Raw genomic sequence first — 54,947 nt, forward strand, 5'->3', positions numbered from 1 at the left:
ATCCGGATGCCAGAAAAACAAAACCCGCCGAAAGGCGGGGTTTTGTCGCAAGGAAAAAGCTGATTACTTCAGCTTCACTTCCTTGTAGGCCACATGCTTGCGGGCCTTCGGGTCGTACTTCATGAATTCCAGCTTCTCAGGCGTCGTGCGCTTGTTCTTGGAAGTGGTATAGAAGTGACCGGTACCCGCAGTGGATTCCAGCTTGATCTTTTCGCGACCGCCTTTGCTAGCCATTTTTCAGTTCCTCTTGATTAGATTTCGCCGCGGGCACGCAGATCGGTCAGAATGGCATCGATGCCCTTCTTGTCGATCAGGCGCAGGCCGGCGTTGGAAACGCGCAGACGGACGAAGCGGTTTTCGCTTTCAACCCAGAAGCGGCGATACTGCAGATTCGGCAGGAAGCGGCGCTTCGTTTTGTTATTGGCGTGGGAAACGTTGTTCCCAACCATCGGGCCTTTACCCGTTACTTGGCAGACTCGCGCCATGATGGTGCTCCAGAATTGGCTAGAAGAAAGCCCGCGATTTTATCCGGAAGGCCTTCATTGATCAAGTGTTTTTTATCGCTAGAGCAGACCGCGCTCGGCAAAAGAGAGCGGCAGGGCGTTTCCGGCGACGATGAAGTGATCCAGCAATTTTACATCAATCATGGCCAATGCCTGCTTCAAATTTGTCGTTAACAGTTCATCGGCGCGTGAAGGTTCGGCGATTCCGGAAGGGTGGTTGTGGGCGAGAATGACGCCGGCCGCATTCCGGATCAGGGCCATCTTGACCACCTCGCGCGGGTAGACGGCTGTCTGGGTCAGCGTTCCGGTGAACAGTATGTCGGCTTGCAGGAGGCGGTTCTGGGCATCCAGCCACAACGCCATGAATTCTTCGTGCGGGCTGTGGGCAAGTTTGAGGCGTAGCCAGTCGCGTACCTTGCCCGGGGAGGCGAAATTGTCACGTTCCGCCATCTCTTCGCTCAGGGCGCGCCGCGCCAGTTCGAAACTGGCCTTCAGTTGGGCTGCCTTGGCCTTGCCGATACCGGGCACGGTGGCCAGATGCTCGACGGAGGCGCTGACCAGGCTGCCGAGCTTGCCATCGTTGTGGTGCAGCAGGTCGCGAGCCAGATCGACCGCGCTTTTGCCGCGAATGCCGACACGCAAATAGATGGCCAGCAACTCGGCATCGGAAAGCGCCTGGGGGCCGAGGGCGAGCAGGCGCTCGCGGGGGCGTTCCTGAGTTGGCCAGTCGGTGATCGCCATGCGCCTGACTCCAGTAGAATGTATCAGCAATCATTTTAGCGAATATGACTATGGAATTAAATGGCAAGCGCATCGTTGTTGGTGTCACCGGAGGCATAGCCGCATACAAGGCAGCAGAGCTCGTCAGATTGCTGGGAAAGCAGGGAGCTGATGTCCAGGTGGCGATGACCGAGGGCGCTACGCATTTCGTAACCCCGACAACCTTCCAGGCACTGTCCGGCAAGCCTGTATACGTTGACCAGTGGGATGCCCGGATGCCGAACGCCATGGCGCATATCGACCTGTCGCGCCGCGCCGACCTGATTCTGGTCGCGCCGGCATCGGCCGATTTTCTGGCCCGAGTGGCGAATGGCATGGCTGATGATTTGCTGGCAACGATGGTGCTGGCGCGTGACTGTCCGCTGCTGGTGGCGCCGGCGATGAACCGGCAGATGTGGGAAAACCCTGCGACGCAACGTAATGTCGGCCAACTCGTCGCTGACGGGGTCGGTATCCTCGGGCCGGCGAGCGGTGATCAGGCCTGCGGCGAGACCGGGCCTGGGCGCATGCTCGAAGCTGACGAAATTCTCGAGCAGGTGCTTTCCTTCTTTGTCCCCAAATCGTTGGCTGGTCGCCGGGTATTGATTACTGCGGGGCCGACTTTCGAGGCGATTGATCCGGTCCGCGGCATCACCAACTTGTCGTCCGGGCGGATGGGCTATGCCGTGGCGCGGGCCGCCCGGCAGGCGGGGGCGGCGGTGACGCTGGTGTCGGGACCGGTTGGTTTTCCGGTGCCGCAGGGTGTTGACCGCATCAATGTCCGCAGTGCGCTCGACATGCATGCGGCGGTGATGGCCCGGGCCGCTCAATCAGATATCTTCATCGCGGTTGCTGCCGTTGCTGATTACCGCGTGGCCAACGCAGCCGAGCACAAGCTGAAGAAGGATCACGGCGGTGTGCCAGCCATTGAGTTGATTGAAAACCCGGATATCCTGGCGGAGGTTGCTGCCCTGCCGGACGGTCCTTTCTGCGTCGGATTCGCCGCTGAAAGCCGTAACCTGGAAGATTATGCACAAGCCAAACGGCGCAAGAAGAATATTCCGTTGATCGCCGGCAACCTCATCCAGGATGGTTTCGGCGGTGACGATAACCGGCTGGTGCTGTTCGACGACAACGGCAGCCATCCGCTGACACCAGCCAGCAAGGAAGTGCTGGCCAGGCAACTCATCGAACATGTCGTCAAACTCACAGGAAAACAGTAATGCATCATATCGACGTCAAGATCCTCGACCCGCGCCTGAAGGAAACCCCGCCGCACTATGCAACACCGGGCTCGGCGGGCCTGGACCTGCGCGCCTGCCTGGATGCGCCGCTTGAGCTTTCCCCTGGCCAGACCGTGCTGGTGCCGACCGGCATGGCCATTCATCTGGCGGACCCGGGCCTGGCCGCGATGATCCTGCCGCGGTCAGGGCTTGGTCACAAGCACGGCATTGTCCTCGGCAACCTGGTTGGTCTGATTGACAGCGACTACCAGGGGCAATTGATGGTATCGGTCTGGAATCGGGGGCAGCAGGCGTTCACCATTTCGCCACTGGAGCGTATTGCCCAGTTGGTGGTCGTTCCTGTGTTGCAGGTCGGGTTCAACGTGGTCGATGAGTTTTCTTCCAGTGACCGCGGTGAGGGCGGCTTCGGCAGCACCGGACATGCCTGAGGGGCTTGAAAGCGCGATGTAAGCAAATTACGATTTAATGATCTTCTTTTGAATCGGAATGCGGGGGAGTCATGAAAAAAATGTTTTCAGGTGTGGCCGGGTTGCTGCTCTCGGTTTCTTGTGTGCTGCCGGTTCTGGCCGCTGACAAGGTCGATCTGGCGCGTGCCGAGGAAATTGTGTCCGGTCGCTGCTTTCTTTGCCACGGCATGGAAGGCGAGGCTGCCAGTGCCGTTTTTCCGCGTCTCGCCGGGCAGCACTGGGAATATACGGCCAAGCAGTTGTCCGAGTTCAAGTCGGGCAAACGCAAGAGCGACACCATGAAGCCTCAGGCCGAGGAGCTGACGCCGGCGGAAATGAAGGCCCTGGGTGTCTTCTTCGAGGCCAAGCAGGTCGCCGGTCGTGAGGTCCGCGATGCGGAACTGGTGGCTGTCGGCAAATTTGTCTTTCACCGCGGCAATCAATTCACCGGCTTGCCCAGTTGCGCCAGTTGCCATGGCGCCAAAGGCCATGGGACGCCGCAGTTGCCACGCCTGGCGGGGCAGCATCCGCGGTATACCGAGGACCAGATCAAGATGTTCAATACGCGCGAGCGGACCAATGACAACGCGGTCATGCACACCGTTGCTTCCAAACTTTCCGAACTGGAAAGACACGCGGTTGCCGCTTATATCGCGACGCTGGACTGAGCGTTTTCGTGATGAAAAAAGGCCGCCCTTGGGCGGCCTTTTTGTTTTGCCGGTGAAGATCAGGCCAGCATGTCGGCCCAGATATTCTTTGCCCAGCCCATCGCGGCTTTGCCTTCCAGTTCGTTACGGGCAGCAGATATACCGCCCGCGCCCTTGACCGGCTGAACCAGTTTGGTGGCGGCGTCGTACTGGTGGACGGAGGCGACGTGGATGACGTTTTTGGCATCGACGAAGCTGTAGCAGGTATTCATCACCACCGGCGCCGGGTTCGGTTCCTGTCCGGCCAGCAGGTTGAGGATGGCTGCTGCAGCCAGCTTGCCGTGCTGGTTGGCCATGTGCCCTGATTTCGGCATGGTTGGCGCCGGGAAGACAGCATCGCCGAGAACATGTACGCCCGGCGTGCTCGTCGATTCCATCGACAGCCAGTTGATGTCCACCCAGCGGTTGTTGATCAGCTTGATGCCGGACTGGCTGGCGATGCTGCCGGCACGGTGGGGCGGGATCACGTTCAGTACGTCGGCCTTGAACTTGTCGAATTCGAGGATGGCCGTGTTGGTGGCAACGTCGACATCCTTGACTTCGCTGTTCGGACGATATTCCAGGGTGCCCTTGTAAAGGTCGGCCCAGGCTTTCATGAACAGGCCCTTCTTGGACTGGACATCTTCGTTGGCATCGAGAATGACCACCTTGGATTTGGGCTTGCTCTTCTTGAAATAATCGGCCACCAGGCAGGCACGCTCGTACGGTCCGGGCGGGCAGCGATATGGGGCCTTCGGAATGGCCACGGCAAAGGTGCCGCCATCCGGCATGGCTTCCAGTTGCTTGCGCAAGGCGACGGTCTGGGCGCCGGCCTTCCAGGCGTGCAGGATTTTTTCCTGAGCCGCTGCATTGTTCAGTCCGGGAATCTGGTCGAACATGAAATCAATGCCGGGCGACAACACGATGCGGTCGTAACTCAGGTCACCGCCCTTGGCGAGCCTGACCGAGCGCTTGGCAGCATCGACGGCGACGACATCGTCCTGAATAACCCGGACGCCCCACTTGCTCTTCAGGTTGTCGTAGCTGACCGTGATGTCTTCCATGGTCTTGGTGCCACCGATGACCAGGTTGGAAATCGGGCAGGAAATGAAGGTTGGGTTGCGTTCCACCAGCGTGACCTGAACGCTGCCCTGGCTCCACATGCGCAGGTATTTTGCCACCGTTGCACCGCCATAGCCGCCGCCGACAACGACCACATGGCCACCGGCCTTGCTGCCGGCCGCACAGCCGTAGAGGGAGGCCATGGCACCGGCTGCGGCGCCTGCCTTGAGGAATTCACGTCTTTTCATCAGCATCATGTTCGTCTCCCCTTATTTTTGTGCTGCAAAGTATTCGGCGATCAGTGCCAGCTGCTCGTCCGAGTAGCCCTTGGAGATCTGATGCATGATCGAGGCGGGTTTGTCGCCGCTCTTGAAGTCGGCAAGTTTCTGCAACAGTTTGGCCTTGCTTTCCCCGGCCAGCGAGTCCATGCCGGCGCCCGGTACGGCCTTGCCGTTGGTGCCGTGACAGTTGGCGCAGGTTGCCGCCAGATTGCGGCCAAGATTCGGGTCCGCGGCGTGGGCGGTGCTGGCCGCTGCCAACAGGCAGGCTGCAGCAACTTGGGTGAGTTTTTTCATCGAAACTTCTCCTTCCTCTAGGTGTTGTCGATATGCACAGTGCCCGGATTTTATGGGAATGTCGGCATCGGTACAGCACGAAGGGTATAGCAGTTTTTAAATAATTACATGTTGCGTCGCAACAATATTAGTTGTTGACTATATAAATACTCAGTTATACATTGCTGTTGACATAGATCAAAAAACGACATGGACGAGACATCCCAAGTATTCGAACAGGTAGCGCATTATTTCAGCCTGCTGGCTGATCCGACGCGCTTGCGCATTCTCTCCTGCCTGTGCGGCGAGGAGCGTCCGGTTCATGAAGTCGTCGATCAGGTCGGTCTGACGCAAGCCAATATTTCACGGCATCTGAACATCCTTTATCGCGCTGGCGTTGTTGGCCGGCGGCGGGAAGGCAGTTCCGTCTTTTATCGCGTCGTCGATCCGAATTTTGTCGATATCTGCAGGACCGTCAGCATCACGGTAGCCAGCCGTGACATTGGCGAGCACCTGGGGGTGAGGACCGAGCGTTGCAGTACTTGAAATCAATGAAGCGGAGGGGAAATATCTCTATGGGTGATCTATCAAAACAGCCGGGGCGTTTGCGGCCCGCTCCGGAGAACTTCCTGACGGAAGAGCAGGTCAAGGCCGTTGCTGCAGGGCGTCGTGATTTCCTGCGCAAGAGTTTCATGGCCGCCGGTGCTGCGATGGCTGCGCCTTTGGCGGCACGCGCTGCAGAGGGAGATCCGGCGATCCTCAATCTGCCGGAATGGAGCAAGACCCTGGGTATGCCGGTGGCGCTCAACCCCTACGGTCAGCCGTCGAAGTTCGAGAGCCAGTTGTTGCGTCGCGAGTCTCCGGGTCTGGCCCGTGTCGGCCAGGCGTCGGTTTCTTTTGCGCCGTTGCAGGGGCTGTTCGGCATCATCACGCCGTCCGGCCTGCATTTTGAACGTCACCATCAGGGGTGGCATGATATTGACCCGGCGGTGCACCGGCTGATGGTCAATGCTTCCGATCCGGCTTTCCTGAAAAAGCCCAAGGTGTACACGATGGATGACCTGATGCGCCTGCCGTCGGTGTCGCGCATCCATTTCATTGAATGCGGTGCCAACACCGGCCTCGAGTGGGGCAACGTCGCCGTGCCGACCGTGCAGTACACGCATGGCATGCTCTCCTGTTCGGAGTTTACCGGCGTCCCGCTCAAGCTGCTGCTGGAAGATTGCGGTGTCGATTACAAGAAAGCCCGCTATGTGCTGGCCGAGGGTGCCGACGGTTCGTCGATGACCCGTACCATCCCGATGGAAATGGTCGAGAACGGTGAAGTCTTTGTCGCCTACGGCATGAACGGCGAAATGCTGCGGCCGGAAAATGGCTACCCGCTGCGTCTGGTGGTGCCGGGTGTCCAGGGCGTCTCCTGGGTCAAATGGCTGCGCCGCATCGAAGTCGGTGACAAGCCGTACGCGACCAAGGATGAGGCGGTGCACTACATCGACCTGATGCCGGACGGCATGCATCGTCAATACACCTCGATCCAGGAATGCAAGTCGGTGATCACTACGCCATCCGGCGGTCAACGTCTCCTGGAGAAGGGTTTCTACAACGTTTCCGGGATTGCCTGGTCGGGGCGCGGCAAGATTACGCGTGTCGATGTCTCGTTCGACGGCGGCATCAACTGGCAGCAGGCACGCATCGAAGGTCCGGTGCAGAACAAGGCGCTGACGCGCTTCAACATCAACTGGGTATGGGACGGCAAGCCGGCCATGCTGCAGTCGCGGGCGGTAGACGAAACAGGCTATGTCCAGCCGGCTTACGGCCAACTGCGTGAAGTGCGCGGTACCAAGTCGATCTATCACAACAATGCCATCCAGACATGGAAAGTGGTCGAAAGCGGGGAGATCAGCAATGTCCAGGTTCTCTAAATCCATCCTTGCCTTGGCAACGGCGGCACTGGCCTCCGGTGCCTTTGCCTTCGACAACTACGGTGGCGTTGGTCGTCAGGCCACGCCCGCTGAGGTGAAGGCCTGGGATATTGACGTTCGTCCCGATTTCAAGGGTTTGCCTGCCGGTTCTGGCAAGGTCAGTCACGGTAACGACCTGTTCGAGGAGAAATGTGCCTCTTGTCACGGCTCCTTCGGCGAGTCGAATGAAGTGTTCACTCCATTGATCGGCGGTACGACCAAGGACGACATCAAGACTGGCAGGGTCGCCGGTTTTGTCAGTGGTGACATTCCCCAGCGCACGACCTTCACCAAGGTTGCAACGATTTCGACGCTGTGGGATTACATCTATCGTGCCATGCCGTGGACGGAACCCAAGTCGCTGAAGCCGGACGAGGTTTATGCCATCCTCGCTTATTTTCTCAACCTGGCCGACATCGTTCCCGCCGATTTCGTGCTGTCGGACAAGAACATTGCCGAAGTGCAGAAGCTTATGCCCAATCGCAACGGCATGATTACGGATCACGGCATGTGGCCTGGTCCGGCGGCGGCCAAGGGCGGGATTGGCAACGGCGGCAAGCCGGATGTCAGGAACACCGCCTGCATGAAGGATTGCAAGAAGGAAGTTCGAGTAGGTTCGGTGTTGCCTGATTATGCCCGTACGGCACATGGCAACCTGGAAGAGCAGAACCGTACGTTTGGTCCCGTACGCGGTGTACGCACCGTCGAAGGCGCAGCGGACAAGGCAGCGAAGTAATTCCCTATTTTTTGAGAGGAGAAGTCATGAACAACCAACGTCGTAACGTTCTTAAAACCGGTACCGGTGCCGCCGTGCTCGGTGCGCTGGCCGCCGCCGGCATGATTGCCCCGGGCATCGCCCTGGCTGACTGGAACAAGGCAGCTTTTGAAGCCAAGAGCATGGCCGATACCCTGAAGGCCCTGGGTGCTACCCAGCCAGCCGACAGCAAGGATGTCCAGGTGACTGGTCCGGATATTGCCGAGAACGGTGCTGTGGTGCCGGTTGGCGTCACTTCCGCGATCGCTGGTACGACCATGGTCGCGATCCTGATCGACAAGAACCCGAATGCCCTGGCTGCCAGTTTCAAGCTGCCGGAAGGTACCGAAGCTAATGTGCAGACCCGGGTCAAGATGGGACAGACCTCGAATGTCTACGCACTGGTCAAGGCTGGTGACAAGTTCTACATGGCGACCAAGGAAATCAAGGTCACGCTCGGCGGCTGCGGCGGCTGATCGATCAACACATTCAGGAATTCAAGGAGATAACTATGGCTACCAAGCCCATGCGGATCCGCGCCTCTACCAAGGATGGCGTTACCGAAGTCAAGGCACTGATTGCTCACGAAATGGAAACCGGCCAGCGCAAGGATGCCAACGGCGCCGTCATTCCGGCGTGGTTCATTACCGAACTGACGGCCAGCCATAACGGCAAGGTCGTCCTGGCCTCCGAGTTCGGCACTGCCATCTCGAAGAACCCCTACCTGGCATTCAAGTTCAAGGGTGGTGCTGCCGGCGACAAGGTCGCCATCACCTGGAAGGACAACAAGGGCGAGACCCGTACCGACGAAGCCGCCATCGGCTGAGTCGTTGTCGACGATGGGCAGGCACTGCGCACGCGCAGGCCTGCCCGAGCGAACCCCGGCCAATCGGCGACAGACCGTGCGCTGGGTGCAAAAACCGAAAATGAACGGAGGAGTTCATGGTGAACCCACAGAAATACATTGTGCTGGCCCTTGCCGCGACTTTGGGCAGTCTGCCGCTTGGCGCATCTGCCAGTGACAAGTTGCTTGACGGCATCAACGAATACCGCGAGGCGCTGGCTGACGGCAATCCGTCGGAACTGGTTGCCGCCGAGGGCGAAGAGCTCTGGAAAACCCCACGCGGACCGAAGAATGCATCGCTGGAAAAGTGTGATCTCGGTCTGGGTGCTGGTGTCGTCAAAGGCGCTTCTGCCCAATTGCCGCGTTTCTTCAAGGACACCGGCAAGGTTCAGGATCTGGAAACACGCCTGATGACCTGCATGGAGACCTTGCAGGGGCTGGATCCCAAAGCCGTGGTCGAGGCGAAATGGCTGAAGGGTGAAAAAGAAAAAATGGCTGCCCTGGTTGCCTACGTCGTCACCGAATCGAACGGCCAGAAGATCAAGGTGGATACGCGCCACCCGGAAATGAAGAAGATGTACGAGCTGGGCAAGCTGGCCTTCTACTATCGTACTGGTCCGATGGACTTCTCCTGTGCCACTTGTCACGGCGACCAGGGCAAGCGTATCCGCATGCAGGAACTGCCTGACCTGCGCACTCAGGAAGGTGCTGCAGCCGGTTGGGGCAGTTGGCCGGCCTATCGCGTTTCCAATGGCCAGTTCTGGACCATGCAGCATCGCCTGAACGATTGTTACCGGCAGCAGCGGACGGCCGAGCCGATCTATGGCTCTGATGTGACCATCGCCCTGTCTGTCTATCTGGCGGCAACCGCCAATGGCGGCAAGGTTGTCACCCCCGGTATCAAGCGCTAAGGAGGCGAACATGAAGAAGATCAGTACACTGGCTGTATTGCTGCTCGCCTTGCCGGCTGCCTGGGCCGGTAGCGAGGATACCTATGCGGAATTCAAGGCAATGATGGACCGCTCGTTCAAGACGAACGGGATTGCCGCCAAGCACCGCATGTACCAGCTTGATTTCCAGAAATCCTGTTCCCAGGAAAAGCAACCGCCGAAGGCCGAAATGGCCCGTATCGAGGCGGAGCAGCTGAAGACCATCCGCTATCCTGCCGACGGCAAGTATTTTGGCGACTGGAAGCAGGGCGAGAAGATCGCCACCAGCGGACGTGGCCTGACCTGGACCGACAAGACGCCGCATGACAACGGCGGTGGTTGCTACAACTGCCACCAGATGAGCCACCACGAGGTGTCCTACGGCACGATCGGGCCGAGCCTGCTGGAATACGGCAAGGTCCGTGGCAGTACCGACGAAATTATCAAGTACACCTGGGGCAAGATCTACAACGCCAAGGCCTTCAATGCCTGCAGCAACATGCCGCGTAACGGCGATGCGGAGATCCTCACGGAACAGCAGATGAAGCATCTGATGGCCTTCCTGTTCGATCCGGCATCCCCGGTCAACAAAAAATGAACCTTGCGTGACTTTTCCCGGCCGGGTTAGCCGGCCGGGGCTTTTTTGAAGGATGAGAAATGAGCATGAATCGTCGGGAATTTCTGCAGGTCATGGCGGTTGCCGCGGCCGGTGGCATGTCGCTGCACAGCGAGTTCGCGATGGCCGAGAAAGGTGCGGCCAAACTGTACGACCTGCCGAAGTTCGGCAATGTCAGTCTGCTGCACATCACCGATTGCCATGCCCAGCTGCAACCCATCTATTTCCGCGAACCGAGCGTGAATCTCGGTTTTGGCGACCAGTTCGGCAAGGTGCCACATCTGGTTGGCGATCGTTTGCTCAAGCATTTCGGTTTCAAGCCGAACAGCATCGAGGCGCACGCCTACACCTATCTGAATTTTGAAAAAGCCGCCGAGACCTACGGCAAGGTCGGCGGCTTTGCGCATCTGGCAACGCTGGTCAAGCGCATGAAGGCAACCAGGCCGGGAGCGCTGCTGCTTGACGGCGGCGATACCTGGCAAGGCTCCGGTACCGCCCTGTGGTCCAACGCGCAGGACATGGTCGATGCCTGCAAGGCACTCGGCGTCAATGTCATGACCCTGCACTGGGAATCGACCTATGGCGAGGAACGGGTCAAGGAAATCGAGGAAAAGGATTTCGCCGGCGTCGTCGATATCGTCGCCCAGAACGTCAAGACCACCGACTTCGGTGATCCGGTCTTCAAGCCGTTTGTCATGAAGAGCATGAACGGCGTGCCGGTGGCCATCATCGGCCAGGCCTTCCCCTACACGCCGATCGCCAACCCGCGCTGGCAGACCCCGAACTGGAGCTTCGGCATCCAGGAAGAGAACATGCAGAAGACCGTCGACGAAGCCCGCGCCAAGGGTGCGCAGGTCGTCGTCGTGCTGTCGCACAACGGCATGGACGTCGATCTGAAGATGGCGTCGCGGGTCAAGGGCATCGATGCCATCCTCGGCGGCCACACCCACGACGGCATGCCGGCGCCGGTGATTGTCAAGAATGCCGGCGGTCAGACGCTAGTGACCAATGCCGGCTCCAATGGCAAGTATCTCGGTGTGCTCGACTTCGACGTGAAGAACGGCAAGATTGCCGGCTACCGCTACAAGCTGCTGCCCGTCTTCGCCAACCTGCTGCCGGCTGACCAGGACATGCAGGCGCTGATCGACAAGGCGCGGGCGCCCTATCTGTCGAAACTCAACGAGCAGCTGGCCGTCACCGAGGGCACGCTGTATCGCCGCGGCAACTTCAACGGCACCTTCGATCAGGTCATCGTCGATGCGCTGATGAAGGAAAAAGATGCTGAAATCGCTTTCTCGCCGGGCTTCCGCTGGGGTACCTCGCTGTTGCCGGGACAGCCGATCCTGATGGAGCACGTGCTCGACCAGACGGCGATCACCTACCCATGGACGACGGTGACCAGCATGAGCGGCGAGATGATCAAGACCATTCTCGAGGATGTCTGCGACAACCTGTTCAATCCCGATCCTTACTACCAGCAGGGTGGCGACATGGTGCGCGTCGGCGGTCTGCAATACACCTGCGATCCGACGGCGAAGAATGGTCAGCGTATCCAGAACATGATGTTGCGCGGTCAACTGATCGATCCGGCCAAAAACTACAAGGTGGCTGGCTGGGCGCCGGTGTCGGAGGAAGCGAAGAATTCCGGCGAACCGATCTGGGAAGTCGTGGCCCGCTACCTGCGTGACGTCAAGACCTTGAAGCCGGTGACGCTGAACATGCCGAAGCTCAAGGGCGCAGACAAGAATCCGGGGATCGCCCTATGAAATCGCTGAAACTCGCCGTTGCCGGTATTGCGCTGGCTTTTTCCGCCGGTGTCTTCGCCGCCGACTGGGCGCCGGGGAGCATGGACTGGTCCAGGCTGCCCGAAATCAAGGTCACCAGGCTGGCGCTTTACCTGACGCCAAAGCAGGCTTACGACATGAAGATGGCAGACCCCAAGGGGGTTGCGTTGTTTGATGTTCGTACCCGTGCCGAGGCAATGTATGTCGGCATGGCGACGACGGTCGATGCCCTGGTGCCGTTTGTCGAGCACCAGGAGATCATGAGCGACTGGGACGAGAAGCGGACGATGTACAAGCTCGATCCCAACCAGGATTTTGTGCCGGAAATCGCCCGTCGCCTGCAGGAGCTCGGCCTGGACAAGAACGCGCCGGTGATCCTGCTGTGCCGTTCCGGCGACCGCAGTTCAAAAGCCGCGGATCGTCTGCAGGCCGCAGGCTACACGAAGGTGTACAGCGTCCCCGAGGGCTTCGAGGGTGATCGTGCTTCGGCCGGGGCAAAGCAGGGGCAGCGTGTGGTCAACGGCTGGCGTAATGCCGACCTGCCATGGAGCTACAAGCTGGAGAAGGGCAAGATGTATTTTCCGCGCTGATTGGCGGCATCAGGACAGCGGCCAGCAGTTTCCACGCAAGGGAATTCTGGTCGTTTTTTTGGGAATATAAAGTTAGTATTTTCTAATTTTATTATTTTGCAACGGGCGTTTCGGCGCTCACCCAGGGAAGGAGAGAGTATGTACAAGAACGCACTCGACAAGATTCTGGACGACACCGGGAAGAAAACCCTGGATCGCCGTTCGTTCCTGATGCTCGGTGCCGCTGGCGCCGGTTCGCTGCTGCTCGCTCCCGGGGGGGCGCAGGCGGCGAGCCGGATCAAGTCATCGGCACGTATCGTCATCGCCGGTGCCGGCGCGGCCGGCCTGGCAGCGGCATCGCATCTGGCAAACAAGCTCGACGGCGCCAAGATCACGCTGATCGATGCGCGCAAGGAGCATTTCTACCAGCCGGGTTTCACGCTGGTGGCGTCCGGCATCAAACAATCGCCCTACGTCGTTTCGACGACGCGCGAGTATGTGCCCGGCGGTGTCGAACTGGTCGAAGAGCGGGTCGTCGAGTTCGATCCGGAAGGCAACAAGGTGGTCACCGAGAGCGGCAAGCCGTATCCCTACGATTTCCTGATCGTGGCGACCGGGCTCAAGCTTGATTACGAGGCGATTCCGGGGATGGATGTCGAGCAGATCGGCAACAACGGCCTGGGCAGCATCTATCACAGCCCGGCCAAGGCGGAAGCCACCTGGCGCGCCATGTCGAATTTTGCCGATACCGGCGGCGTCGGTGTCTTCCAGCGCCCGGGGACCGAGATGAAGTGTGCCGGTGCACCGCTGAAATACACCTTCGTCACCGACGATTACCTGCGTCGCCGTGGCAATCGCGGCAAAGCCGAGATCATCTACAACGCCAACAACAAGGCCTTGTTCAGCGTACCCATCGTGCATGAAAAAGTGCGCATGCTGTTCGAGGAGCGCGGCGTCAAGGTCAATTACGAGCGGATGCTGGAGTCGATCGACCTTGGCAAGAAGCTGGTTGTGTTCAAGACACCGATCGGGCCGGTCGAACTGCAGTACGACTTCATCAATGTCATCCCGCCGATGCGTGCGCCGGACTCGGTGCGCAACAGTCCGCTGCCCTGGCAGGAAGGCGGTTGGGCGAAGGATGGCTGGATCGAGGTGGACAAGCACAACCTGCGCCACAAGCGCTACGACAACGTGTTTGCTGTTGGCGATGTGGCCGGCGTGCCCAAGGGCAAGACGGCGGCCAGCGTCAAATGGCAGGTGCCGGTGGCCGTCGATCACCTGGTGGCGAGCATCGCCGGCAAGGAGTCGGAGGCGGTCTACAACGGTTATACGTCATGCCCGCTGATTACCCGTCTGGGCCAGGCGATGCTCATCGAGTTCGATTACAAGGACAACCTGACACCGTCCTTCCCCGGCGTGATCGCGCCGCTGGAGGAACTGTGGATCAGCTGGGTGATGAAGACGATGGCCCTGAAGCCCACCTATATCAGCATGTTGCGCGGTCGCGCCTGATTTCTGGAGGAATGCAAAGATGAAAGAACTCGATCCGCTGGTTTTCCTGGCCGTTTTCCAGGAAATGCTCGGCCCCTTGCTGTGGGTGCTGATCCTCTTGATCGTCCTCGGTACGCTGGCCTTTGTTGGCCTGTTGCTGAAGGAAAAGACGATCAACTCGAGGCGTCTGGTCCGTGCCGAACTGGCCGGGCTGGTTGGCGGTGCGCTGGCACTGGTGCTGATGGCCAAGGTCTCGTCGTCGGGCTTCACCGACGCCGGTGGCCCGGCCGACTGGTTCCTGATCGCACTGGTCTTCGGACTCGGTCTGGCTGGTACGGCAATCCTGGTTTACACCTTCATGGGCTGGCGCAAGCCGGTCGGGCAGTAAGCCCTCAGGGCTGGAGCGCCAGTCGGCGTTCCGGCCTGTCGATCAGGGCGTCGGCCAGGCCGGCGCCCGCCCACATCCCGATCAGCGAGATCCACGCCGTCAGCGCAAAGACCGCGGCGCCGGAGACGCCGGCGCCGACGGCGCAGCCACCGGCCAGCATGCCGCCGAAGCCCATGCACAGCGCGCCGGCCATGTAGCGGCGCATGCTCGATCCATCCTTGAAGCCTTCGAGCTTCAGTTCACGTCCCCACAAGGCGGCGAGAAATGACCCGAGAACGACACCGGGGACCAGTCCGATATCGAAATCCCAAGGCTGCCCGGGCGGCGACAGGACCAGCATCAGCACGTCGGCCGACGGGCCGGTGAAGCTCAGGCTCTGCACCGGCAATACCTCGTCGAAGGCATTGCTGCCGACCGCGAAGGTCGTCAGCCAGGCGATGGCGACCATCAGGCCGACGCCGATGCCACCGCTCCATTCGCGTGCGGTCAACTGCGTCCGGCGGGCAAAATGTATTGCGGCCGCCAGCCACAGCAGACCGAACAGGATGCCGCCGATGTGTCCGACATGTACTGCGGCGAGCAGGTCACGGGTGCCGCCGTCGATGGTCCATAAACTGGATAGCCAGATGCGCAGCGGCGACAGCACGCCGTTCAGCGAGGCCTGGGCGGTGACTGCGAAAATCAGCCCGGTGAGCAGCGCGCGCAGGTTGCCGTTGGCGGCCAGCACCAGCATCCGCGACGAGCAGCCGCGGGCGAGGATCATGCCGATACCGAACAGCAGGCCGCCGACCAGGGCGCCGGAGATGCTGCCGCGCGCCGACAGCTGGCGCGCCTGGGAAACGTCGAGCCAGCCGCCGACGATGAAGGCCTGGGTGGCGATGACGGCGGTGGAAAACGCCAGCAGCCAGATGGTCAGCTTGGTGCCGCTCTGGCGACTCCAGAACTCGACGACGGCCGAGCGCAGGCAGAAACGCGAGCGCTGGGCGAAGATGCCGAACAGGGTGCCGATCAGCAGACCGGCGACGGTGATCACCGTTTTCTCGCCAAAGGATTCCAGGAGTTCGGCCAGGCCCATGATTTATCCGGAAATGTTGCGGTCGACCGCGATATTTTGCGATTTTCCAGCGGTTTCAGAAGAGTTCGATATCTCCGTCGCTCTGTCCCTGGCTGCTGGATGAAGCGCTCTTGCTGCGCAGTGCGTCGGACTTGACGTGCGAATCCACCAGCAGTTCGACCAGGCGCTGGCTGCGCTTGCGGAAGCGCTGAATGCCGTCGCTCTCGCTCTGGTCGTTGTGCAGGCTGAGGAAGGCGTGCATGTAGGTGCCGACGTGATCGGTACGCTGGCCGATGCGGGTGATCATCTGGGTCACGATGTCCTCGAACTGCATGGCCATTACCCCTTCCTGGGTCAGGTCGCGCATTCTTTCGGTAATCGTCGTGATGCTGCTGGAGTGCTGGCGTGCCTTGTCGGTCAGTTCAAGCAGTTCGCCGCCAAGGTCCTTGAGCGTGGCGCGTGAGCGTTCTGCGACACTGAGGTCGATATGGCTGGCGGCTTCAACGCGCTGACCAACGTCGCGCAGCGATTCGAGAATGTCGTTCAGCGCCTTGCGGATGTCGACGTTGAATTCGCCGGTGCGTGCAGCCAGCGTCCGCACCTCGTCGGCAACCACGGCAAAGCCGCGGCCGGCTTCGCCGGCGCGGGCCGCTTCGATGGCGGCATTCAGGGCGAGCAGGTCGGTCTGCTTGGTGATGCCGGAAATATCATTGAGGGTACTGGTGATCCGCGTCACCTTGTCCTGCATCTGGCTGAAACTTTCGGCAACGCCCTGGCTGGTATTGCGCAACTGGTCCATCTTGCCGACGAATTCGGCGATCAGCGCGTTGGTTTCGTCGAAGAAACGCTGCAGGCCCGCGTGTTCCGCTGCGTGGCTGTCGTCGGAGCCGGTCATGCTGAGCATTTCGCTGATCAGCGAGCGCAGGATTTCCTGCTGACTGTTCGAATGCGACTCCAGGCCGGTCAGGCTGCCGGACAGGCGGCTGACCGAATTGCGCAGCAGCGTCTGGGCATCGTGCATTTCCGTTTCCAGCGACGAGAACTGCATCTCGGCATGGGCCATCGCCTCGTTGGAAAGCACGTGGTATTCGGACATCACCGTCGTCAGTTCGTGGACGTAGCCTTGTTGTTTCGACTTCCAGCGTTCGCGCTCGCGGATCGAGAGCAGGCTGCCAACGCACAGCAATACGGCGAGTGCGGCAAACCAGTGAGTAGACAGCGGCGAACCGGCCAGCGACCAGGTCCAGAGGATCAGCGCCAGCAGCGCAGTTCCCCGGATCAGGAGGTCATCTATTCTTTTCATGCGAAATCCCAAACGAAGCGGCAATCCCCCATTGTAAGGGGATCGCCGCCGGGTCGGTTGTGCGCTGGATCAACTCAACCCATGCTTTTCAGGTGCTGGATGATCTCGCCGGCCATCGGTTGCGCGTCACCGTACAACATGCGGCAGTTGTCGGTGTAGAACAGCGCATTTTCCACGCCGGAGTAGCCGGTGCCCTTGCCGCGCTTGATCACGATGACGTTCTGCGCCTTGTCGGCATCGAGGATGGGCATGCCGTAGATCGGGCTGGCCTTGTCGGTGCGCGCCGAGGGGTTGACCACATCGTTGGCGCCGATGACCAGCGCGACGTCGGTCTGGCCGAACTCGCCGTTGATTTCTTCCAGATCGAAGATCTTGTCGTAAGGCACGCCGGCCTCGGCCAGCAGCACGTTCATGTGCCCCGGCATGCGCCCGGCGACCGGGTGGATGGCGAACTTCACCTCGACGCCGGCTTCTTCCAGGATCGACGTCATTTCCCAGACCTTGTGCTGGGCGTGGGCGACCGCCATGCCGTAACCCGGCACGATGACCACCTTGCCGGCGTAGCGCATCATCGCCGCCGCATCGAGCGCGGACAGTTCCTTCATCGTCCCTTCGATGGCCTCACCGGGGCCGCTGGCGACCAGCGGGGTGAACAGGATGTTGGAGATCGGCCGGTTCATCGCCTTGGCCATCAACTGCGTCAGTAGCGTACCGGCGGCGCCGACGACGATGCCGGCGATGATCAGTGCCGGGTTGCCGAGGACGTAGCCCTCGAAGCCCACGGCCAGCCCGGTGAAGGCATTGAACAGCGAGATCACCACCGGCATGTCGGCGCCGCCGATCGGCAGGGTGACGATCAGGCCGAGGACCAGTGCGACGATGAAGAAGGCGATCACCAGTTCCGGCTGTTGCGGCGCCAGCGCGATGACGGCCAGGCCGAGGCCGACGGAAATCAGTGCCAGCAGCACGTTGACCGCATTCTGCGCCGGTAGCCGGTAAGCTTTTTTCAGCACCCCCTGCAGTTTCGCCCAGGCGACGCAGGAACCGGTGAAGGAAACGGCGCCGATCAGCGCACCGAGCGTCGCCAGCGTCGTCGCAACGAGGCCGTGCATGTCGCCCTTGGCGAACTCGACGGCAGCAATCGCCGCTGCCGCGCCGCCGCCCATGCCGTTGTAGATGGCAACCATCTGCGGCATGTCGGTCATCTTGACCTTCTGCGCCGAGATCCAGGCACCACCGCCACCGATGACCAGCGCCAGGGCGATCAGGCCGATGTTCTGCAAGCCGGGAATGAGGAAGGTCGCGGCGATCGCCAGCAGCATGCCGTAACCGGCGATGACGATGCCACGGCGGGCAGAAGCCGGCGAACTCATGCCCTTGAGACCGAAGATGAACAACGCAGCGCCGACGAACCAGGCGCCCTGGACGTAGAAGGGGGCGGTCATTGCGCGTCCTCCTTCTTCTTGAACATGCCGAGCATGCGTTCGGTGACAACGTAGCCACCAGCCGCGTTGGCCGCGCCGAGCGCCACGGCGAAGAAGCCGATGGCCTGTTGCAGCACCGTCTCGGCCATGCCGAGAACGATCATTGCGCCGACGACGACGACGCCGTGAATGAAGTTTGAACCGGACATCAGCGGCGTGTGCAGGATCACCGGTACCTTGGCGATGATCTCGTAGCCGGTGAAGGCGGCGAGCATGAAGATGTAGAGTGCGAGCATGCCGTCCATCAGGCGTCTCCCATGACTTGTTTGACTGTTGCGTGAACTGTGGCGCCATCCTTGCACAGCAGGGTGCCGGCAACGATCTCGTCGCTCCAGTCGATGGCGAGTTCGCCGTCCTTGATCCACGGCGACAGGAAGTTGTAGAGGTTCTTGGCGTACAGCTCGGAGGCGTGGGTTGGCATCCGCGACGGCAGGTTCAGCGGGCCGTGGATGTTCACGTCGTTGGCGATGACGTGCTCGCCGGGCTGGGTTAGCACGCAGTTGCCGCCGGATTCGGCAGCCATGTCGACGATGATTGCGCCGTATTTCATGCGTCCGACCATCTCGTTGGTGATGATCACCGGTGCCCGCTTGCCGGGAATCGCCGCGGTGGTGATCACGACGTCGGCCATGGCCACCGCCTTGGCCAGCTTTTCGGCCTGGGCGGCTTTTTCCTCGGCCGAGAGTTCGCGGGCGTAGCCGCCGGCGCCGTCGGCCGAGACACCGGTATCGACGAACTTGGCGCCGAGCGATTCGATCTGCTCACGCGCTGCGGCGCGCACGTCGTAGGCTTCGACCATGGCGCCGAGGCGCTTGCAGGTGGCGATCGCCTGCAGGCCGGCGACGCCGGCGCCGATGACGAGCACGCGCGCCGGGCGGATGGTGCCGGCGGCGGTGGTCAGCATCGGGAAGAACTTGGTGCAGCGGGCGGCGGCGATCAGGCCGCACTGGTAGCCGGCGCAGGAACCCTGCGACGACAGCGCGTCCATGCTCTGGGCGCGCGAGACGCGCGGCAGCAGTTCGAGCGCGAAGGCGGTGATCTTGCGCGCGTTCAGCGCCGCCAGTCTTTCCTTGGCCTCGTACGGCTTGAGCAGGCCGATCAGCACGGCACCTTCCGGCATCGCCGCGATTTCTGCGGTCGACGGCGGGGTAACGCGCAAAATCACCTGGGCGCCGGCGTAGGCTTCGCTCGGGCCGTTGACGAAATCGACGCCGACATAGTCAGGGTCGAGAAAGTGGCTCTGCACACCGGCGCTCTGCTCCATCCGGAGCTTGGCGCCCAGCGCGGCAAATTTCTTGGCTGTCTCGGGAACGAGCGCGGTCCGGTATTCACCGTCGGCAGTTTCCCGGGCAACCGCCAGGGTCAGCGGCATTATCCCTCTCCTTGAATATGGGTCATTGTTGAGTTAATTTTTCCAGGCAAAGATAAGGGGTTTGTTAATGATTCAATAGTCAGGATTTCTGACTGCAAGCATCAGGGATTGCTTATTAATCCTGTCTGGCGCATTTCAGGCGGGGTTGTCGATCGCCGGCCGGTTGTTCACGAAGCGCAATTCCTCCGGGTAGGGGAAGAAATCCTCGACATGGCCGGCCCGTATCTGGGCCTGGGCCGCCTGCCAGAATGCCGGCGACAACAGGTCCTTGTGATGTTTCAGGAACAGCTTGCGTACTTGCGGCGAGCCGAGCAGGAAGGTGGCGAACTCTTCCGGAAAAACATCGTTGCGCGCCACCGGGTACCAGACCTCGCCCGACATTTCCGTCTCGAAATCCGGCGCTGGCGGGATCTTGCGGAAGTTGATGTCGGTCATGTACTCGATTTCGTCGTAGTCGTAGAAAACGACACGGCCATAGCGGGTGACGCCGAAGTTCTTCCACAGCATGTCGCCGGGGAAGATGTTGGCCTGCGCCAGTTCGCGGATGGCGCTGCCGTATTCGCGGATGGCGTGTTCCAGTCCTTCGAGGTTGTTCGACTTGTCCATCCGTTCGAGGTGGATGTTCAGCGGCTCCATCCGGCGCTCGATGTACAGGTGCTTGATGATCAACTGGTCGCCGTCGATCTCGTAGCAGGAGGGCGCGAGGCGTTCGAGTTCATCGAGGACTTCGTCGTTGAAGCGTTCCAGCGGGAACATCACGTTGGAGAATTCCAGTGTATCGGCCATGCGCCCGACGCGGTCGACCTGCTTGACCATCAGGAACTTCTTCTTGACCGTCGCCCGGTCCATTTCCTTGGAGCTGCCGAAGACGTCCTTGATCAGCTTGAATACGTAGGGGAACGACGGCAGCGTGAACACCAGCATGACCAGGCCGCGGATGCCCGGGGCCATGATGAACTTGTCCTGCGAGTGGTGCAGGTGATAGATGAAGTCGCGGAAGAACATCGTCTTCCCCTGCTTGCCCAGGCCGAGCATGATGTAAATCTCGGAGCGCGGCTTGTTCGGCATGATGGCGCGCAGGAACTGCACGTAGCTGGACGGCACTTCCATATCCACCATGAAATAGGCGCGCGACAGCGAGAACAGCAGGCCGATGCGCCAGGCATCGAGGAGCACGGTGTCGAGAAAGAGCTGGCCGGCGCCGTCGTGCAGCACGGGGATGGCAAAGGGGTATTCGTGGGCGCCGTTGATTGCCTTGCCGATGATGTAGGCGGCCTTGTTGCGGTAGAAGGCCGAGCCCAGCACCTGGATCTGGAAATTGACTTCGCGGCTGGGCATTTCCTTCAGGCTGCGGCGAATCGCGTGATAGACATCGTTGACGTCGCGTTCGAGATTGGCGAACGGGCGCTGCCAGCGGAAGTCGCGGACGATCTCGCGAATCGCCCCGCGCAGGCCGTCGGCATCGGCGTAGTAACTGCGGTAGGTGGCAGTCTCGTCGCCTTCCAGGTTCTCGGTGGAAATGGTCGGCCGGACGAAGATGAAATCGTTGTGGAAATAGGTCCGGTGCAGGATCTTGGTGGTCACCGAGTTGAAGAAGGTCTCGGCCAGTTCCGGCTGCTTGTGGTTGAGCAAGAGGCCGATGTAGAGCAGCTTGACCTGCTGCCAGGTTGCATCGTCCAGGTTTTGCGCATCGAATTCCGTGCGCAGGCGGTCGACACATTCATCGACCCGGTCGTCGTAGAAGCGGATGCGCTCGCGGACCGCGCGGTGCACCGCCGGCCAGTCGCCTTTTTCGAAACGTACCCTGGCCTCCTGGCAGGTCTGGCGAAACAGCAGATAGTGCTTGTTGAAGCCCTGGATCAGCGCGAGTGCGATCTGGTGGGCGTTCGTGCCATAGAGTCCGACCGAAATCTTCATTGTCATGTCTCCCGGAGGAGCGGGGATTCTAGCACCCGGATTGGCGTAAAACGGGGCGCTCCGCCATGTGAAACCGCATTTCACCGTTGACCGATGGCGCGTCGTTGCGGATACTCCCGAGGCTTTGTAAGCACCGCGCAAGGGTGTCGGCGTATTGTCGACTCGCATATCAAAACCATCACCAAGGGGTTAGCATGTCCGCAGGCAAGTCCAAGATCATCTACACGCTCACCGACGAGGCGCCGCTGCTGGCGACTTGTGCCTTTTTGCCGATCATCCGCACCTTCACCGGGCCGGCCGGCATCGAGATCGAAAAAGCCGACATTTCGGTGTCCGCCCGCGTGCTCGCCGAATTCCCGGAGTTTCTGACCGAAGAACAGCGCGTGCCGAACACGCTCGGCGAACTGGGCAAGAAGTGCCTGCAACCCGACACTAACATCATCAAGCTGCCGAACATCAGTGCTTCCGTCGCGCAGTTGAAGGCCTGCATCAAGGAACTGCAGGAAAAGGGCTATGCCATCCCCGACTATCCGGAAATGGCCAACAGCGACGAAGAAAAGGCGCTCAAGGCCCGCTTCGGCAAGTGCCTCGGCTCCGCCGTCAATCCGGTGCTGCGCGAAGGCAACTCCGACCGCCGCGCGCCGATGGCCGTCAAGAATTACGCCAAGAAGCGCCCGCATTCGATGGGCGAATGGAAACAGTGGTCGCAAACCCACGTTTCCCACATGGAACATGGTGACTTCTACCACGGCGAAAAGTCGCTGACCCTGGACAAGCCGCGCGAAGTGCGCATGGAGCTGATCGCCAAGGGTGGCAAGACCACCGTGCTGAAACCGAAGCTCTCCCTGCTCGCCGGTGAGATCATCGACTCGATGTTCATGAGCAAGAAGGCGCTGTGCGACTTCTACGAAGCCCAACTGGAGGACTGCCGCCAGTCCGGCATCCTGTTCTCGCTGCACGTCAAGGCGACGATGATGAAGGTCTCGCACCCGATCGTTTTCGGCCACTGCGTCAAGATCTACTACAAGGAAGCCTTCGAGAAGCACGGCAAGACCTTTGACGAACTGGGCATCAACGTCAATAACGGCATGGTCGATCTGTACGAGAAGATCAAGACCCTGCCGGAATCCAAGCGCGACGAGATCATCCGCGACCTGCACGCTTGCCAGGAACACCGTCCGCGTCTGGCCATGGTCGACTCGGCCAAGGGCATCACCAATTTCCATTCGCCGAACGACATCATCGTCGACGCCTCCATGCCGGCGATGATCCGTCAGGGCGGCAAGATGTGGGGCGCCGACGGCAAGCAGTACGACAGCAAGTGCGTCATGCCGGAATCGACCTTTGCCCGCATTTACCAGGAGATGATCAATTTCGTCAAATGGCATGGCAACTTCGATCCGAAGACCATGGGCACTGTCCCGAACGTCGGCCTGATGGCCCAGCAGGCCGAAGAATACGGCTCGCACGACAAGACTTTCGAAATCGCCGAAGACGGCATCGCCAACATCGTCGATAACAACAGCGGTGAAGTGCTGCTGACGCAGAACGTCGAAGCCGGCGACATCTGGCGCATGTGCCAGGTCAAGGACGCGCCGATCCGCGACTGGGTCAAGCTGGCCGTCACCCGCGCCCGCAACTCCGGCATGCCGGCCGTGTTCTGGCTCGATCCGTACCGTCCGCACGAAGCCGAACTGATCAAGAAGGTCGAGACCTACCTCAAGGATCACGACACCAGCGGTCTGGAAATCCACATTATGAGCCAGGTCCGTGCCATGCGCTTCACGCTGGAACGCGTGGCGCGCGGCCTCGACACCATCTCGGTGACCGGCAACATCCTGCGCGACTACCTGACCGACCTGTTCCCGATCATGGAGCTGGGCACCTCGGCCAAGATGCTGTCGATCGTTCCGCTGATGAACGGCGGCGGCATGTACGAGACCGGTGCCGGTGGTTCGGCGCCGAAGCACGTGCAGCAGCTGACGCAGGAAAACCACCTGCGCTGGGATTCGCTCGGCGAGTTCCTGGCCCTGGCGGTGTCGCTGGAAGAACTGGGCATCAAGGAAAACAACGCCCGCGCCAAGCTGCTGGCCAAGACGCTGGATGCCGCAACCGGCAAGCTGCTCGACAACAACAAGTCGCCGTCGCCGAAGACCGGTGAGCTCGACAACCGTGGTTCGCAGTTCTACCTGGCCATGTACTGGGCACAGGAACTGGCAGTGCAGAAAGAAGATGCCGAACTGGCCGCCCACTTCAGCAAGCTGGCCAAGGTTCTGGCCGACAACGAAGGTCAGATCGTTGCTGAAATGAAGACGGTACAGGGCAAGCCGGTCGATATCGGCGGTTACTACAAGGCCGATCCGGAGAAGACCAAGGCGGTGATGCGTCCGAGCCCGACGTTGAACGCCGCACTGAAGGCTGCTCGCGCCTAAGGCAGACAGCCTTTCCTGGCTTCAGGGCCCGGTCGACCGCAAGGTCGCCGGGCCTTTTTCTTGCCGGCTGACAGCGCCCGTTCTTTTGCCGCATAATCGGCCTCGCTGCTGCTGCTCGCCAGCGATGTCAGCCGCGGGGGAGACTGGACGTCAAGACGTCAGACATAACAAGCAAGGAGTGTGGATATGGCTTCTCACATCAAGGTTCCGCAAGGTGGTGCGAAAATTGTCCCGGGGCAGCCGACCCCGGACAATCCGATCATCCCGTTCATCGAAGGCGACGGTATCGGCATCGACATCACGCCGGTCATGATCAAGGTCATCGATGCTGCGGTCGACAAGGCTTACGGCGGAAAAAGGAAGATCCACTGGATGGAGGTCTATGCCGGCGAGAAATCGACGCGCATCTACGGGCCGGACGAGTGGCTGCCGCAGGAAACCTTCGCCGCGTTGAAGGAATATTCGGTGTCGATCAAGGGGCCGATGACGACGCCGGTCGGCGGTGGCATCCGCTCGCTGAACGTGGCCTTGCGCCAGGAGCTCGACCTTTACCAGTGCGTCCGTCCGGTGCAGTACTTCAAGGGCGTGCCGTCGCCGCTGAAGCACCCGGAGCTGACCAACATGGTCATCTTCCGCGAGAACACCGAGGACATCTACGCCGGTATCGAATGGTCGGCACAGTCGGAGGGCGCGAAGAAGGTCATCGAATTCCTGCAGAAGGAAATGGGCGTCAGGAAGATCCGTTTCCCGGAAACCTCGGGGATCGGCATCAAGCCGATTTCCATCGAAGGTACCACCCGCCTGGTGCGCGCTGCGCTCAAGTACGTCATTGCCAACGACCGCAAGTCGCTGACCATCGTGCACAAGGGCAACATCATGAAGTTCACCGAAGGCCTGTTCCGCGACACCGCCTACAAGGTGGCCATCGAGGAATTCGGTGCCGAACTGATCGATGGCGGTCCGTGGTGCAAGTTCCGCAATCCGAACAGCGGTCGCGAAGTCATCGTCAAGGATTCCATTGCCGATGCCTTCCTGCAGCAGATCCTGCTGCGTCCGGCCGAGTACGACACCATCGTCACCACCAACCTGAACGGCGACTACATTTCCGACGCGCTGGCGGCGCAGGTCGGCGGCATCGGCATTGCCCCGGGCGCCAACATTTCCGACCAGTACGCCTGTTTCGAAGCGACGCACGGGACCGCGCCGAAGTATGCCGGCCTTGACAAGGTCAATCCTGGCTCGCTGATTCTGTCAGCCGAAATGATGTTGCGTCACCTGGGCTGGAAGGAAGCTGCCAACCTCGTCATCAAGGCGATGGAAGCGGCAATCTGCGACAAGAAGGTGACCTACGACTTCGCCCGCCTGATGGATGGCGCCGATGAACTGTCTTGCTCCGATTTCGGCGACGCGATGATCGCGCGCATGTAAATGACCCACTCTTGAAAAAGGATAGTGCAATGAAAAAGATCATTTCCCTGGGCCTGGCCTGTCTGTTTGCCAGCAGTGTTGCCATGGCTGCCGCCACCGATTGCGAGGCGCTGGCGGTCAGCAAGGACGGCAAGCCGCTGGCGGGGGCTGCCAAGGCTTCGTCGATCAAGAAGTGCGAGCGTGAGCGCCAGACGCCGGGCAAGAGCTGCGAGGCCCGGGCCATCGACAAGAACGGCAAGCCGCTGGCCGGGGCGGCGAAGAACTCGTTCATGAAGAAATGCGAAGCCGGGCAATAATCCCGGTCTGATGGAGCCCCCGCAAGGGGGCTTCTTTCGTTGCGGGCAGTACAATTCGGGCATGACATCACATGCAAGCAACGAGGCCGTCGAGGCCGATCCGACCGCCGCCATCAACGAGCCACGGCTGTGGCGCAACAATGGCTGGACAGCCCGCGTCATCAAGAATGAAGACGACGAGGGCTGGGCCGTCGAAATGATCAAGGACGGCGAATCCGAACCGGCACTGGTCGGCCCGTGGACGATGGGGCGCGACAAGAAAAACCCCAAGCCGCTCGACGTCAGCGCCTTCCAGACCCTGGTCAAGACCGCCTCGGAAGTCCTGCGCCGGCACGAGCACCACCTGCACGCCATGCTGCACAAGAAACTGACGGTCGACGGCCCGGACGGGCCGATTTGCGTGAGCCTCGACATCGTGCCCGACGAGGACGATCCCTACGCCGTACTGGGTGCCCGCGACATGGCCGGCGAATTGATCGCCGAAGTCCGGGTGGGGCCGGAGTTCAAGCTGGGGGTGGCCAGCGCCGAGGCCTGGATCGCGGACGAGTTTCGCCGGCCGGAGTGAGCTGGCGGCGTCAGCGCATGCGGTAGTACCGGGCTGCTACCCGGTCGGTCGCCAACGGGTTCAAGATAGCCGCTCCTAAACCAATAATGGAGACAAACATGGCGATCAAGAAAATCCTGATGCTCACCGGCGACTACACCGAAGACTACGAAACCATGGTGCCCTTTCAGGCGCTATTGATGGTCGGTCACACCGTGCATGCCGCCTGTCCGGGCAAGAAGGCCGGCGAGCAGGTGCGCACGGCGATCCACGATTTCGAGGGCGATCAGACCTATTCGGAAAAGCCGGGCCACAATTTCACGCTCAACGCCAGCTTCGACGAACTCGACGTCGCCAGCTACGACGCCCTGGTCATCCCCGGCGGCCGCGCCCCGGAATACCTGCGCCTCAACCCCAAGGTAATCGCCGCCGTGCAGCATTTTGCCAGCAGCAACAAGCCGATCGCCGCGATCTGTCACGGCGCCCAGTTGCTCAGCGCCGCCGGCGTGCTGCAGGGGCGCTCGTGCAGCGCTTACCCGGCCTGCGCGCCGGAAGTCACCGCCGGCGGCGGCAACTATGCCGAAATTCCCGTCGATCAGGCACATGTCGACGGTAACCTGGTCACGGCTCCCGCCTGGCCGGCGCATCCCGACTGGCTGGCCAAGTTCCTGAAAGTACTGGGAACGCGCATCGAAGCCTGATGTCCGAATTGGGCGGCCAGCCTCGGCCGCCCATCGCCTCCGGGAGAACCGCATGTGCGAGCTTTACGTCAAGGCCGATCCCATCCTCTACGAGTCGCGTTCGCGCTCGTTGCGCATTCACGGCTGTGTCACCAAGATCCGCCTGGAAAACCTGTTCTGGGACATCCTTGCCGAACTGGCGGCGAGCGACGGCTTCACGACCAACCAATTGATTGCCAAGCTGTACGATGAACTGCTCGAATATCGCGGCGAAATCGACAATTTTTCTTCCTTTCTGCGAGTTTCCTGTCTGCGTTACCTGACGTTGAAGAAAGGGGTTGGCGAGCGGCCGGTGCTGGCTGTTGTTGGTAGGGTGGGCTGAAACGGGCAGGGGGTTCCGCGCTTGAGGCGCGGGCGTACTTTCTTTTGCTTCGCCAAAAGAAAGTAGCCAAAGAAAAGGCGACCCCAGGTTACGCGGTCGGCGTTGCCGACTGCCCTGCGCTACTCGCTGCTGGCGGGGGCTGCGGAACTCGGCCCTGCGGGCCTCAGACAGTCCTCGCCCTTTTTCCGCCAGCAGCTCCGTTGCTCGGCGCTCCACATGGGGACCCGAAAAACGTCCGGGTGCCAGCGCCAGGGTTTTTAATTAAATATTGCGGTCGACCGCGCAAAACAGGCAAAAACCGCTCCAACTTGTTCAGCCCGGACGCCTTTCCGGGCCCCTTGAGAGGTGCCGAGCAACGCAGGAACGCCGGGGGCATTCGGCGAGGACTGTTTGAGGGGCGCAGCCCCGAGTTCCGCAGCCGCCCGGCGTTTCGAGTAGCGCAGGGGACCGGCGCAGCCGGCACCGACCCAGGGGTCGCCTTTTCTTTGGCTACTTTCTTTTGGCGAAGCAAAAGAAAGTACGCCCGCCCTCAAGGCGGAAAACAAAGCTTGATGAAGGCCCCCCGCAATACTCAGCAGCAAGGATTGAAAGTGAGGAATGGCATAATGCTGTCCAATACCCCCAACGGACTCCCCCTTGACCCACCCCATCGCCGTCTTCGACTCCGGCCTCGGCGGCCTGACCGTTCTGCGTGCCTTGCGCGCCCGCCTGCCGCACGAGGACTATTTTTACTTCGCCGACACCCGTTTCCTGCCTTATGGCGACCGTCCGGAGACTTTCCTGCGCGAGCGCGGGGTGGCGATTGCCGAGGCGCTGGTCCGGCGTGGTGCCAAGGCGCTGGTGATCGCCTGCAACACGGCGACAGCGGCGGCGGCGGAGGCGATCCGGGCGGCGGTGGATTTGCCGATTGTCGCCCTCGAGCCCGGCGTCAAGCCGGCGGCGCTGGCCAGTCGCAGCGGCGTGATCGGTGTACTGGCGACGACGCGGACGCTGGCCAGCGAGCGTTTTCAGCGTCTGGTTGGCAACCATGGCGGCGGCACGCAGGTGATTGCCCAGCCCTGTCCGGGACTGGCCGAGGCGATCGAGCGCGAGGGGCCGGACAGCCCCGCAGTGGCGACGCTGCTCGATGGTTTCGTCGCGCCGCTGGCGGTGGCGGGGGCCGATGTCGTGGTGCTCGGCTGCACGCATTATCCGTGGGTAGCCGAGGCGATTTCGCGGCGCCTGCCGGCCGGTGTCACGCTGCTCGATACCGGTGAAGCGGTGGCCCGGCAACTGGAGCGCCTGTTGTTGGCCGGTGCATTGCAGGGCGGTGGTGATGGTCGGCTGATGGTGGCGACCAGCGGTTCTCCAGCCGCTGTAATTGCTACGGTCGACCGCCTGTGGGGCGAACATTTGCCGGTCGAGCACTGGGAGCCGTGAGATGAGCGAAATGCAAAAACCACTGGCCGGGTTGAAGGTTGTCGAACTCGGTACGCTGATCGCTGGTCCGTTCTGCACGCGGATCATGGCTGAATTCGGCGCCGAGGTGATCAAGGTCGAAGCGCCCGATGGTGGCGATCCGCTGCGCAAGTGGCGCAAGGTCTACGAGGGTACCTCGCTGTGGTGGTACGTGCAGGCACGCAACAAGAAATCGGTGACGGCCAACCTGAAGCATCCGGCCGGGCGCGAATTCGTGCGCCGGTTGATCGCCGAGGCTGACATCCTGGTCGAGAACTTCCGCCCCGGCGTGCTGGAAAAGCTGGGCCTGGGCTGGGAGCAACTGAAGGCCGACAATCCTGGCCTGGTCATGGTCCGTCTCTCCGGTTTTGGCCAGACTGGGCCGTACAAGGATCAGCCGGGTTTCGGCGCGGTCGGTGAATCGATGGGCGGCTTGCGCTACATCACCGGTTTCGCCGACCGGCCGCCGGTGCGCACCGGCATATCCATTGGCGATTCGATCGCCGCGCTGTGGGGCGCGATTGGTGCGCTGATGGCCTTGCGGCACAAGGAGGTCAATGGCGGTGCCGGGCAGGTCGTCGATGTCGCGCTGTACGAAGCGGTGTTCGCGATGATGGAGTCGTTGGTGCCGGAGTTTGATGTCTTCGGCTTTGTCCGCGAACGCAGCGGCAACATCATGCCCGGTATCACGCCGTCGAACACGCACACGACGAAGGATGGCAAGCATGTCACCATCGGTGCCAACGGCGATGCGATCTTCCGCCGCCTGATGCTGGCCATCGGCCGTCCCGACCTGGCCGACGATCCGGCGCTGGCCGACAACGCCGGGCGCGATGCCCGGCGCGACGAGATCTACGCAGTGATCGACGCCTGGTGCGCCGGCCACGACGAGGCCGGGGTACTGGCCGTGCTGGCGCAGGCCGAAGTGCCGTCGTCGCGGGTCTATTCTGCGGTCGACATGTTCGCCGACCCACAATTCATTGCCCGGCAGATGTTCCAGACGGCGACCTTGCCTGACGGCAAGCCGTTCCGCATGCCGGGTATCGTCCCGAACCTGTCGGAGACACCTGGCGCTACCGAATGGATCGGGCCGGCGCTGGGCGAGCACACCGATGCCGTACTCGCCAGATTGGGTTACGACGCGGCCCGCATTGCTGAATTGCGGGCCGACGGCGCGATCTAGACCTTGAAGCGGCTGATCAGCTGCTTCAGGCTGACGGCAATGCCCTGCAACTGATGCGCGGTCGCCGCGGTGCCGCGGATGGTGTCGGTGGTTTCCTCGACCATGTTGGCGATCTGCTCGACGCGCTGGGCGATCGACGTGCTGGCAGTGCTCTGTTCCTTGGTCGCGTCGGCGACTTCACCGATACGGGCGAGCGTGCGCCGGGCGCCTTCCTCGATCTCGCGCAGCGATTCCGAAGCTGAGGCTGCCAGTTCGACGCCCTGTTGAACTTCAGGCAGTGCGGCGTTCATCGCTTCGACGGCACCGACGGTATCACCCTGGATGCCGACGATCATCTGTTCGATTTCAGTGGTGGCCAGTGAAGTCCGTTCGGCCAGCTTGCGCACTTCGTCGGCGACGACCGCGAAGCCGCGTCCCTGTTCGCCGGCGCGGGCCGCTTCGATTGCGGCATTGAGCGCGAGCAGGTTGGTCTGACCGGCGATGTCCTTGATTACGTTGGCAATGCTGGAAACCTGTCTGGCTCTTTCTTCCAGTGCATGGATGCGGGTCGAGGCGTCGGAGACGGTATTCGAAATCTGCTGGATTGCCTGCGAAGCCTGGTCTACACGCGCCGAACCCTGGCCGGACAATTCAACTGCGGCGATCGAGTCGTGCGAGGTATCGCGGGCGCTGTCGGAGATGTGGTTGGAGCTGACCGTCAGTTCCTCGATTGCTGCAGCCATCGCCGAAGTGGCATCGGACTGTTGTTCAGCCGCCCGGGCGACGCCGTCGGATGCCGTGGCAATCTTCTCGGCGTTGTCGACCAGGCGGTTGGCGTCACCGTTGATTTCGCTGACCATCTGGCGCAACGAGGTGACCATGCCGCCGAGCGCATGCAGCAGGCTGCCGGCCGGTGCTTGGGCGATATTGGCCGTCAGATCGCCGCTGGCCACGCGTTCCATGATTTCGGTTGCAGCCTTGGGTTCGCCGCCAAGCTGATTCAACACGCTGCGGCTGACCAGGAAACCGAAGAAGACCAGGGCGCCGAGCAGGACGGCAGAAATGCTGCCGAGCAACCAGGCGCTCTGGCGGAACTCCTTGTCGACGTCATCGATGTAGATGCCGGTGCCGATGACCCAGTTCCACGGCTTGAACAAGGTCGCATAACCCAGTTTTGGCTCGGCTTGCTGCTGGCCGGCTCGCGGGAACCAGTAATCGACGAAACCACCGCCGGCCTGGGCCGCCGCGATCAATTCGCGGATGATGTGCTTGCCATGCGTGTCCTGCATGTCGATCTTGAGCTGGCCTTCCATTTTCGGACTGGCACCGTGCAGGAAATAGACGCCAGTAGTATCGAAGCCGAAATAGTAGTCGTCCTCGCCATAACGCAATCCGCGCAGACTTTCCCGGGCAGCGTTCTTGGCCTCTTCTTCCGATAGCTTGCCGCTGATCGCCAGTTGGTGGTTATGGCTGATGATGCCGGCGGCGACATTGACCAGATCCCGCGTCTTCTGCTTGCGGTCTTCAAGCATGCTGTCCTTCAACTGGAACAGCGAGACCAGGCAGAGAACGATCAATCCGAGCAAGGTCAGACCGATCAGGAGTTGCATGCGTGTGGCTACCCGCAGGTTGGCTAGTGCGCTCATGTTGAATCTCCCTATGGCTGGTATGTGATTATTCATACAGAGTATCAGCAAGTTGCGATTTGGTGATACCTGAAAAGCGGTATTTTAATGATTTTATTTGATTTGTTGTTTTTGTACTATCGTAACCGGAAACGCACGGGCAGCAGGGATTCCGCCGGGGCGTCGGAAGGTAGTGTGCGCAAGCGGCGCACTGCCTTCAGCGCAGCGTCGTCGAGCAGGACGTGGCCGCTGCTTTCCTCGATCCGGGCTGCCACCACTTGCCCGCCTTCATCAAGGATCAGCAAAACCAGGGCTTCGCCCTGCAGTCCCTGGCGGATGGCTTCTTCCGGATAGAACAGGCCCTGGCGCTGCTGTTCGGAAAACTGTTCCCGGATGGCCTGGGTCCAGGTTTTTGCTGTTTTCTTGCGGTCGACCGCAGGAGCGGGCTTTTTTTCCACGGGCCGGGCGGCCGCTTCATGGGGCGGTTCGGGTTCCGGTTCGGGGAGTATGAAGGTCGGATTGGGGGCGGCTTGCGGACGGGGGCTCAGTGTCGCCTGCAGCGGCTGGCTGGCTGGTGGTTTGGCCGGTTTTGTCGGGGGCAGCAGCGCACTGGCGAACGGCAGCGCGTGGAGCAGCAGGGAAAAGCCGATGGCGGCAAGGAGGGGGCGAAGCGTTCGCGGCATGAGAGAATGTGCGTTGTTCAGTAGGGTCGGGGATGTCGATGAACGACGCGGTGAGAAGATTCAGTCTGGCAATGATAATCGGGATGGCAGCGGTTTTTCCTGCCCAGGCCCAGTGGTGGGGCAATGGTGAAGTGAAATTGCCGGATCCGGCGGGGTTTTCGAACCAGATGGAACTCGGCGACATCAAGCTGGCAACCGCCTGGCTTGATGCCGGCCTGCCGCCGGACTTCATGGGCAGCCGCATTGGTTCCGGCCTGATGATCGGCGCCTGGGAAGGCAATATCGAACTGATGCGGCTGTTCATTTCGCGCGGTGCCGACATCAACCTGCTCAATGCCAACGGTGAGTCGCCGCTGGCATTGGCTGCCTGGCGTGGCAAGCAGGACGCGGTGAAATGGCTGATCGAACGTGGCGCCCGGGTCAACGCGCCCGACAAGCAATGGTCGCCGTTGCACTACGCGGTGTTCGGCGGGCACGAGACGGTGACCGATTTCCTGATTGAACAGGGCGCCGATATCGACGCGCAGACGACCAATGGCTCCAGCGTCCTGATGATGGCGGTGCATGAGGGGCGTGAGTCGCTGGTGCGCAAGTTGATGGAAAAGGGGGCGCAGCGTGATGTGCGCAATGACTGGGGCGATGGCGCGCTGGAATGGGCCATGCGCAACAACAACCTGGGCATTGCCCGCATGGTCAGCAATCCCGAGGAATTCAACATCGCGGTCGGGCAGCCAAAGGAGAAATGGGGCACGCTGCAGCGTTCGCTGGCGATGAGCAAGGAACTGGAAATCCTGCTCAATATGCGCAAGACGCTGGCAGAACGCAAGATGTCCACCGAGGCGATCGACCGGCGCATTGCCGCCGAGCGGGTCAGATTGGCGCGCGAGCACTTTGATCGTCCCAGCCCGCAGCGGGCGTCGACGCTGGAGGTCAGCGCCAGCCGCAACAAGAGCAGCGAGCAGTCGGTACGGATCATTCAGCAGAACAGGTCCGCGCCTGCTGCGGAACCGAAATTCAAGGTGCCGCCGGCGACGTATTTCGGCAAACCGAAGATGCCGCCTACGGCGCCCGTGCGCAATTACTGAGTTGCCGGCCGGATTGCCAAGGCGGCCGGTGTCGTGCAGACTGCCGGCAAACGATGATGATGGAGTAGATGCATGCTTTACGCAGAACGAGATGTTGCTGGACGGATATGCGATCTGCATCCGGCGCCAACCGCCGGCGCCACGGAAGAACTGGCGGCAGACAATCCGGAAGTGTTGCAGTACATCCATGATCGCTGGCGGCAGAACGAGCTCTCTGAGCTTGATCGTGATTTCATCCGGGTCATCGAGGACATGATCGAATTGCTGATTGCCAAGCGGCTCATCCTGTTTACCGACCTGCCGCCGAAGGTTCAGGAAAAGCTGATGCGGCGCAAGGAAGTCCGCCAGTTGAACACTTTCAACGGTCAGTTCGGTACCGGCGGCGACGACATCATTCCTCTTTAGTCGTCTGCATTACCGCCCGGACCAGTTCTGCCAGCGTCCGGGCGCCCATCTTGTCCATGACCCGGGCGCGGTGTGCCTCGACGGTCTTCATACTGATATTCAGTTCGTCGGCAATCTGCTTGTTCAGTTTGCCGGCAACCACCAGGTCCATGACTTCGCGTTCGCGCTGCGTCAGTTGTTCCAAGCGCTGGGCGATGGCATCGGTGCGCTTGCGCCGGCTGGCGTTCTGGCAGTCGACGGCGAGTGCCCGGCGAATGCGGCCGAGCAGGTCCTCGTTGTGGAAGGGTTTCTCGATGAAGTCGCAGGCGCCACGCTGCAGCGCGGCCACGGCCATCGGCACGTCGCCGTGGCCGGTGACGAAAATGACTGGCAGGGCCGAGCCGCGGTCGGCCAGGTGTTCGTGCAACTCCAGCCCGCTCATTTCCGGCATCCGGACGTCGAGCACAAGGCAGCCGCGCATGCCGTCGTGGTAGGCAGCGAGAAAGTGCTCGCCGGATTCGAAGCAGGCGACGGCATAGCCCTCGCCTTCGAGCAGCCAGCTCATTGAATCGCGCATGGCTTCGTCGTCGTCGACAACGTAAATGACTTGTTGAACTTCACTCATCGTGTTCATCCTTGTCTTCCTGGGGGACGGTGAAATGGAACGCGGTGCCACCCTCGCGGCGCCGTTCCACCCACAGCCGTCCCTGGTGAAATTCTATGATGGATCGGCAGATCGGCAGGCCGATGCCCATGCCGTCCGGCTTGGTTGTGAAGAACGGGGTGAAGATGCGGTCGAGGTCTTCCTCGGGCAGGCCGTGTCCTTGGTCGGCAATGATTACCTCGACGGTGCGGCTGTCCTTGCTGCGGGCGCTGATGAACAGGCGCCGGGATTCCGGCGGCAGGCCGCTCATCGCCTCGATGCCATTCTTGATCAGGTTGAGCAGCACCTGCTCGATCATGATGCGGTCGACGACGATGCGCGGCAGGTTTTCCGGAATGTTGACCACCAGTTGCGTGCTGCTGCGCTGCGCCTCGATGTCGGCAAAGGCCCGTGCTTCGTCGATCAGTTCGAGCAGGCCGACTGCCTGCCGGTACGGCTCGCCCTTCTTGACCATGTCGCGCATGCGGCGAATGATCTTGCCGGCGCGTTCGGCCTGGTCGGAGGCTTTCTGCATCGCTGCCAGCAGATCGTCGGTGCGGTAGTTGCCGGCCTGCATGCGCTTGACGCAACCGGCGCAGTAGTTGGCAATCGCCGATAGCGGCTGGTTGAGTTCGTGGGCCAGCGACGAGGCCATCTCACCCATGGTGATCAGTCGCGAGGTTTGGTCGAGGCGCTTCTGCTGTTGCAGGTTGACCTCCTCGATATGTTTGCGGTCGGTGATGTCGGCGGCGATCTGGACCTTGACGGTACGCCCGTCCACCCAGCGGATGGCGCGCTCGTGCAGGTGATACCAGTGGCCGGACAACTGGTGACGGATTTCGCCGTCGAACAGTTCGCACGGCAGGTCTTCGGGCTTCAGCGTGGCGGGGTCGCGGTTCAGTTCTTCCGGCTCCGGGTGGCAGGGCTCGGTGACGACAGCGGAGTCGCGACCGACGGCGTCGAAACCGAAAATGCTCTGGAATGCCCGGTTGGCGAAGAGGATTTCGCCGCTTTCCAGGTCGGCAACGTGCACGGCCGAATCGAGACCATCGATCACCGTTTCGAAACGTTCGTGAGCACGCTCCAGCTCGAGGCGGGCGCGGCGCGGCTCGGTGATGTCGTTCATCGACGCCATCCAGCCGATCTGGCGGCCCTGGGTGTCGATCAGCGGCGAGAAATAGAGGCGGACGTAGAAGCGTTCCCCGCTCTTGCGCATGATCCGCATCTCGAAGCCGCCGGCCGGGGCCTTGCCGGCCAGTGCAGTGTCGATGGTGTGTTGCAGCGCGGCGAACTCTTCGGGCGGCCAGTACGGGTAGGGTGGCTTGATCCCGACCAGTTCGCTCTCCTCGAAACCGGTCATGCGGCAGAAGGCGGAATTGACGAAGGAAATCCGCCCCTCCAGGTCGATGGCGCGCAGGCCGGTGATCAGTGACTGCGACATCGCCTGGCGAAAGGCGTAGGCCGCGCGCAGCTGTTCCTCGGTTTCGGCCCGGCGCTGTGCGTGGCGGCGCAACTGCAGCATGGTGACCGAGGTGATGCCGGTGAGGATGATGATCAGCAGCGTCGGCAGGAAGGTCAGCCAGACGCCGCCGCCGCGGTAGGCGACGATTTCCAGGCCGAGGCGGTTGTTCGGCAGGTTGAGGTTGATGCGCCCGGAAATCTGGCGGTCGCTCGGCTTGACCGAGGTGTTGCTGAAAACCTCGCGTTCCTGCGCGTCGACCACACTCAGGCTGTAGCGCGTGGTGAAGGCGGTGGGCATGGAAACGCGGAGCAGGGTTTCCAGTGACTGGACAGCGATGAAGGCGCCCAGGTCGGCGCTGCCGCGCTGTACCGGAATGATGATGTCGTGCAGCGGCCGGCGGTCGACATCCGGGTAATCCGAGGAGACGACTTCCCGGCGAATGCGCAGGGCTTCCTGCAACGCGGCCAGGCGCACGCCGCTGAGGCGTTCGCCGACGAATGTTGCGGTCGACTCGTTCGGCGCCACCCATTCCACGTAGCCATCGGTGTCGACCCAGATGATCGCATGCAGTTCGGGATTTTCCCGGACGTGCCGGGTGGAGCGGACCTGGAAGGCCTCGTAGTCGAGTTGCAGGAATTCCTGGTCGCGTCCCAGTTCGCCGAGAAAGTCGATGTGGCTGAACAGGCGGTTCTCCAGCGTTCGTTCGGCCCAGTGCATGTCGCCTTCCAGCGCCGACTTCGCCGTGTCATGTTCGCGCCACTGCAGCAGACCGGTGATGATCAGCATGGCCAGCGCGAAGATGCCGACGGCAAGGTAGGGCGCGTTCCACAACCAGGTCTGGTGTGGCGAAGGAGCGGGAGGCTTGGGGAACATGACGGGATTCTTGGCCGACCCGCCGGGATCGGCCATTGGTACTTACCCTTACTTGAGCAGCCAGTCGGCAATGCCCGGCAGCAGCAGTGCCGTGAGCAGGCCGTTCAGACCCATCGCCAGGGCGGCAAAAGCGCCCATCTGTTCGTTGATCTGGAAGGCGCGGGCGGTGCCGATGCCGTGTGACGCAACGCCGAGCGAAAAACCGCGGATCGCCGGATCGTCGATGCGGATCAGCGTGAACACCTTGCCGCCGATGATCGCCCCGAGGACGCCGGTAAAAATCACCAGTACCGCCGTCAGCGAAGGCAGGCCACCGATGCGCTCGGCGATGCCCATGGCGATCGGCGTCGTCACCGACTTCGGTGCCAGCGAGGCCTGGGTGGCGGTGCTGGCATCGAACAGGCGGGCGATCAGCACGGCCGAAACGATGGCGGTGGTGCTGCCGGCCAGCAAGCCGGCGGAAATCGGCAGCAGCATGCTGCGGACCCGGCGGAACTGCGTGTACAGCGGCACGGCGAGCGCAACCGTGGCTGGGCCGAGCAGGAAGTGCACGAACTGGGCGCCGTCGAAGTAGGTTTCGTACGATGTTCCGGTCAACCCGAGCAAACCGGCAAGAATGGCGACGGCGATCAGCACCGGGTTGGCCAGTGGATGTTGCCCGCTGCGCAGGTAGAGCGCATGCGCCGCCTGGTAGGCGAGCAGCGTGATGGTCAGGCCGAGCAGCGGCGAGGCTGACAGGTAGACCCAGATTTCCCCGATCGGCGGCGTCATGCGGCGTCCTTGCGGGTGAGGCGCTGGCACAGCTGCATCACGCCGGCGGTAACGGCCAGCGTCAGTACGGTGCTGAGCAGCAGCGACAGCAACAGCGCCAGCCATTCGTCGCCGACCCGGTTGAGATGCAGGACGATGCCGGTGCCAGCGGGCACGAAGAGCAGCGACAGATGCTTCAGCAGGTTCTGGCTGGTGGTGCGCAGTTCTTCATCGGGGCCGTCGCGCAGCAGCAGGATCAGGAACAGCAGCAACATGCCTGCGACCGGGCCGGGAACCGGCAGGGCCAGCCAGCGGACCAGCACTTCGCCGATCAACTGGCACAGCAGCAGCAAGGAAAGGGCGGCGAGCATGGGCGGACTCCGTGACAGAATGTCCGCCCAGTGTATTTGCGCCTTTTTGTTTTGTTAAGCCGGTAAAAAAGCGAAGGATATTTTACTTCTGGTAATTAATAGTCTTCGTCGCTCGACCACATTTCCTTGGTGAAGCGGATCACCCGGTTGCGCCCCGTTTCCTTCGCCTGATACAGGGCGATGTCGGCGAACTTGACTGCCTGCCAGAAGGTGGAGCTGTCGCCCGGGAAGTCGGCGATGCCGATCGAGATGGTCTTCTTCAGGACGATGCTGCCGATCTGTATTTTCAACGCCTCGACCTCGGCGCGGATCTTTTCGGCGATCTGGAATGCCTGCTCGGAACTGCTGTCGAGCAGGATGATCAGGAACTCCTCGCCGCCATAGCGGATGACCAGGTCGGAGGCGCGCACCGACTGCTTGAGCACGTTGGCCAGCGACTTGATCACGGCATCGCCGGCATCATGGCCGTGGGTGTCGTTGACCATCTTGAAGTAGTCGAGGTCGAGCATCAGGATGGCGGCGTGGGCGCGTTTGCGCTGGACGCCGGCAACCAGGGTTTCGACATATTCCTCGAGGAAGCGGCGATTGTTCAGGCCGGTCATCGGGTCGCGCAGCGTCGAATCGCGCAGGCTTTCCATCAGGCGTTTGGTTTCCAGCACTGGCGCGGTTTCGCGCAGGTAGACCTGGAGCAGCGGCGCGCATTCCTGCAGTTTTTTCTCTTCATCCGGGGCGCAGATGATCTGCACGATGCTGCCGACAGCACCGGACTGGATGATCGGGAAGCAGACGTGGCGACGGTCGCTGGCATCCGGCGGCGGCTGGAACGCGTAGCAGATACCCGGGTTGTCGATGCTGTCGACGACATGGCCGGTACGGCGGACGCGGCAGGCCTCGGGGCGGACCAGGATTTCCGGATCGCACCAGCGGCAGCCGTCGGCGGCCTGACCATCGACGATGATGCTCTTCATCTGCTTCTTGTTGCTGGCGATCTCGTAGAGCGAGAACTCCTTGCGCTCGAATTCCTTCATCAGCGTCGTCGACAGCCGTTCGTAGATTTCCGATTTGGTTTCGTCTTCCTCGATGGCCTGCTTGAAGTGCGCCGCCTTGGACAGGCCGTCGACCATCTCGATGGTCGCGTTCAGCAGGTTCTCCCCGGGGGTTGCCGTGCGCTCGGTCAGCTTGGCCACGCTCATGCCGATGCGGTTCAGGCCGGTGTCCAGAAAACGCAACAGGCGGTTCATGTCATTCGCGATCTGGCCGATTTCATCGTTGGTCCGTTGCTTGACCTGGGCCTTGAAATCGCCTTCAAGCGCCCGCTGGACGGCCAGTTCGACTTCGGTCGCCGTCTCCGAGATCGGCCGCAGCAGGCGGCGCAGCAGCAGCACCAGCAGGATGGCGAAAACCGTGACGGCACCGGTGATGCCGGCAACTGTCGCCAGGGCTTTCTGGCGCAGCCCGTCGATCGACATGGTCATGGTCACCGCGCCGAGCACGGTGCCTTCGTCGACCTGATGGCATTGCAGGCAATTCGGTGTGCCGTGCGAGGTGGCGATATAGGGAATGGTGCCGCGGAAAATGGTATCGCCGTTTTCCTCGTAAACCTCGAACGAAGGCTTACCCCCTGCCATCACCTGACGCTCGATGGTGTCTGGCTTGCTCTCGACGTTGAGCCCGGCGCCGAACTGGCGTTCGACTTCCGGCGAGCGGACGACCCGGGCCGAGCGCAGGCCCCGCACTTCCAGCATGCGATTCAGGAAACTCTCGCGCCGGTCGATGACGCCATTGATCATGGCTTCCGTCAGATGGACACGAACCACCTCGCCCGCCGTCTGGATATGGTCGGTAGCCGAGGCAATCGAGAAGCTGCGGAATGCATACAGACTGATCGCCACCAGCACGGCCAGCAGGGTCGCGGCGATGGCGATGAAGAAGAGGGTGACCTTGGTGTTGAGATTCACGATGAGGTTCCGGCAATGCGGTTTCGGAAGAGCGTCATTATGTCCGAGGGGTAGGGTACGACCAAGGTGTTAGGTCGGTCGGTCCGAGCAAAATGCGGGTTTCTTGATCAAGGTCAATAATCCGCTACGGCTTGTCCCGGCGTTTTTGTCAGTTTGTTGCGGTCGACCGCAGAATTCAATAAAAAACGCCGGGTTGCCCCGGCGTTCAGTCTCTCTCCGCTTCTTGTCTTTTTACGCCATCGCTTCGTACAGCGGCAGCGTCAGGAACTCCGGGTATTCCGGGGTCAGCGACATTTCGTCGAAGATGACGGCTGCCTTGTCGTAGCTGGCGGTGTCTTCGCCTTGAGCGGAAACGGAGGCCTTCACCTTGGCAAGTTCCTCGGCGATCATCGGGCGGACCATTTCGACGGTGACCTTGCGGCCGTCGTCGAGGACGCCCTTCGGCGAGACCACCCACTGCCACACTTGCGAGCGGCTGATTTCGGCGGTGGCGGCGTCTTCCATCAGGTTGTGGATGGGCACGCAGCCGTTGCCGGCCAGCCAGCTACCCAGATAGTGGATGCCGACGTTGATGTTGTTGCGCAGGCCGGCTTCGGTGATCGGGGCTTCCGGGCGGAAATCGAGCCACTGGGCCGGGCCGAAGCTGCCTTCGACCTGCTTGTCGAACTGGTTCGGGCGGTCGCCCAGCACCTTGACGAACTCTTCCATGGCGATCGGCACCAGGCCCGGGTGGGCGACCCAGCCGCCGTCGAAGCCGTCGTTGGCGTCGCGGGTCTTGTCGTGACGGATGCCGGCCAGGGCCTTTTCGTTGGCCACCGGATCGTTCTTGATCGGGATCAGCGCCGACATGCCGCCCATCGCCGGGGCGCCGCGCTTGTGACAGGCCTGCACCAGCGCCAGAGCGTAGCCGCGCATGAACGGCACTTCCATGGTGATGGCGCTGCGCTGGGCCAGGCAGAAGTCCTTGTTCTTCTTGAACTTCTTGATGCACGAGAAGATGTAGTCCCAGCGACCGGCGTTGAGGCCGGCGGAGTGGTTGCGCAGTTCGTAGAGGATTTCTTCCATCTCGAAGGTGGCGAGGATGGTTTCGACCAGCACGGTGGCCTTGATCGTACCCTGCGGCAGGCCGACGTGGTCCTGGGCCAGGACGAAGGCGTCGTTCCACAGGCGGGCTTCGAGGTGGCTTTCCATCTTCGGCAGGTAGTAGAACGGGCCGGCGCCGCGGGCGATCTGTTCCTTGGCGTTGTGGAAGAAGACCAGGCCGAAGTCGAACAGGCCGCCGGAGACGCGCTGGCCGTCAACGAGGACGTGCTTTTCGTCGAGGTGCCAGCCACGCGGACGGATCTGCAGCGTGGCGATCTTGTCGTTGAGCTTGTATTCCTTGCCGTTCTCGTTCTTGAACGAGAGTTCGCGGCGGATCGCCTTGTACAGGTTAACCTGGCCCTGGATCTGGTTTTCCCAGTTCGGGCTGTTGGAATCCTCGAAGTCGGTCATGTAGGAGTCAGCGCCCGAGTTGAAGGCGTTGATGATCATCTTGGCTTCGACCGGGCCGGTGATTTCGACGCGGCGGCATTGCAGGGCGGCCGGCACCGGGGCGACCTTCCAGTCGCCGTTGCGGATGTGGGCGGTTTCCGGCAGGAAGTCGGGCATTTCGCCGGCGTCGATGCGAGCCTGGCGGTCAACGCGGGCCTTGAGCAGTTCCTGGCGGCGGGCCTCGAAAGCGCGGTGCAGCTTGGCGACGAATTCGAGCGCTTCGGTGGTCAGGATGGATTCCCATTCGGGCTTGATCGGGGCGGTGATTTGAACGCCGGCGGGGAGGTTGATGGCCATGATGAATCTCCGGTAAAGAGTGATGGAAATAGTTTTGATGGGTGCATTCTATGGGTCTTCTATAAGACAGGAAAGGCGGCTAGAATCATTTCATCTTTTACTCTGGGTATTAAATGAGCCGGCTAAAGCAGATAGAAGCGTTTGTCAGTGTCGCAACTCGCGGCAGTCTTTCTGCCGCGGCCCGCCTCGAAGGCGTCACGCCGGCCATCATCGGCCGCCGTATCGATGCGCTGGAGGAGCGTCTGGGCGTACGCCTGCTGCTGCGTACGACGCGCAAGCTGACGCTGACTTTCGAGGGGCAGGCGTTTCTTGAGGATTGCCAGAAACTGCTCAATGACCTGGCCAATGCCGAGGCGGCAGTGTCGCTCGGTGGCGTGCAGGCCAGCGGCTATCTGAAAGTGTCGGCGCCGGCCGGTTTCGGTCGTCAGCACGTGGCACCGCTGGTGGGTGATTTCATGCGGGCCAATCCGGAAGTCCGGGTCAATTTGAACCTGAGCGATCGTCTGGTCGACTTGATCAACGAGAACATCGACTGCGCCATCCGCATCGGGGAAATGACCGACTCCAGCCTGATCAGCGTGCGCCTGGGCGAAATGCGCCGGATGGTCGTTGCCAGTCCGGCTTACCTGGTCGAGCATGGCGTGCCGCGCACACCGGATGATCTGGCGCGGCACAATTGCCTGTCGCTGGGGCAGCAGCGCGGCTGGGTGTTCCGCAATCCGGACAGCGGCGAAGTTGAGACGCTGAAGGTCGGCGGCAGTTTCGAATGCAACGACGGTGCGGTGTTGCATGAATGGGCGCTGGCCGGGCGCGGCCTGGCCTGGCGTTCGTTGTGGGAGGTTGGCGGCGATCTGAAGGAGGGGCGGCTGACGTCGGTGCTCGATGCCTGGCAGGCGCCGCCGATGGGTATTTATGCCGTGTTTCCGCAGCGCCGGCACCTGCCATTGCGGGTACGCCTGTTCATCGACCTGCTGAAGGAAAACTACAGTCGGCCGAGCTACTGGGAGTTACGGTGAAAATCGCATGAAAAAGCCGGTTTACCGCGCACTTGGTATTTTTGCCGTGGCGCTCGGGCTGGTCGGGGTGGTCCTGCCGCTGCTGCCGACGACGCCGTTCCTGATCCTTGCGGCGTACTTCTTCGCCCGTTCACATCCGGAATGGGAGGCTCGCCTGCTCGCCCATCCGGTTGCCGGGCCGGCGATCCGGGGCTGGCGGGAACGCGGGGCCATTCCGTTGCTGGCCAAGCGACTGGCGACGTTGATGCTGGCCGTCAGTGCCTTGGGCGGCTGGTTCGGCTTGCCGGGAGACTGGCGCTACCTGCCGGGGACGATCGGTGCGCTCATCCTGCTGTGGATGTGGTCGCGCCCGTCACATTGATCAATCGCTGCCGGGGGTCAGGCGCAGGCAGCTGCCATCCGGCCAGACAACGCTGTCGCGCCCTTCCTGCTTGGCTGCGTACATGCGCAGATCGGCCCGCTGGATCAGGACTTCCCAGTTGATGACGCCTTCTTCGTGGCTGTTGGCAATGCCGATCGATGCCGTCAGCGGCAAGCTATCCGGTCGCAGGCCGAGGCCGGTCTGGCGCAGGCGCAGCAACAGTGTCGCCACGTTGTCCAGCGGGGTGTCGGGCAGTACGGCAACGAATTCCTCGCCGCCCCAGCGGATCAGGATGTCGCTGCGCCGCAGGCCGGCCCGGACGTTATCGGCCAGCGCACGCAGGCAGCGGTCGCCGGCTTCGTGGCCGAAACTGTCGTTGATGCTCTTGAAGCGGTCGAGGTCGATGAAGGCCAGGGTCAGCGGTTTGCCCGACATGTGGTTGAGGCGATAGATGAGCTTCAGCGCTTCCTCGCCGGATTGCCGGGTATAGGCTGCGGTCAGCGGATCGTGCATGGCCTTGACCACCAGCGTGGCCATGTAGTGGCACTGGCTCATGCCGGAGAACATGGCGACGCCCAGCATCATCAGCATGAACCATAGCGTGCCACCGTATTGCGCCAGCGTCAGTGTCTGTTCGGTCAGCACGGCGCTGCCCACGCTGAGCCCGATGACCGGGAGCGCCAGGAGCAGGGCTTCAAGCGCGGTCAGCGGGAAAATTGCCAGGCCGCCGAGAACGACTGTCGGCAGGTAGGCGTAAAGTTGGGCGACCAGGCGCTGGGCCTGGGTTTCGCTAGCCTTGGCCAGCATGTCGGCCGACAGCAGATGAAACAGTGAGGGAACGAGCAGCAGGACCAGCAATGCGGCCAGTGCCTGGGCGTAGGGGCGGGTCAGTGAGGCTTCACGCGGCCAGGCCAGGGCAACGAAGATCGCCGCCGAGAGGATGCGCAGGCCGATCAGGTTGGCAGCAGTATGCAGGTCGAAAACCAGCAGGTCGATGATCGCGCACAGTGGCACCAGAATGGCGAACAGGCCGGCGATCAGCTGAACCCTGGCCATGATCACCGAGGCTGCGTGGCGACGCAGTTCGGAAGAGCGTCCGGCGGGCGTCAGCATGGCGATGATCTGGCCGCCGCTCAATTCGGATGGCGCCAGGATGTTTTCGCTGATTTTCGTCCAGAGACTGCTCACGGGGATTTTCCATCGATGGATGACCGGCCGTATTATCCCTGAACTCACGGCTCGCGGCTTTGATACGTATCCGCCTGATGCAAAAAGGGCCGGCACCTCGTGAGTGCCGGCCCCTGCTGCTGCCGGATCAGGCAGCAAGGCAAAGCGGTGAGCTTCTTAGTGGAACTGTTCTTCTTCGGTCGAACCGGTCAGCGCGGTAACGCTGGACTTGCCACCCTGGATCACGGTGGTGATGTCGTCGAAGTAACCGGTGCCGACTTCCTGCTGGTGCGACACGAAGGTGTAGCCACGGTCGCGGGCAGCGAATTCCGGCTCCTGAACCTTCTCGACGTAAGCCGACATGCCGCGAGCAGCGTAGTCCTGGGCCAGGTCGAACATGTGGTACCACATGTTGTGGATGCCAGCCAGGGTGATGAACTGGTACTTGTAGCCCATGGCGCCGAGTTCCTTCTGGAACTTGGCAATGGTGGCGTCGTCGAGGTTCTTCTTCCAGTTGAAGGAAGGCGAACAGTTGTAGGCCAGCATCTTGCCCGGGTGAACCTTATGCACGGCTTCGGCGAACTTGCGGGCGAACTCCAGATCCGGCGTACCGGTTTCGCACCACACCAGGTCGGCGTAGTCGGCGTAGGCGATGGCGCGGGAGATGGCCTGGTCCAGACCCTTCTTGGTCTTGTAGAAGCCTTCGGCAGTGCGCTCGCCGGTCAGGAACGGCTTGTCGTTCTCGTCGTAGTCGGAGGTCAGCAGGTCAGCGGCTTCGGCATCGGTACGGGCGATGACCAGGGTCGGCACGCCATAGACGTCGGCAGCCATACGGGCAGCGATCAGCTTTTGCACGGCTTCGGTGGTCGGAACCAGAACCTTGCCACCCATGTGGCCGCACTTCTTGACGGAAGCCAGTTGATCTTCCCAATGCACGCCGGCAGCGCCAGCGCGGATCATCGCCTTCATCAGTTCGTAGGCGTTCAGCACGCCGCCGAAACCGGCTTCAGCGTCAGCGACGATCGGCAGGTGGTATTCGACGTGGCCGGCATCGCCCTTGTTGATGTTCTTGGACCACTGGATCTCGTCGGCGCGGTTGAAGGCATTGTTGATGCGCTCGACAACCTTTGGCACGGAGTCAACCGGGTACAGCGACTGGTCCGGGTACATGGCGGCGTATTCGTTGTTGTCGGCAGCAACTTGCCAGCCCGACAGGTAGATTGCCTTGATGCCGGCCTTGGCTTGCTGCACGGCTTGGCCACCGGTCAGGGCGCCCAGGCAGTTGACGTACGGGGTGTTGTTGACCAGATCCCACAGCTTCTCGGCGCCGCGACGGGCCAGGGTGTGTTCAACCTGGAACGAGCCACGCAGACGGACGACGTCAGCAGCGGAGTAACCGCGCTTGATGCCCTTCCAGCGGGGGTTTTCTGCCCAGTCTTTTTCCAGGGCGGCAATTTGCTGTTCGCGAGTGCTCATGTGTATTCCTCAAGAGTTGGGTTGGGAAATCAGGTTTTTGCGCCGAAACATTACTGCTTCTGCGATGTCCGAGAGTATAGAGAAAATCATGCAGGGCAGCAATGGTCTTATATAAGACATAAGACAAAATTATTTCATTTTAAAACAATGGTCTGTGTTTTATTTTTCACGATACGAAATGCTATTTGTGCCGGTGAAATGCGTTGCAGCATTTTTTCCCGTTGCTTTCCTTGATCTTTATGCTTGACCTCGTCAGTCAACAGGGATTGAATTCGACAAATTTATAAAATTCTGGTGATTCGTATGGAATTTATCAAACGCCTCTACGACTGGAACGAGCGCACCTTCTGGAACTCGTTGACCAAGAAGTTGATGAGTTTTCTGCTGCTGTTCTTCATCGATCTGGGTTATCTCGGGATTTACGTGCACCAGAAGCGGATGGTGGCCGAAGAGCTGGCAAAGTCCGGCGCGGCGTCCGATGTCCTGCAGCGCCTGGCCGAGAGCCTTGATTACGGCCTGATGCTGATGATCGTGCTGACTGCCATCGCCTTGTGCTGGAATGTGCTGCAGATACTTTACATCCGGCATCTGATCCTGCGCCCGGTGCGCATGATCGCGACGATTTTCGACGAGATCGGTCGTGGCGAAGGCGATTTCTCGCGCAACCTGCCGACCATTACCCACGATGAGTTGCGGACGCTGGCCGAGGCCTACAACCGTTTTGCCGACAAGATGCGCGAGATCATCAGCGAAGTGCGCAAGATGAGCGTGAACATCGCCCGCGAAGCGGTAGTGGTCAAGCGGACGGTTTCATCGACGGCAGTGCGTGCCGACCAGCAGGGGGAAATTGCCAATTCGGTCTTCGGCGCGAGTTCGGAGGCCGTTCAGGCGATCCAGGAAGTTTCCAGTTCGGCCGAAATGATTTCGCACTCCACGGATACCAATCTGGCGACGGCGCGCAATTCACTCGGCGAAATGCAGGAAATCGTCACCAAGGTGCAGCTGGTCAGTGACAAGCTGCATCAGTTCAACGACACCGTTGGTCATCTGGCCAAGCGTTCCGACAGCATCCGGCAGATCGCCGGGCTGATCAAGGATATTGCCGACCAGACCAATCTGCTGGCGCTGAATGCGGCGATCGAGGCGGCGCGGGCTGGCGAAATGGGCAGAGGTTTTGCCGTCGTTGCCAACGAAGTGCGCAAACTGGCCGAGCGCGTCAATCTGGCGACCCAGGAAATCACCGTCAACATCGGCGGCATGATCGATCTGGTGCGGGAAACGCAGAGTGAAAACGAAGTCATCAACAACGACATCCGCCAGACCCGCGAGGTCGTCGAGCGTTCGTCCGGCGAGTTCCAGCAGATGGTCGGCAATTTCGAACGAACCGGCGACCAGCTGAACCAGATTGCCGCAGCGATGGAGCAACTGACGGCAACCAATTCGCAGGTGCACGAGTCCGTACGGCAGGTTCACGACCTGTCGGTCGAGGTCGCCGGCAGCATGAAGGCGTCCGAAGAAACGACGCAGATGCTCAGCCAGGCAACCGAAAGCGTGCAGGAACTGGTGTCGCGCTTCAAGATCGGACGCGGTGCCTTCGATTTCAACGTGGACAAGGCGCGCCTGTTCCGCGATACCGTTCAGGACAAGCTGGCCGAAATGGCGGGGCGCGGCATCAATATCTGGGATCAGAACTACCAGCCGCAACCCAACACCAATCCGCAGAAATTCCAGGTCAGCTACTGCAGCGCCTTCGAGCAGCAGATGCAGCCTCTGCTGGAGAGCGCGCTAACCAGCCTGCGGGGCGGTGTCTACGCGTTGATGATCGATACCCGTGGCTATGGGGCGATCCACAATCAGAAATTCTCGAAGCCGCTGACTGGCAATTACCAGAATGATCTGGTCGGCAATCGCACGCGGCGGATCTGGGACGATGTGACCGGCCAGCGTGGGGCGAAGAATACCCAGCCGATGCTGGTCCAGACCTACGCCCGCGATACCGGCGAAATCCTGTCGGAAATCAACATGCCGATCATGGTTGGCGGGCGTCACTGGGGGGCGGTCCGCGTCGGTTGTGAAAGTACGGTGTTGCTCGAAGGCTGAGGCGCGGATTGTTGCGGTCGACCGGCCGCAACAATGGTTTTTCCCCTGCAAGCGTTTCCCGAGCCCGGCTAGCGCAGGGGCACCGACGTTGCCGGGTTCATCTCAGCACAGCGGCTTGGTCGAGACCAGGACGCCATCCTCGTCGGCGTAGAGATATTCGCCGGGGTGAAAAGTGACGCCGCCGAAGGTCAGCGCCAGGTTGCGGTCGCCGATGCCTTTCTTGACGGTCTTTTGCGGGTGCGTGTTGAGCGCGCGCACGCCGATGTCGATGCCGTTGATGTCGCCCGAGTCGCGGATACAGCCATAGACGACAGCACCTTCCCAGCCGTTCTTGTGGGCCAGGATCGCCAGCTGGTCGCCGACCAGCGCGCAGCGCAGCGAGCCGCCACCGTCAATGACCAGCACCTTGCCGTGGCCGGGTTCGTTGAAGATCTCGCGCACCAGCGTGTTGTCCTCGAAAATCTTCAGCGTGACGATTTCGCCGGAAAAGCTCGTGCGCCCGCCATAGCGCTGGAACATCGGGGCGACGATGCGTACCGTCTTGCCCAGTTCGGCTTCGAACTGATCGCACAGGTCAGGGGTCTTGAAGGTCATTCTTGTCTCCGGAAATAAAAAAAGCCGTGCAATCTTGCACGGCTTTCGGGGCGAAAGGCAATCGTCAGACAGTTGCTTCGACGTCTTCTTCCTCAAAATCGAGCCGGATTTTGCCCTCGCCATCGAGGTCGACCGTAACTTTGCCACCGCTGGCCAGCTTGCCGAACAGCAACTCGTCGGCCAGTGCCGAACGGATCGTGTCCTGGATCAGACGCGACATCGGACGGGCGCCCATCAACGGATCGAAACCCTTCTTTGCCAGCATTTCCTTGACCGCGTCGGAGAAGTGGGCTTCCACCTTCTTCTCGTGCAACTGTTCTTCCAGCTGCATCAGGAACTTGTCCACCACGCGCAGGATGATGTCGTGGTCGAGCGGCTTGAAGGAAATCGTCGCGTCCAGCCGGTTGCGGAATTCCGGCGTGAACAGGCGCTTGATCTCGGCCATCTCGTCGCCGCTCTCCTTGCTCGACGTGAAGCCCATCGACGACTTCTGCAGATCGGCGGCGCCGGCATTGGTCGTCATGATGATCACCACGTTGCGGAAATCCGCCTTGCGCCCGTTGTTGTCGGTCAGCGTCCCGTGGTCCATGACCTGCAGCAGGATGTTGTAGATGTCCGGATGTGCCTTCTCGATTTCGTCGAGCAGCAGCACGCAGTACGGCTTCTTGGTGATCGCTTCGGTCAGCAGGCCGCCCTGGTCGAAACCGACGTAGCCCGGGGGGGCACCGATCAACCGGGAAACGGCATGGCGTTCCATGTATTCGGACATGTCGAAGCGCTGTAGTTCGACGCCGAGGCAGTAGGCCAGTTGCTTGGCAACTTCGGTCTTGCCGACGCCGGTCGGGCCGGAGAAGAGGAAGGAGCCGATCGGCTTGCCCGGGTTGCCGAGGCCGGAACGGGCCATCTTGATCGCCTTGGCCAGTGCGTCGATGGCCTTGTCCTGGCCGAAGACCGTCGCCTTCAGGTCGCGGTCGAGATTCTTCAGCGCGCCGCGGTCATCGAGCGAGACATGCTGCGACGGGATGCGGGCGATCTTGGCGACGATTTCCTCGATGTCGGTCTTGCTGATGGTCTTCTTCTGCTTCGACTTCGGCAGGATGCGTTGGGCCGCACCGGCCTCGTCGATGACGTCGATGGCCTTGTCCGGCAGGTGCCGATCGGTGATGTAGCGGGCCGACAGTTCAACCGCCGAGGACAGCGCCGTTGCCGAATACTTGATGCCGTGGTGCGCCTCGAAGCGTGCTTTCAGGCCCTTGAGGATTTCCAGTGTTTCGGCGACCGACGGTTCGTTGACGTCGATCTTCTGGAAGCGCCGCGACAGCGCGCTGTCCTTCTCGAAGATGCCGCGGAACTCGGTGTAGGTCGTCGCGCCGATGCACTTCAACTGACCGGACGACAGCGCCGGCTTGAGCAGGTTGGAGGCATCGAGCGTGCCGCCCGAGGCCGAGCCGGCGCCGATCAGTGTGTGGATCTCGTCGATGAACAGGATCGCGTGCGGGTTGTCCTGCAAAGCCTTGAGCACGCCCTTGAGGCGCTGCTCGAAGTCGCCGCGGTACTTGGTGCCGGCCAGCAGCGAACCCATGTCGAGCGAATAGACGTTGGCCTGCGCCAGGATTTCCGGTACCTCGCCCTCGACCACCTTGCGCGCCAGGCCCTCGGCGATCGCCGTCTTGCCGACACCGGCTTCGCCAACCAGCAGCGGGTTGTTCTTGCGCCGGCGGCACAGCGTCTGGATGACGCGTTCCAGTTCCTTGTCGCGGCCGATCAGCGGGTCGATCTTGCCCTGCAGCGCGAGCGCGTTGAGGTTGATCGTGTACTGTTCGAGCGGCCCGGCTTCGGCCTTCTCGCCTTCGGTCTCGACCTCGCCTTCCGGCGTTGCCTTCTGTTGCTGCGGCACCTTGCTGATGCCGTGCGAGATGTAATTGACGACATCAAGCCGGGTGACGCCCTGTTTCTGCAGGAAATACACTGCGTGCGAATCCTTTTCGCCGTAGATGGCGATCAGCACGTTGGCGCCATTGACCTCCTTCTTGCCGGAGGATTGCACGTGCAGGATGGCGCGCTGGATGACGCGCTGGAAACCGAGCGTCGGCTGGGTGTCGATGTCGTCCTCGCCAGCGACGGTCGGCGTGTGTTCGTTGATGAAGTTGGTCAGATCCTTGCGCAGCGCATCAGGCTTCGCCCCGCAGGCGCGCAGGGCGTCGGCGGCGGATGGATTGTCGATCAGGGCCAGCAGGAGGTGCTCGACGGTAATGAACTCGTGGCGCTTCTGGCGCGCCTCGACGAAGGCCATGTGCAGGCTGACTTCGAGTTCCTGGGCAATCATCAGTTTTCCTCCATGATGCAGGCTAGCGGGTGTTGGTGTTGGCGGGCGTGTGCCGCCACTTGTTCAACTTTGGTTGCGGCAATGTCGCGGGGGAAAATCCCGCAGGTGCCACGACCCTCGTTGTGAACTTTGAGCATGATTCGTGTCGCTTGTTCAGTATCCAACGAAAAAAAACGCTGCAGAACATCGATGACGAATTCCATCGGTGTGTAATCGTCGTTCAGCAACACCACCTTGTACATCCGTGGCGGTTGCAGCTTGCTGCGCAAGGCCTCAAGTTGCCCGCCGTCCTGAATCTTCGTAGCCATGCGTTCGATTCTATACAGTCCATTCCAATCTGCAACAACAGAGATGGGGGTTGTTCGGGGAAAATACAAGCTTGACAAGCAATTCTCTTGCCTGATTCATGCTGCGCTGCCGCATGGAAAAATGTTGACGCAAAAATTCAACTGGCGTAAAAAACGGCTGTGTTTGGATTCAAGTTGCATCATGGGTGCCATGCGTACCGGGTCGCTGAGCTCAAACAGGGAGTCGGGGAGACCCGGGAATTTGTACGCTTTTTGTAGGAAAGTAGCAGATATGGCAATCGGTACTGTCAAGTGGTTCAATGATTCCAAGGGCTTTGGTTTTATTACGCCCGATGATGGCAGCGAAGACCTCTTCGCACATTTTTCCGCCATCAACATGAATGGCTTCAAGACCCTGAAAGAAGGCGAAAAAGTCTCCTTCGAAGTAGTGCAAGGTCCGAAGGGCAAGCAGGCTTCCAACATCCAGCGCGCCTGATCCGCGGATAGCTGGCAAGCAAAAAGCCCGTCTGTTTCCAGGCGGGCTTTTTTTCGTCCGGGTTTCATGCGGGGCATGCAACTCAGGCGATGGTCATTTCGTCCTGGCGTTCGGCACCGTTGTTGTCTGTCCAGTGCACCGAGAGCTTGTCACCGGCCTTGACGCCACGGGCCTTGAAGGCAAACAGCGGATTTTTCGAGATCGAAGTGTTCAGTTGTCCTTCGACCAGCAACTGGCCGTTGAGCTTGACGGTGAATAGCTGGATGAAATGCATCGCCAGCGTTTGTCCGTTTTCATCCCGGCGTTGTCCGGTTTCCATCGGATGCTGCATAAGGATGCGTATGTCGGCAATTTCGCCCTGAATCTGTGCGCGGATACGGATTGGTTCGCTCATCTCAGCCTCCGCAACCGCCAAGGGTGACCTTGATTTCGCGGAAGGCGACGTGGGTCTTGCCGTCCGCTGTCCGGACGATGGCCCGGATGCGCATTGTTTCAGCCATTTTCAGTTGGACCTTGGCGTAGGGCAGGGCGGCGCCGGCAAAATTGATTTCCGCGCACAGCGGCATCGGGTTCTTGTCGGCCAGCAGCAACAGGCTGCGCGTGTTCGGCAGTTTGCTGCTGATTTCCACTTCGACCTTGGCCCCGTTTTCGGCAATTTCCGGGGCATTGATGACGACATCCCGCGATTCCATTGCTGCTGCGATGCCCAGGTTTTTCAGTGCATCGGCGCTGCTGCGTGCGGTGAAGGCATTGCGTTTCCATTCGTTTGCGGCCCAGGCCCGGCCTGGTACCAGCAGGCCCGTACCCAGCAAGGGCGCCAGCAGTGCCGCCGAGGCGCCGCCTTTCAAGAATTTTCTGCGAAGTTCCATGAGTCCTGTCAGTCGTGTGATTTCAGTTGCCTTGCCAGTGTCCCGACTTGCCGCCCTTTTTCTCGATCAGGCGGAGGTTGTCGATGCGCATGCCACGATCGACGGCCTTGCACATGTCGTAGATGGTCAGCAGGCCGATCGAAGCCGCCGTCAGGGCTTCCATTTCGACACCGGTGCGGCCAAAGCATTCCGCCGTGACCTCGCAATGCACCGCCGTGGCGGCTTCGTCGATGGTGAATTCGGCGGCGACACGGGTCAGTGCGATCGGGTGGCACAGCGGAATCAGTTCGCCGGTGCGCTTGGCGGCCTGGATGGCGGCGATGCGGGCGATGCCGAGGACGTCGCCCTTGCTGGCGGAGCCGGCGCGGATCAGCGCCAGGGTCTCCGGTTGCATGAAGATGCTGCCGGCGGCACGAGCGATGCGGGCGGTTTCGGTCTTGGCGCCAACATCGACCATGTGGGCCTGGCCGGTGCTGTCGAAATGGGTCAGGGGGGAGTCGGTCACGGTGGATTACTTTTGGTTACGAAGAGCCCGGCAGGAGGCCGAAAGCCTGCGCTATCATAGCACCATGCCTTTTTCCCGACGCCTCATCGCCGCCTTGCTGGTTGTTTCGCTGGCTGCTTCTCCGCTTGCCGCGCAGGATCTGCCCGAGCTCGGCGAGGTGTCCAGCGACGCCTTGTCGGTGGCGACGGAACGACGGATCGGTTTGCAGATCATGCAGGAAATCCGGCAACGGGAAGCCAGTTATCTCGATGATTACGATGTCGAGGCCTATCTCAACCAGTTGGGCGGGCGGCTGGCGGGGTTCAGTGGTGATCCGGGCTTCGGCTTCGAGTTTTTTGCGCTCAACGATCTGAGCATCAATGCCTTCGCCATGCCTGGTGGCTACATCGGGGTTCATACCGGCCTGATCCTGGCGGCACAGAGCGAGTCCGAACTGGCCGGCGTGCTGGCGCATGAAGTCTCGCACGTGACCCAGCGGCATATTGCCCGCCAGTTGTTCCAGTCAAAACGCATCGGCATTGCCTCGATGGTGGCGATGGGGCTGGGCTTGCTCGCTGCGCGCTCAAGTCCGCAGGCGGCAAGTGCTGCAATTGCGACTTCCCAGGCTGGGGCGATGTCGGCACAACTGGCCTATTCGCGGGATTTCGAGCGCGAGTCGGATCGCCTGGGTTTCGAGATGCTGGGCAAGGCCGGTTTCGACGAACGCGGCATGGCGCTGTTCTTCGAGCGCCTGCAGCAATCGGTCCGGTTGTACGAGAACAACGCGATTGCCTACCTGCGTACCCACCCGCTGACCGGTGAGCGTCTGGCCGACATGCAGAACCGGGAGCAGGGCTTGTCCTACCGCCAGGTTCCGGATAGTCTGGATTTTCATCTCGTGCGGGCCAAGCTGCGAGCTGCGCAGGGGCGTCCGGCAGAGGCGATCAAGGATTTCACGGCGCTGCTGGCCGAGCGCAAGTTCATTTCCGAGCCGGCGATTCGCTACGGCCTGGCAACGGCGTTCTATCGTGACCGTGACTGGCCGGCGGCACAGCGCGAAATCGATGCGGCGCGTGCGCTCGGACAAGCGTCGGCGATGCTCGATCGTCTGGCTGCCGATGTCCGTATCAAGGGCAACAAGGCGGACGACGGGTTGCGCATTTACCGCGAGGCAATGGCGCGCTATCCCCAGAACCGGGCATTGATCTACGGGTACGGCAGTGCCTTGCTGGAGGCAAGGCGCCCCAACGATGCCTTGCGCCTCTCTGAATTGCAGTTGCAGACCCAGTCGGCGGATCTGCGCTTGCACCGGCTGCGGGCGGCCAGTTATGCCGCGCTGGGGCAACGTGGCATGCAGCATCGCGCGCTGGCCGAGGTGTTCGCGCTGCAGGGGCAGACGGCGGGTGCCATCGAGCAGCTGGAACTGGCCCGCAAGGCCGGCGACTCGAATTTCTACGAAACCTCGGCGATTGACGCCCGCCTGCGCGAACTCAAGCTGCGGCATCTGGAAGAGCTCAAGGAAAAACGCAATTGAGGGTAAAATCCCATGCTTGTCCTCACTGTTGAACGACCATGGAATTTGACCGCGAACTCGACGTTAAGGGTCTCAACTGCCCGCTGCCCATCCTGCGCACCAAGAAGACCCTGGCAGAAATGGAATCGGGGCAGGTCTTGCGCGTGCAGGCGACCGACCCAGGCTCCCTGAAGGATTTTCCTGCCTTTGCCAAACAGACCGGCAATGAACTGGTCGAGCAACGGGAAGAAAATCGCGTCTTCGAGTTTTACCTGAAGCGCAAATAAACTCCGGCTTGACCGCATTTTTCGAAGATCGGCGGGCGCCAGCGGGTGAACCCGCCGCTTGGCTTTTCGAGCGCCATTTTTCGCTGCTGGAGGTGGTCGACCGCAAGACGCTGGACGAGGCTCTGCAGCAGCTCGACAGCGAGCCGGCGTGGACCGTCGTGGCGCTGGAATACGAACTCGGCTACCTGCTCGAACCACGCTCGGCGCCGTCGGGCTGGCAGCCGGA

58 protein-coding genes (1 of these 58 running past the window's edge) are annotated in these 54,947 nt (G+C 61.2%); 31 read left to right on the plus strand and 27 right to left on the minus strand.

The features are described 5' to 3' along the window. Nucleotides 1-63: 63 nt before the first annotated feature. The 3 genes from rpmG to radC form a co-directional block, all read right to left on the minus strand. Entirely contained in the window at nucleotides 64-234 is a 171-nt protein-coding gene (gene rpmG / locus BJN45_RS10315) for a 50S ribosomal protein L33 (protein WP_028994601.1), read from the minus strand. Between the two features lie 17 nt (nucleotides 235-251). Next, nucleotides 252-485 (minus strand): 50S ribosomal protein L28, encoded by a 234-nt coding sequence (gene rpmB, locus BJN45_RS10320; RefSeq protein WP_028994602.1) that lies wholly within the window; start codon nucleotides 483-485, stop codon nucleotides 252-254. 78 nt (nucleotides 486-563) lie between these two features. After that, nucleotides 564-1,244 (minus strand): RadC family protein, encoded by a 681-nt coding sequence (gene radC / locus BJN45_RS10325; RefSeq protein ID WP_076094889.1) that lies wholly within the window; start codon nucleotides 1,242-1,244, stop codon nucleotides 564-566. Nucleotides 1,245-1,294: 50 nt separating this feature from the next. Here radC and coaBC point away from each other — a divergent pair, with 50 nt between their 5' ends. The 3 genes from coaBC (at nucleotide 1,295) to BJN45_RS10340 (ending at nucleotide 3,620) form a co-directional block, all read left to right on the plus strand. Beyond that, nucleotides 1,295-2,485, plus strand: coding sequence for a bifunctional phosphopantothenoylcysteine decarboxylase/phosphopantothenate--cysteine ligase CoaBC (coaBC, locus tag BJN45_RS10330; protein WP_076094891.1), 1,191 nt, complete (start codon nucleotides 1,295-1,297; stop codon nucleotides 2,483-2,485). After that, complete coding sequence (dut, locus tag BJN45_RS10335; RefSeq protein ID WP_076094893.1) at nucleotides 2,485-2,934, plus strand: dUTP diphosphatase; 450 nt, start codon at nucleotides 2,485-2,487, stop codon at nucleotides 2,932-2,934. Before coaBC ends, dut begins: the two co-directional genes overlap by 1 nt. A 71-nt stretch (nucleotides 2,935-3,005) precedes the next feature. Then, a complete protein-coding gene (locus BJN45_RS10340; protein ID WP_076094895.1) occupies nucleotides 3,006-3,620 on the plus strand; it encodes a c-type cytochrome in 615 nt (204 codons plus the stop codon). A 59-nt stretch (nucleotides 3,621-3,679) separates the two neighbouring features. Here the strand turns inward: BJN45_RS10340 and BJN45_RS10345 are convergent, their stop codons facing one another. Together BJN45_RS10345 and BJN45_RS10350 are read right to left on the minus strand one after the other, a co-directional pair. Next, a complete protein-coding gene (locus BJN45_RS10345) occupies nucleotides 3,680-4,957 on the minus strand; it encodes an NAD(P)/FAD-dependent oxidoreductase (RefSeq protein ID WP_205750570.1) in 1,278 nt (425 codons plus the stop codon). 12 nt (nucleotides 4,958-4,969) lie between these two features. Beyond that, nucleotides 4,970-5,275 (minus strand): c-type cytochrome, encoded by a 306-nt coding sequence (locus BJN45_RS10350; protein WP_076094897.1) that lies wholly within the window; start codon nucleotides 5,273-5,275, stop codon nucleotides 4,970-4,972. Nucleotides 5,276-5,464: 189 nt separating this feature from the next. On the opposite strand from BJN45_RS10350, the gene BJN45_RS10355 reads away from it, so the two are divergent. The 11 genes from BJN45_RS10355 to BJN45_RS10405 all read left to right on the plus strand — a co-directional run bounded on the left by BJN45_RS10355 (nucleotide 5,465) and on the right by BJN45_RS10405 (nucleotide 14,590). Continuing rightward, nucleotides 5,465-5,800 carry an ArsR/SmtB family transcription factor gene (locus BJN45_RS10355; protein WP_076094899.1) on the plus strand — a complete coding sequence of 112 codons (336 nt, stop codon included), beginning with the start codon at nucleotides 5,465-5,467 and terminating at the stop codon, nucleotides 5,798-5,800. Between the two features lie 29 nt (nucleotides 5,801-5,829). Further along, complete coding sequence (soxC, locus tag BJN45_RS10360) at nucleotides 5,830-7,176, plus strand: sulfite dehydrogenase (protein WP_076094903.1); 1,347 nt, start codon at nucleotides 5,830-5,832, stop codon at nucleotides 7,174-7,176. Beyond that, the gene (locus BJN45_RS10365) at nucleotides 7,160-7,951 is read left to right on the plus strand and encodes a c-type cytochrome (protein WP_139326334.1); all 792 of its coding nucleotides are present in this window, start codon (nucleotides 7,160-7,162) and stop codon (nucleotides 7,949-7,951) included. The genes soxC and BJN45_RS10365 overlap by 17 nt, the downstream gene beginning before the upstream one ends. A gap of 26 nt (nucleotides 7,952-7,977) precedes the next feature. After that, the gene (gene soxY, locus BJN45_RS10370; protein WP_076094904.1) at nucleotides 7,978-8,445 is read left to right on the plus strand and encodes a thiosulfate oxidation carrier protein SoxY; all 468 of its coding nucleotides are present in this window, start codon (nucleotides 7,978-7,980) and stop codon (nucleotides 8,443-8,445) included. A gap of 35 nt (nucleotides 8,446-8,480) precedes the next feature. Continuing rightward, nucleotides 8,481-8,795, plus strand: coding sequence for a thiosulfate oxidation carrier complex protein SoxZ (soxZ, locus tag BJN45_RS10375; RefSeq protein WP_240494545.1), 315 nt, complete (start codon nucleotides 8,481-8,483; stop codon nucleotides 8,793-8,795). A gap of 116 nt (nucleotides 8,796-8,911) precedes the next feature. Further along, entirely contained in the window at nucleotides 8,912-9,724 is an 813-nt protein-coding gene (soxA, locus tag BJN45_RS10380; protein WP_076094907.1) for a sulfur oxidation c-type cytochrome SoxA, read from the plus strand. Between the two features lie 10 nt (nucleotides 9,725-9,734). Then, nucleotides 9,735-10,340 carry a sulfur oxidation c-type cytochrome SoxX gene (gene soxX / locus BJN45_RS10385; protein ID WP_076094910.1) on the plus strand — a complete coding sequence of 202 codons (606 nt, stop codon included), beginning with the start codon at nucleotides 9,735-9,737 and terminating at the stop codon, nucleotides 10,338-10,340. 59 nt (nucleotides 10,341-10,399) lie between these two features. Further along, nucleotides 10,400-12,124, plus strand: a complete 1,725-nt coding sequence (gene soxB / locus BJN45_RS10390; protein ID WP_076094912.1) for a thiosulfohydrolase SoxB — start codon at nucleotides 10,400-10,402, stop codon at nucleotides 12,122-12,124. Further along, nucleotides 12,121-12,732, plus strand: coding sequence for a rhodanese-like domain-containing protein (locus BJN45_RS10395; RefSeq protein ID WP_076094914.1), 612 nt, complete (start codon nucleotides 12,121-12,123; stop codon nucleotides 12,730-12,732). Before soxB ends, BJN45_RS10395 begins: the two co-directional genes overlap by 4 nt. A gap of 138 nt (nucleotides 12,733-12,870) precedes the next feature. Continuing rightward, nucleotides 12,871-14,223 carry an NAD(P)/FAD-dependent oxidoreductase gene (locus BJN45_RS10400; RefSeq protein ID WP_076094916.1) on the plus strand — a complete coding sequence of 451 codons (1,353 nt, stop codon included), beginning with the start codon at nucleotides 12,871-12,873 and terminating at the stop codon, nucleotides 14,221-14,223. 19 nt (nucleotides 14,224-14,242) lie between these two features. Then, nucleotides 14,243-14,590, plus strand: coding sequence for a DUF5368 domain-containing protein (locus BJN45_RS10405; RefSeq protein ID WP_076094918.1), 348 nt, complete (start codon nucleotides 14,243-14,245; stop codon nucleotides 14,588-14,590). 4 nt (nucleotides 14,591-14,594) lie between these two features. On the opposite strand, the gene BJN45_RS10410 is transcribed toward BJN45_RS10405, so the two are convergent. The 6 genes from BJN45_RS10410 to aceK form a co-directional block, all read right to left on the minus strand. Then, nucleotides 14,595-15,665, minus strand: a complete 1,071-nt coding sequence (locus BJN45_RS10410) for a YeeE/YedE family protein (RefSeq protein WP_076094920.1) — start codon at nucleotides 15,663-15,665, stop codon at nucleotides 14,595-14,597. 55 nt (nucleotides 15,666-15,720) lie between these two features. Continuing rightward, complete coding sequence (locus BJN45_RS10415; RefSeq protein WP_076094922.1) at nucleotides 15,721-16,947, minus strand: methyl-accepting chemotaxis protein; 1,227 nt, start codon at nucleotides 16,945-16,947, stop codon at nucleotides 15,721-15,723. Nucleotides 16,948-17,021: 74 nt separating this feature from the next. Then, entirely contained in the window at nucleotides 17,022-18,392 is a 1,371-nt protein-coding gene (locus tag BJN45_RS10420) for an NAD(P)(+) transhydrogenase (Re/Si-specific) subunit beta (protein ID WP_076094924.1), read from the minus strand. Next, complete coding sequence (locus BJN45_RS10425; RefSeq protein WP_170873072.1) at nucleotides 18,389-18,676, minus strand: NAD(P) transhydrogenase subunit alpha; 288 nt, start codon at nucleotides 18,674-18,676, stop codon at nucleotides 18,389-18,391. The genes BJN45_RS10420 and BJN45_RS10425 overlap by 4 nt, the downstream gene beginning before the upstream one ends. Beyond that, entirely contained in the window at nucleotides 18,676-19,803 is a 1,128-nt protein-coding gene (locus BJN45_RS10430; RefSeq protein ID WP_076094927.1) for an NAD(P) transhydrogenase subunit alpha, read from the minus strand. The genes BJN45_RS10425 and BJN45_RS10430 overlap by 1 nt, the downstream gene beginning before the upstream one ends. A 135-nt stretch (nucleotides 19,804-19,938) precedes the next feature. After that, a complete protein-coding gene (aceK, locus tag BJN45_RS10435; RefSeq protein ID WP_076094929.1) occupies nucleotides 19,939-21,720 on the minus strand; it encodes a bifunctional isocitrate dehydrogenase kinase/phosphatase in 1,782 nt (593 codons plus the stop codon). A gap of 194 nt (nucleotides 21,721-21,914) precedes the next feature. Between aceK and BJN45_RS10440 the strand changes: the two genes are divergently transcribed. From BJN45_RS10440 to BJN45_RS10475, 8 genes are all read left to right on the plus strand, one after another. Continuing rightward, a complete protein-coding gene (locus BJN45_RS10440; protein ID WP_076094931.1) occupies nucleotides 21,915-24,152 on the plus strand; it encodes an NADP-dependent isocitrate dehydrogenase in 2,238 nt (745 codons plus the stop codon). A 186-nt stretch (nucleotides 24,153-24,338) separates the two neighbouring features. Next, the gene (gene icd / locus BJN45_RS10445; RefSeq protein WP_076094933.1) at nucleotides 24,339-25,580 is read left to right on the plus strand and encodes an NADP-dependent isocitrate dehydrogenase; all 1,242 of its coding nucleotides are present in this window, start codon (nucleotides 24,339-24,341) and stop codon (nucleotides 25,578-25,580) included. A 29-nt stretch (nucleotides 25,581-25,609) separates the two neighbouring features. Then, nucleotides 25,610-25,876, plus strand: coding sequence for a hypothetical protein (locus tag BJN45_RS10450; protein ID WP_076094934.1), 267 nt, complete (start codon nucleotides 25,610-25,612; stop codon nucleotides 25,874-25,876). A gap of 61 nt (nucleotides 25,877-25,937) precedes the next feature. Further along, nucleotides 25,938-26,441 carry a hypothetical protein gene (locus BJN45_RS10455; RefSeq protein ID WP_076094936.1) on the plus strand — a complete coding sequence of 168 codons (504 nt, stop codon included), beginning with the start codon at nucleotides 25,938-25,940 and terminating at the stop codon, nucleotides 26,439-26,441. A gap of 98 nt (nucleotides 26,442-26,539) precedes the next feature. Next, nucleotides 26,540-27,121, plus strand: a complete 582-nt coding sequence (locus tag BJN45_RS10460) for a DJ-1/PfpI family protein (RefSeq protein WP_076095280.1) — start codon at nucleotides 26,540-26,542, stop codon at nucleotides 27,119-27,121. Between the two features lie 52 nt (nucleotides 27,122-27,173). After that, a complete protein-coding gene (locus BJN45_RS10465) occupies nucleotides 27,174-27,482 on the plus strand; it encodes a ribbon-helix-helix domain-containing protein (RefSeq protein ID WP_076094937.1) in 309 nt (102 codons plus the stop codon). Nucleotides 27,483-28,118: 636 nt separating this feature from the next. After that, nucleotides 28,119-28,901 carry a glutamate racemase gene (gene murI / locus BJN45_RS10470; protein ID WP_076094939.1) on the plus strand — a complete coding sequence of 261 codons (783 nt, stop codon included), beginning with the start codon at nucleotides 28,119-28,121 and terminating at the stop codon, nucleotides 28,899-28,901. 1 nt (nucleotide 28,902) lies between these two features. Next, nucleotides 28,903-30,102, plus strand: a complete 1,200-nt coding sequence (locus BJN45_RS10475; RefSeq protein ID WP_076094941.1) for a CaiB/BaiF CoA transferase family protein — start codon at nucleotides 28,903-28,905, stop codon at nucleotides 30,100-30,102. Here the strand turns inward: BJN45_RS10475 and BJN45_RS10480 are convergent. Together BJN45_RS10480 and BJN45_RS10485 are read right to left on the minus strand one after the other, a co-directional pair. Further along, nucleotides 30,099-31,727 carry a methyl-accepting chemotaxis protein gene (locus tag BJN45_RS10480; protein ID WP_076094943.1) on the minus strand — a complete coding sequence of 543 codons (1,629 nt, stop codon included), beginning with the start codon at nucleotides 31,725-31,727 and terminating at the stop codon, nucleotides 30,099-30,101. The genes BJN45_RS10475 and BJN45_RS10480 overlap by 4 nt on opposite strands. 116 nt (nucleotides 31,728-31,843) lie before the next feature. Further along, a complete protein-coding gene (locus BJN45_RS10485; RefSeq protein ID WP_076094945.1) occupies nucleotides 31,844-32,389 on the minus strand; it encodes an energy transducer TonB in 546 nt (181 codons plus the stop codon). A gap of 83 nt (nucleotides 32,390-32,472) precedes the next feature. On the opposite strand from BJN45_RS10485, the gene BJN45_RS10490 reads away from it, so the two are divergent. Continuing rightward, the gene (locus BJN45_RS10490; RefSeq protein ID WP_076094946.1) at nucleotides 32,473-33,474 is read left to right on the plus strand and encodes an ankyrin repeat domain-containing protein; all 1,002 of its coding nucleotides are present in this window, start codon (nucleotides 32,473-32,475) and stop codon (nucleotides 33,472-33,474) included. A 72-nt stretch (nucleotides 33,475-33,546) separates the two neighbouring features. Next, the gene (locus BJN45_RS10495; RefSeq protein ID WP_076094948.1) at nucleotides 33,547-33,879 is read left to right on the plus strand and encodes a hypothetical protein; all 333 of its coding nucleotides are present in this window, start codon (nucleotides 33,547-33,549) and stop codon (nucleotides 33,877-33,879) included. Here BJN45_RS10495 and BJN45_RS10500 read toward each other — a convergent pair. The 6 genes from BJN45_RS10500 to aceB all read right to left on the minus strand — a co-directional run bounded on the left by BJN45_RS10500 (nucleotide 33,866) and on the right by aceB (nucleotide 41,745). Next, the gene (locus BJN45_RS10500; protein WP_076094950.1) at nucleotides 33,866-34,483 is read right to left on the minus strand and encodes a response regulator transcription factor; all 618 of its coding nucleotides are present in this window, start codon (nucleotides 34,481-34,483) and stop codon (nucleotides 33,866-33,868) included. The genes BJN45_RS10495 and BJN45_RS10500 overlap by 14 nt on opposite strands. Further along, a complete protein-coding gene (locus BJN45_RS10505; protein ID WP_076095282.1) occupies nucleotides 34,476-36,836 on the minus strand; it encodes a PAS domain S-box protein in 2,361 nt (786 codons plus the stop codon). Before BJN45_RS10505 ends, BJN45_RS10500 begins: the two co-directional genes overlap by 8 nt. A 48-nt stretch (nucleotides 36,837-36,884) precedes the next feature. Further along, the gene (locus BJN45_RS10510) at nucleotides 36,885-37,607 is read right to left on the minus strand and encodes an LrgB family protein (protein ID WP_076094952.1); all 723 of its coding nucleotides are present in this window, start codon (nucleotides 37,605-37,607) and stop codon (nucleotides 36,885-36,887) included. Further along, entirely contained in the window at nucleotides 37,604-37,957 is a 354-nt protein-coding gene (locus BJN45_RS10515; protein ID WP_076094954.1) for a CidA/LrgA family protein, read from the minus strand. Before BJN45_RS10515 ends, BJN45_RS10510 begins: the two co-directional genes overlap by 4 nt. A 95-nt stretch (nucleotides 37,958-38,052) precedes the next feature. Continuing rightward, the gene (locus BJN45_RS10520) at nucleotides 38,053-39,915 is read right to left on the minus strand and encodes a diguanylate cyclase (RefSeq protein WP_076094956.1); all 1,863 of its coding nucleotides are present in this window, start codon (nucleotides 39,913-39,915) and stop codon (nucleotides 38,053-38,055) included. A 231-nt stretch (nucleotides 39,916-40,146) separates the two neighbouring features. Further along, nucleotides 40,147-41,745 carry a malate synthase A gene (gene aceB / locus BJN45_RS10525; RefSeq protein WP_076094958.1) on the minus strand — a complete coding sequence of 533 codons (1,599 nt, stop codon included), beginning with the start codon at nucleotides 41,743-41,745 and terminating at the stop codon, nucleotides 40,147-40,149. Nucleotides 41,746-41,858: 113 nt separating this feature from the next. Between aceB and BJN45_RS10530 the strand changes: the two genes are divergently transcribed. Together BJN45_RS10530 and BJN45_RS10535 are read left to right on the plus strand one after the other, a co-directional pair. Further along, the gene (locus BJN45_RS10530; protein ID WP_076094959.1) at nucleotides 41,859-42,761 is read left to right on the plus strand and encodes a LysR family transcriptional regulator; all 903 of its coding nucleotides are present in this window, start codon (nucleotides 41,859-41,861) and stop codon (nucleotides 42,759-42,761) included. A 7-nt stretch (nucleotides 42,762-42,768) separates the two neighbouring features. Next, on the plus strand, nucleotides 42,769-43,122 hold the full coding sequence (locus BJN45_RS10535) for a YbaN family protein (protein ID WP_076094962.1): 354 nt from the start codon (nucleotides 42,769-42,771) through the stop codon (nucleotides 43,120-43,122). On the opposite strand, the gene BJN45_RS10540 is transcribed toward BJN45_RS10535, so the two are convergent. Next, complete coding sequence (locus tag BJN45_RS10540; protein WP_083651201.1) at nucleotides 43,123-44,310, minus strand: GGDEF domain-containing protein; 1,188 nt, start codon at nucleotides 44,308-44,310, stop codon at nucleotides 43,123-43,125. It abuts the gene before it with no gap. 156 nt (nucleotides 44,311-44,466) lie between these two features. After that, entirely contained in the window at nucleotides 44,467-45,765 is a 1,299-nt protein-coding gene (aceA, locus tag BJN45_RS10545; RefSeq protein ID WP_076094963.1) for an isocitrate lyase, read from the minus strand. A 303-nt stretch (nucleotides 45,766-46,068) separates the two neighbouring features. On the opposite strand from aceA, the gene BJN45_RS10550 reads away from it, so the two are divergent. After that, nucleotides 46,069-47,865: a methyl-accepting chemotaxis protein gene (locus tag BJN45_RS10550; RefSeq protein ID WP_076094965.1), complete on the plus strand. Its 1,797-nt coding sequence runs from the start codon at nucleotides 46,069-46,071 to the stop codon at nucleotides 47,863-47,865. Between the two features lie 102 nt (nucleotides 47,866-47,967). On the opposite strand, the gene rraA is transcribed toward BJN45_RS10550, so the two are convergent. The 3 genes from rraA to clpS form a co-directional block, all read right to left on the minus strand. After that, nucleotides 47,968-48,459: a ribonuclease E activity regulator RraA gene (gene rraA / locus BJN45_RS10555; protein WP_076094967.1), complete on the minus strand. Its 492-nt coding sequence runs from the start codon at nucleotides 48,457-48,459 to the stop codon at nucleotides 47,968-47,970. A 64-nt stretch (nucleotides 48,460-48,523) separates the two neighbouring features. Continuing rightward, complete coding sequence (gene clpA, locus BJN45_RS10560; protein ID WP_076094969.1) at nucleotides 48,524-50,785, minus strand: ATP-dependent Clp protease ATP-binding subunit ClpA; 2,262 nt, start codon at nucleotides 50,783-50,785, stop codon at nucleotides 48,524-48,526. Next, nucleotides 50,785-51,093 carry an ATP-dependent Clp protease adapter ClpS gene (clpS, locus tag BJN45_RS10565; protein WP_076094972.1) on the minus strand — a complete coding sequence of 103 codons (309 nt, stop codon included), beginning with the start codon at nucleotides 51,091-51,093 and terminating at the stop codon, nucleotides 50,785-50,787. Before clpS ends, clpA begins: the two co-directional genes overlap by 1 nt. A 271-nt stretch (nucleotides 51,094-51,364) precedes the next feature. Here clpS and BJN45_RS10570 point away from each other — a divergent pair, with 271 nt between their 5' ends. Continuing rightward, on the plus strand, nucleotides 51,365-51,568 hold the full coding sequence (locus tag BJN45_RS10570) for a cold-shock protein (protein WP_028994647.1): 204 nt from the start codon (nucleotides 51,365-51,367) through the stop codon (nucleotides 51,566-51,568). An 82-nt stretch (nucleotides 51,569-51,650) separates the two neighbouring features. On the opposite strand, the gene soxZ (BJN45_RS10575) is transcribed toward BJN45_RS10570, so the two are convergent. From soxZ (BJN45_RS10575) to moaC, 3 genes are read right to left on the minus strand one after another with little or no spacing between them, the layout of a single operon-like run. Next, entirely contained in the window at nucleotides 51,651-51,962 is a 312-nt protein-coding gene (soxZ, locus tag BJN45_RS10575; protein ID WP_076094974.1) for a thiosulfate oxidation carrier complex protein SoxZ, read from the minus strand. A 1-nt stretch (nucleotide 51,963) separates the two neighbouring features. Further along, entirely contained in the window at nucleotides 51,964-52,416 is a 453-nt protein-coding gene (gene soxY / locus BJN45_RS10580) for a thiosulfate oxidation carrier protein SoxY (protein WP_240494546.1), read from the minus strand. Nucleotides 52,417-52,459: 43 nt separating this feature from the next. Further along, a complete protein-coding gene (gene moaC / locus BJN45_RS10585; protein ID WP_076094978.1) occupies nucleotides 52,460-52,942 on the minus strand; it encodes a cyclic pyranopterin monophosphate synthase MoaC in 483 nt (160 codons plus the stop codon). Between the two features lie 64 nt (nucleotides 52,943-53,006). On the opposite strand from moaC, the gene BJN45_RS10590 reads away from it, so the two are divergent. The 3 genes in view from BJN45_RS10590 to pabB are tightly spaced (at most 38 nt apart) and all read left to right on the plus strand, a layout consistent with a single transcriptional unit that may run on beyond the window. Beyond that, a complete protein-coding gene (locus tag BJN45_RS10590; RefSeq protein ID WP_076094980.1) occupies nucleotides 53,007-54,455 on the plus strand; it encodes a M48 family metalloprotease in 1,449 nt (482 codons plus the stop codon). 38 nt (nucleotides 54,456-54,493) lie between these two features. Further along, a complete protein-coding gene (locus BJN45_RS10595) occupies nucleotides 54,494-54,721 on the plus strand; it encodes a sulfurtransferase TusA family protein (RefSeq protein WP_076094982.1) in 228 nt (75 codons plus the stop codon). An 8-nt stretch (nucleotides 54,722-54,729) separates the two neighbouring features. Continuing rightward, a protein-coding gene (gene pabB, locus BJN45_RS18040) for an aminodeoxychorismate synthase component I (protein WP_088179061.1) crosses the window boundary here: on the plus strand, nucleotides 54,730-54,947 show its 5' end (the start). It continues 1,510 nt past the right edge of the window; only the first 218 of its 1,728 coding nucleotides appear in the window; its start codon is at nucleotides 54,730-54,732; its stop codon lies beyond the right edge, outside the window.

The sequence above is a fragment of the Azonexus hydrophilus genome (genome assembly GCF_001956855.1).
GTDB lineage: Bacteria > Pseudomonadota > Gammaproteobacteria > Burkholderiales > Rhodocyclaceae > Azonexus > Azonexus hydrophilus_A.

Bases quoted from the DNA above. Each gene is read 5' to 3' on its own strand.
- BJN45_RS10415 (WP_076094922.1), bottom strand. From the start codon at position 16,947: ATGAAAAGAATAGATGACCTCCTGATCCGGGGAACTGCGCTGCTGGCG.
- BJN45_RS10490 (WP_076094946.1), top strand. From the start codon at position 32,473: ATGGCAGCGGTTTTTCCTGCCCAGGCCCAGTGGTGGGGCAATGGTGAA.
- BJN45_RS10350 (WP_076094897.1), bottom strand. From the start codon at position 5,275: ATGAAAAAACTCACCCAAGTTGCTGCAGCCTGCCTGTTGGCAGCGGCC.
- dut (WP_076094893.1), top strand. From the start codon at position 2,485: ATGCATCATATCGACGTCAAGATCCTCGACCCGCGCCTGAAGGAAACC.
- BJN45_RS10425 (WP_170873072.1), bottom strand. From the start codon at position 18,676: ATGGACGGCATGCTCGCACTCTACATCTTCATGCTCGCCGCCTTCACC.
- BJN45_RS10465 (WP_076094937.1), top strand. From the start codon at position 27,174: ATGTGCGAGCTTTACGTCAAGGCCGATCCCATCCTCTACGAGTCGCGT.
- BJN45_RS10345 (WP_205750570.1), bottom strand. From the start codon at position 4,957: ATGATGCTGATGAAAAGACGTGAATTCCTCAAGGCAGGCGCCGCAGCC.
- BJN45_RS10450 (WP_076094934.1), top strand. From the start codon at position 25,610: ATGAAAAAGATCATTTCCCTGGGCCTGGCCTGTCTGTTTGCCAGCAGT.
- BJN45_RS10590 (WP_076094980.1), top strand. From the start codon at position 53,007: ATGCCTTTTTCCCGACGCCTCATCGCCGCCTTGCTGGTTGTTTCGCTG.
- aceA (WP_076094963.1), bottom strand. From the start codon at position 45,765: ATGAGCACTCGCGAACAGCAAATTGCCGCCCTGGAAAAAGACTGGGCA.
- BJN45_RS10365 (WP_139326334.1), top strand. From the start codon at position 7,160: ATGTCCAGGTTCTCTAAATCCATCCTTGCCTTGGCAACGGCGGCACTG.
- BJN45_RS10535 (WP_076094962.1), top strand. From the start codon at position 42,769: ATGAAAAAGCCGGTTTACCGCGCACTTGGTATTTTTGCCGTGGCGCTC.
- BJN45_RS10550 (WP_076094965.1), top strand. From the start codon at position 46,069: ATGGAATTTATCAAACGCCTCTACGACTGGAACGAGCGCACCTTCTGG.
- rpmG (WP_028994601.1), bottom strand. From the start codon at position 234: ATGGCTAGCAAAGGCGGTCGCGAAAAGATCAAGCTGGAATCCACTGCG.
- coaBC (WP_076094891.1), top strand. From the start codon at position 1,295: ATGGAATTAAATGGCAAGCGCATCGTTGTTGGTGTCACCGGAGGCATA.
- BJN45_RS10510 (WP_076094952.1), bottom strand. From the start codon at position 37,607: ATGACGCCGCCGATCGGGGAAATCTGGGTCTACCTGTCAGCCTCGCCG.
- BJN45_RS10505 (WP_076095282.1), bottom strand. From the start codon at position 36,836: ATGTTCCCCAAGCCTCCCGCTCCTTCGCCACACCAGACCTGGTTGTGG.
- clpS (WP_076094972.1), bottom strand. From the start codon at position 51,093: ATGGCTACGAAGATTCAGGACGGCGGGCAACTTGAGGCCTTGCGCAGC.
- BJN45_RS10405 (WP_076094918.1), top strand. From the start codon at position 14,243: ATGAAAGAACTCGATCCGCTGGTTTTCCTGGCCGTTTTCCAGGAAATG.
- icd (WP_076094933.1), top strand. From the start codon at position 24,339: ATGGCTTCTCACATCAAGGTTCCGCAAGGTGGTGCGAAAATTGTCCCG.
- aceK (WP_076094929.1), bottom strand. From the start codon at position 21,720: ATGAAGATTTCGGTCGGACTCTATGGCACGAACGCCCACCAGATCGCA.
- BJN45_RS10420 (WP_076094924.1), bottom strand. From the start codon at position 18,392: ATGACCGCCCCCTTCTACGTCCAGGGCGCCTGGTTCGTCGGCGCTGCG.
- BJN45_RS10355 (WP_076094899.1), top strand. From the start codon at position 5,465: ATGGACGAGACATCCCAAGTATTCGAACAGGTAGCGCATTATTTCAGC.
- soxA (WP_076094907.1), top strand. From the start codon at position 8,912: ATGGTGAACCCACAGAAATACATTGTGCTGGCCCTTGCCGCGACTTTG.
- BJN45_RS10410 (WP_076094920.1), bottom strand. From the start codon at position 15,665: ATGGGCCTGGCCGAACTCCTGGAATCCTTTGGCGAGAAAACGGTGATC.
- radC (WP_076094889.1), bottom strand. From the start codon at position 1,244: ATGGCGATCACCGACTGGCCAACTCAGGAACGCCCCCGCGAGCGCCTG.
- BJN45_RS10395 (WP_076094914.1), top strand. From the start codon at position 12,121: ATGAAATCGCTGAAACTCGCCGTTGCCGGTATTGCGCTGGCTTTTTCC.
- BJN45_RS10530 (WP_076094959.1), top strand. From the start codon at position 41,859: ATGAGCCGGCTAAAGCAGATAGAAGCGTTTGTCAGTGTCGCAACTCGC.
- BJN45_RS10480 (WP_076094943.1), bottom strand. From the start codon at position 31,727: ATGAGCGCACTAGCCAACCTGCGGGTAGCCACACGCATGCAACTCCTG.
- BJN45_RS10455 (WP_076094936.1), top strand. From the start codon at position 25,938: ATGACATCACATGCAAGCAACGAGGCCGTCGAGGCCGATCCGACCGCC.
- BJN45_RS10495 (WP_076094948.1), top strand. From the start codon at position 33,547: ATGCTTTACGCAGAACGAGATGTTGCTGGACGGATATGCGATCTGCAT.
- BJN45_RS10475 (WP_076094941.1), top strand. From the start codon at position 28,903: ATGAGCGAAATGCAAAAACCACTGGCCGGGTTGAAGGTTGTCGAACTC.
- BJN45_RS10440 (WP_076094931.1), top strand. From the start codon at position 21,915: ATGTCCGCAGGCAAGTCCAAGATCATCTACACGCTCACCGACGAGGCG.
- soxZ (WP_076094974.1), bottom strand. From the start codon at position 51,962: ATGAGCGAACCAATCCGTATCCGCGCACAGATTCAGGGCGAAATTGCC.
- soxX (WP_076094910.1), top strand. From the start codon at position 9,735: ATGAAGAAGATCAGTACACTGGCTGTATTGCTGCTCGCCTTGCCGGCT.
- BJN45_RS10485 (WP_076094945.1), bottom strand. From the start codon at position 32,389: ATGCCGCGAACGCTTCGCCCCCTCCTTGCCGCCATCGGCTTTTCCCTG.
- rpmB (WP_028994602.1), bottom strand. From the start codon at position 485: ATGGCGCGAGTCTGCCAAGTAACGGGTAAAGGCCCGATGGTTGGGAAC.
- BJN45_RS10570 (WP_028994647.1), top strand. From the start codon at position 51,365: ATGGCAATCGGTACTGTCAAGTGGTTCAATGATTCCAAGGGCTTTGGT.
- BJN45_RS10515 (WP_076094954.1), bottom strand. From the start codon at position 37,957: ATGCTCGCCGCCCTTTCCTTGCTGCTGCTGTGCCAGTTGATCGGCGAA.
- soxY (WP_076094904.1), top strand. From the start codon at position 7,978: ATGAACAACCAACGTCGTAACGTTCTTAAAACCGGTACCGGTGCCGCC.
- clpA (WP_076094969.1), bottom strand. From the start codon at position 50,785: ATGATTGCCCAGGAACTCGAAGTCAGCCTGCACATGGCCTTCGTCGAG.
- BJN45_RS10430 (WP_076094927.1), bottom strand. From the start codon at position 19,803: ATGCCGCTGACCCTGGCGGTTGCCCGGGAAACTGCCGACGGTGAATAC.
- BJN45_RS10595 (WP_076094982.1), top strand. From the start codon at position 54,494: ATGGAATTTGACCGCGAACTCGACGTTAAGGGTCTCAACTGCCCGCTG.
- soxC (WP_076094903.1), top strand. From the start codon at position 5,830: ATGGGTGATCTATCAAAACAGCCGGGGCGTTTGCGGCCCGCTCCGGAG.
- aceB (WP_076094958.1), bottom strand. From the start codon at position 41,745: ATGGCCATCAACCTCCCCGCCGGCGTTCAAATCACCGCCCCGATCAAG.
- soxZ (WP_240494545.1), top strand. From the start codon at position 8,481: ATGGCTACCAAGCCCATGCGGATCCGCGCCTCTACCAAGGATGGCGTT.
- soxB (WP_076094912.1), top strand. From the start codon at position 10,400: ATGAGCATGAATCGTCGGGAATTTCTGCAGGTCATGGCGGTTGCCGCG.
- rraA (WP_076094967.1), bottom strand. From the start codon at position 48,459: ATGACCTTCAAGACCCCTGACCTGTGCGATCAGTTCGAAGCCGAACTG.
- BJN45_RS10500 (WP_076094950.1), bottom strand. From the start codon at position 34,483: ATGAGTGAAGTTCAACAAGTCATTTACGTTGTCGACGACGACGAAGCC.
- BJN45_RS10400 (WP_076094916.1), top strand. From the start codon at position 12,871: ATGTACAAGAACGCACTCGACAAGATTCTGGACGACACCGGGAAGAAA.
- BJN45_RS10340 (WP_076094895.1), top strand. From the start codon at position 3,006: ATGAAAAAAATGTTTTCAGGTGTGGCCGGGTTGCTGCTCTCGGTTTCT.
- BJN45_RS10460 (WP_076095280.1), top strand. From the start codon at position 26,540: ATGGCGATCAAGAAAATCCTGATGCTCACCGGCGACTACACCGAAGAC.